The organism is Stenotrophomonas sp. INTA L402-1 (genome assembly GCF_059295135.1).
This window is the reverse complement of sequence record NZ_JCAFWP010000001.1, coordinates 397,445-453,535: the sequence shown is the minus strand read 5'-3', so window position 1 is coordinate 453,535 and position 56,091 is coordinate 397,445. Positions and strand designations below refer to the sequence as shown.

General features: G+C 67.0%; 52 protein-coding genes (2 of these 52 only partly in view). 29 read left to right on the top strand and 23 right to left on the bottom strand.

The annotated features are described in order from the left end of the window. Window positions 1-2,471, top strand: the 3' portion of a protein-coding gene (locus AC5O77_RS02055) for an efflux RND transporter permease subunit (RefSeq protein ID WP_494506378.1). Its footprint begins 607 nt before the window's first position; the window shows 2,471 of its 3,078 coding nt (coding positions 608-3,078); its start codon lies off the left edge, out of view; the stop codon is at window positions 2,469-2,471. An 85-nt stretch (window positions 2,472-2,556) separates the two neighbouring features. Here the strand turns inward: AC5O77_RS02055 and AC5O77_RS02050 are convergent, their stop codons facing one another. After that, window positions 2,557-3,300 carry an SDR family oxidoreductase gene (locus tag AC5O77_RS02050; RefSeq protein ID WP_478058276.1) on the bottom strand — a complete coding sequence of 248 codons (744 nt, stop codon included), beginning with the start codon at window positions 3,298-3,300 and terminating at the stop codon, window positions 2,557-2,559. Between the two features lie 106 nt (window positions 3,301-3,406). On the opposite strand from AC5O77_RS02050, the gene AC5O77_RS02045 reads away from it, so the two are divergent. Continuing rightward, window positions 3,407-4,300 carry a LysR family transcriptional regulator gene (locus tag AC5O77_RS02045; RefSeq protein ID WP_494506377.1) on the top strand — a complete coding sequence of 298 codons (894 nt, stop codon included), beginning with the start codon at window positions 3,407-3,409 and terminating at the stop codon, window positions 4,298-4,300. A gap of 65 nt (window positions 4,301-4,365) precedes the next feature. Here AC5O77_RS02045 and AC5O77_RS02040 read toward each other — a convergent pair whose 3' ends face one another. The 5 genes from AC5O77_RS02040 to AC5O77_RS02020 form a co-directional block, all read right to left on the bottom strand. Next, window positions 4,366-5,733, bottom strand: coding sequence for a heavy metal sensor histidine kinase (locus tag AC5O77_RS02040; RefSeq protein ID WP_478058278.1), 1,368 nt, complete (start codon window positions 5,731-5,733; stop codon window positions 4,366-4,368). Beyond that, window positions 5,730-6,428 carry a heavy metal response regulator transcription factor gene (locus AC5O77_RS02035; protein ID WP_494506376.1) on the bottom strand — a complete coding sequence of 233 codons (699 nt, stop codon included), beginning with the start codon at window positions 6,426-6,428 and terminating at the stop codon, window positions 5,730-5,732. Before AC5O77_RS02035 ends, AC5O77_RS02040 begins: the two co-directional genes overlap by 4 nt. A 45-nt stretch (window positions 6,429-6,473) precedes the next feature. Further along, window positions 6,474-7,358 carry a copper homeostasis membrane protein CopD gene (gene copD / locus AC5O77_RS02030; RefSeq protein WP_012511212.1) on the bottom strand — a complete coding sequence of 295 codons (885 nt, stop codon included), beginning with the start codon at window positions 7,356-7,358 and terminating at the stop codon, window positions 6,474-6,476. A 10-nt stretch (window positions 7,359-7,368) separates the two neighbouring features. Continuing rightward, on the bottom strand, window positions 7,369-7,746 hold the full coding sequence (gene copC / locus AC5O77_RS02025) for a copper homeostasis periplasmic binding protein CopC (RefSeq protein WP_012511211.1): 378 nt from the start codon (window positions 7,744-7,746) through the stop codon (window positions 7,369-7,371). A 111-nt stretch (window positions 7,747-7,857) separates the two neighbouring features. After that, window positions 7,858-8,712: a helix-turn-helix domain-containing protein gene (locus AC5O77_RS02020; protein WP_012511210.1), complete on the bottom strand. Its 855-nt coding sequence runs from the start codon at window positions 8,710-8,712 to the stop codon at window positions 7,858-7,860. Window positions 8,713-8,900: 188 nt separating this feature from the next. Between AC5O77_RS02020 and AC5O77_RS02015 the strand changes: the two genes are divergently transcribed. Continuing rightward, entirely contained in the window at window positions 8,901-11,033 is a 2,133-nt protein-coding gene (locus AC5O77_RS02015; RefSeq protein WP_494506375.1) for a TonB-dependent receptor, read from the top strand. 86 nt (window positions 11,034-11,119) lie between these two features. Here the strand turns inward: AC5O77_RS02015 and AC5O77_RS02010 are convergent, their stop codons facing one another. Continuing rightward, entirely contained in the window at window positions 11,120-11,596 is a 477-nt protein-coding gene (locus AC5O77_RS02010; protein WP_494506374.1) for a MerC domain-containing protein, read from the bottom strand. Between the two features lie 32 nt (window positions 11,597-11,628). Here AC5O77_RS02010 and AC5O77_RS02005 point away from each other — a divergent pair, with 32 nt between their 5' ends. From AC5O77_RS02005 to AC5O77_RS01970, 8 genes are all read left to right on the top strand, one after another. Beyond that, window positions 11,629-12,162 (top strand): ZrgA family zinc uptake protein, encoded by a 534-nt coding sequence (locus tag AC5O77_RS02005; RefSeq protein WP_049462652.1) that lies wholly within the window; start codon window positions 11,629-11,631, stop codon window positions 12,160-12,162. Continuing rightward, complete coding sequence (locus AC5O77_RS02000; RefSeq protein ID WP_100468713.1) at window positions 12,159-12,854, top strand: ATP-binding cassette domain-containing protein; 696 nt, start codon at window positions 12,159-12,161, stop codon at window positions 12,852-12,854. Before AC5O77_RS02005 ends, AC5O77_RS02000 begins: the two co-directional genes overlap by 4 nt. Further along, window positions 12,847-14,100 carry an ABC transporter permease gene (locus AC5O77_RS01995; protein ID WP_100468711.1) on the top strand — a complete coding sequence of 418 codons (1,254 nt, stop codon included), beginning with the start codon at window positions 12,847-12,849 and terminating at the stop codon, window positions 14,098-14,100. The genes AC5O77_RS02000 and AC5O77_RS01995 overlap by 8 nt, the downstream gene beginning before the upstream one ends. Window positions 14,101-14,102: 2 nt before the next feature. Further along, a complete protein-coding gene (locus AC5O77_RS01990; protein WP_100468708.1) occupies window positions 14,103-14,654 on the top strand; it encodes a DUF3299 domain-containing protein in 552 nt (183 codons plus the stop codon). Next, window positions 14,644-15,258 (top strand): DUF3299 domain-containing protein, encoded by a 615-nt coding sequence (locus tag AC5O77_RS01985; protein WP_100468707.1) that lies wholly within the window; start codon window positions 14,644-14,646, stop codon window positions 15,256-15,258. The genes AC5O77_RS01990 and AC5O77_RS01985 overlap by 11 nt, the downstream gene beginning before the upstream one ends. Continuing rightward, a complete protein-coding gene (locus tag AC5O77_RS01980; protein ID WP_100468705.1) occupies window positions 15,258-16,007 on the top strand; it encodes a hypothetical protein in 750 nt (249 codons plus the stop codon). Before AC5O77_RS01985 ends, AC5O77_RS01980 begins: the two co-directional genes overlap by 1 nt. Before the next feature lie 180 nt (window positions 16,008-16,187). Beyond that, window positions 16,188-17,720: an MFS transporter gene (locus tag AC5O77_RS01975; RefSeq protein WP_494506373.1), complete on the top strand. Its 1,533-nt coding sequence runs from the start codon at window positions 16,188-16,190 to the stop codon at window positions 17,718-17,720. A 4-nt stretch (window positions 17,721-17,724) separates the two neighbouring features. After that, window positions 17,725-18,282, top strand: coding sequence for a TetR/AcrR family transcriptional regulator (locus AC5O77_RS01970; RefSeq protein WP_100434731.1), 558 nt, complete (start codon window positions 17,725-17,727; stop codon window positions 18,280-18,282). 117 nt (window positions 18,283-18,399) lie between these two features. Here the strand turns inward: AC5O77_RS01970 and AC5O77_RS01965 are convergent, their stop codons facing one another. After that, a complete protein-coding gene (locus AC5O77_RS01965) occupies window positions 18,400-19,281 on the bottom strand; it encodes an AraC family transcriptional regulator (protein WP_153675777.1) in 882 nt (293 codons plus the stop codon). 107 nt (window positions 19,282-19,388) lie between these two features. Here AC5O77_RS01965 and AC5O77_RS01960 point away from each other — a divergent pair, with 107 nt between their 5' ends. Beyond that, on the top strand, window positions 19,389-19,925 hold the full coding sequence (locus AC5O77_RS01960) for a carboxymuconolactone decarboxylase family protein (protein WP_049462647.1): 537 nt from the start codon (window positions 19,389-19,391) through the stop codon (window positions 19,923-19,925). 69 nt (window positions 19,926-19,994) lie between these two features. Here AC5O77_RS01960 and fdhD read toward each other — a convergent pair whose 3' ends face one another. Next, window positions 19,995-20,834 (bottom strand): formate dehydrogenase accessory sulfurtransferase FdhD, encoded by an 840-nt coding sequence (gene fdhD, locus AC5O77_RS01955; RefSeq protein WP_153675775.1) that lies wholly within the window; start codon window positions 20,832-20,834, stop codon window positions 19,995-19,997. A gap of 243 nt (window positions 20,835-21,077) precedes the next feature. Between fdhD and AC5O77_RS01950 the strand changes: the two genes are divergently transcribed. The 3 genes from AC5O77_RS01950 to AC5O77_RS01940 all read left to right on the top strand — a co-directional run bounded on the left by AC5O77_RS01950 (window position 21,078) and on the right by AC5O77_RS01940 (window position 24,380). Continuing rightward, on the top strand, window positions 21,078-23,363 hold the full coding sequence (locus AC5O77_RS01950) for an FdhF/YdeP family oxidoreductase (protein ID WP_494506372.1): 2,286 nt from the start codon (window positions 21,078-21,080) through the stop codon (window positions 23,361-23,363). 25 nt (window positions 23,364-23,388) lie between these two features. After that, window positions 23,389-23,724: a hypothetical protein gene (locus AC5O77_RS01945; protein WP_494506420.1), complete on the top strand. Its 336-nt coding sequence runs from the start codon at window positions 23,389-23,391 to the stop codon at window positions 23,722-23,724. A gap of 116 nt (window positions 23,725-23,840) precedes the next feature. After that, window positions 23,841-24,380, top strand: a complete 540-nt coding sequence (locus AC5O77_RS01940; protein WP_494506371.1) for a DUF411 domain-containing protein — start codon at window positions 23,841-23,843, stop codon at window positions 24,378-24,380. A 128-nt stretch (window positions 24,381-24,508) separates the two neighbouring features. Here AC5O77_RS01940 and blaL1 read toward each other — a convergent pair whose 3' ends face one another. From blaL1 to AC5O77_RS01920, 4 genes are all read right to left on the bottom strand, one after another. Continuing rightward, window positions 24,509-25,381 (bottom strand): L1 family subclass B3 metallo-beta-lactamase, encoded by an 873-nt coding sequence (blaL1, locus tag AC5O77_RS01935; protein ID WP_494506370.1) that lies wholly within the window; start codon window positions 25,379-25,381, stop codon window positions 24,509-24,511. A 95-nt stretch (window positions 25,382-25,476) separates the two neighbouring features. Further along, window positions 25,477-27,906, bottom strand: a complete 2,430-nt coding sequence (locus AC5O77_RS01930; RefSeq protein ID WP_494506369.1) for a TonB-dependent receptor — start codon at window positions 27,904-27,906, stop codon at window positions 25,477-25,479. A gap of 71 nt (window positions 27,907-27,977) precedes the next feature. After that, a complete protein-coding gene (locus AC5O77_RS01925; protein ID WP_149908524.1) occupies window positions 27,978-28,829 on the bottom strand; it encodes a FecR family protein in 852 nt (283 codons plus the stop codon). Next, window positions 28,826-29,350 (bottom strand): RNA polymerase sigma factor, encoded by a 525-nt coding sequence (locus tag AC5O77_RS01920; RefSeq protein WP_032129471.1) that lies wholly within the window; start codon window positions 29,348-29,350, stop codon window positions 28,826-28,828. The genes AC5O77_RS01925 and AC5O77_RS01920 overlap by 4 nt, the downstream gene beginning before the upstream one ends. A gap of 203 nt (window positions 29,351-29,553) precedes the next feature. Between AC5O77_RS01920 and AC5O77_RS01915 the strand changes: the two genes are divergently transcribed. The 3 genes from AC5O77_RS01915 (at window position 29,554) to AC5O77_RS01905 (ending at window position 31,524) form a co-directional block, all read left to right on the top strand. After that, the gene (locus AC5O77_RS01915; protein WP_478058300.1) at window positions 29,554-29,820 is read left to right on the top strand and encodes a hypothetical protein; all 267 of its coding nucleotides are present in this window, start codon (window positions 29,554-29,556) and stop codon (window positions 29,818-29,820) included. 9 nt (window positions 29,821-29,829) lie between these two features. Beyond that, a complete protein-coding gene (locus tag AC5O77_RS01910) occupies window positions 29,830-31,002 on the top strand; it encodes a low temperature requirement protein A (RefSeq protein WP_478058301.1) in 1,173 nt (390 codons plus the stop codon). Between the two features lie 87 nt (window positions 31,003-31,089). Further along, on the top strand, window positions 31,090-31,524 hold the full coding sequence (locus AC5O77_RS01905; protein WP_197585047.1) for an EamA family transporter: 435 nt from the start codon (window positions 31,090-31,092) through the stop codon (window positions 31,522-31,524). Window positions 31,525-31,586: 62 nt separating this feature from the next. On the opposite strand, the gene AC5O77_RS01900 is transcribed toward AC5O77_RS01905, so the two are convergent. The 7 genes from AC5O77_RS01900 to AC5O77_RS01870 form a co-directional block, all read right to left on the bottom strand. After that, entirely contained in the window at window positions 31,587-32,132 is a 546-nt protein-coding gene (locus AC5O77_RS01900) for a DUF1697 domain-containing protein (RefSeq protein ID WP_153675762.1), read from the bottom strand. Further along, complete coding sequence (locus tag AC5O77_RS01895) at window positions 32,129-32,770, bottom strand: response regulator transcription factor (protein WP_478058303.1); 642 nt, start codon at window positions 32,768-32,770, stop codon at window positions 32,129-32,131. Before AC5O77_RS01895 ends, AC5O77_RS01900 begins: the two co-directional genes overlap by 4 nt. Further along, on the bottom strand, window positions 32,763-33,818 hold the full coding sequence (locus AC5O77_RS01890) for a sensor histidine kinase (protein WP_478058304.1): 1,056 nt from the start codon (window positions 33,816-33,818) through the stop codon (window positions 32,763-32,765). The genes AC5O77_RS01895 and AC5O77_RS01890 overlap by 8 nt, the downstream gene beginning before the upstream one ends. 309 nt (window positions 33,819-34,127) lie before the next feature. Continuing rightward, complete coding sequence (locus AC5O77_RS01885) at window positions 34,128-34,865, bottom strand: MgtC/SapB family protein (protein ID WP_153675758.1); 738 nt, start codon at window positions 34,863-34,865, stop codon at window positions 34,128-34,130. A gap of 31 nt (window positions 34,866-34,896) precedes the next feature. After that, entirely contained in the window at window positions 34,897-37,656 is a 2,760-nt protein-coding gene (mgtA, locus tag AC5O77_RS01880; protein ID WP_006369765.1) for a magnesium-translocating P-type ATPase, read from the bottom strand. A 62-nt stretch (window positions 37,657-37,718) separates the two neighbouring features. Further along, entirely contained in the window at window positions 37,719-38,018 is a 300-nt protein-coding gene (locus tag AC5O77_RS01875) for a hypothetical protein (RefSeq protein ID WP_478057449.1), read from the bottom strand. A 283-nt stretch (window positions 38,019-38,301) separates the two neighbouring features. After that, window positions 38,302-38,604: an EF-hand domain-containing protein gene (locus AC5O77_RS01870; RefSeq protein ID WP_100468680.1), complete on the bottom strand. Its 303-nt coding sequence runs from the start codon at window positions 38,602-38,604 to the stop codon at window positions 38,302-38,304. A gap of 271 nt (window positions 38,605-38,875) precedes the next feature. Here AC5O77_RS01870 and AC5O77_RS01865 point away from each other — a divergent pair, with 271 nt between their 5' ends. From AC5O77_RS01865 to AC5O77_RS01850, 4 genes are all read left to right on the top strand, one after another. Further along, entirely contained in the window at window positions 38,876-39,610 is a 735-nt protein-coding gene (locus tag AC5O77_RS01865) for a CS1 fimbrial subunit B flags: Precursor (protein ID WP_478057448.1), read from the top strand. A gap of 110 nt (window positions 39,611-39,720) precedes the next feature. After that, window positions 39,721-40,215 (top strand): CS1 type fimbrial major subunit, encoded by a 495-nt coding sequence (locus tag AC5O77_RS01860; RefSeq protein WP_006369758.1) that lies wholly within the window; start codon window positions 39,721-39,723, stop codon window positions 40,213-40,215. A 68-nt stretch (window positions 40,216-40,283) separates the two neighbouring features. After that, window positions 40,284-42,830: a TcfC E-set like domain-containing protein gene (locus AC5O77_RS01855; RefSeq protein ID WP_153675754.1), complete on the top strand. Its 2,547-nt coding sequence runs from the start codon at window positions 40,284-40,286 to the stop codon at window positions 42,828-42,830. Continuing rightward, window positions 42,812-44,050, top strand: a complete 1,239-nt coding sequence (locus AC5O77_RS01850) for a hypothetical protein (RefSeq protein WP_478057447.1) — start codon at window positions 42,812-42,814, stop codon at window positions 44,048-44,050. The genes AC5O77_RS01855 and AC5O77_RS01850 overlap by 19 nt, the downstream gene beginning before the upstream one ends. A 53-nt stretch (window positions 44,051-44,103) precedes the next feature. On the opposite strand, the gene pip is transcribed toward AC5O77_RS01850, so the two are convergent. Then, complete coding sequence (gene pip, locus AC5O77_RS01845) at window positions 44,104-45,051, bottom strand: prolyl aminopeptidase (RefSeq protein ID WP_006369540.1); 948 nt, start codon at window positions 45,049-45,051, stop codon at window positions 44,104-44,106. 114 nt (window positions 45,052-45,165) lie between these two features. Here pip and AC5O77_RS01840 point away from each other — a divergent pair, with 114 nt between their 5' ends. Then, window positions 45,166-45,831 (top strand): TraX family protein, encoded by a 666-nt coding sequence (locus AC5O77_RS01840; RefSeq protein WP_478057446.1) that lies wholly within the window; start codon window positions 45,166-45,168, stop codon window positions 45,829-45,831. Window positions 45,832-45,954: 123 nt separating this feature from the next. After that, complete coding sequence (locus AC5O77_RS01835) at window positions 45,955-46,380, top strand: organic hydroperoxide resistance protein (protein WP_197583843.1); 426 nt, start codon at window positions 45,955-45,957, stop codon at window positions 46,378-46,380. Between the two features lie 48 nt (window positions 46,381-46,428). On the opposite strand, the gene AC5O77_RS01830 is transcribed toward AC5O77_RS01835, so the two are convergent. Then, window positions 46,429-47,298, bottom strand: a complete 870-nt coding sequence (locus tag AC5O77_RS01830; protein ID WP_197583840.1) for a hypothetical protein — start codon at window positions 47,296-47,298, stop codon at window positions 46,429-46,431. 179 nt (window positions 47,299-47,477) lie between these two features. Here AC5O77_RS01830 and AC5O77_RS01825 point away from each other — a divergent pair, with 179 nt between their 5' ends. Both AC5O77_RS01825 and AC5O77_RS01820 read left to right on the top strand, forming a co-directional pair. Next, window positions 47,478-50,189, top strand: a complete 2,712-nt coding sequence (locus AC5O77_RS01825; RefSeq protein ID WP_478057445.1) for an ATP-binding protein — start codon at window positions 47,478-47,480, stop codon at window positions 50,187-50,189. A 32-nt stretch (window positions 50,190-50,221) separates the two neighbouring features. Then, entirely contained in the window at window positions 50,222-53,602 is a 3,381-nt protein-coding gene (locus AC5O77_RS01820) for an ATP-binding protein (protein WP_494506368.1), read from the top strand. A 20-nt stretch (window positions 53,603-53,622) separates the two neighbouring features. Here AC5O77_RS01820 and AC5O77_RS01815 read toward each other — a convergent pair whose 3' ends face one another. Beyond that, window positions 53,623-54,276, bottom strand: coding sequence for a response regulator (locus AC5O77_RS01815; RefSeq protein ID WP_006369342.1), 654 nt, complete (start codon window positions 54,274-54,276; stop codon window positions 53,623-53,625). An 89-nt stretch (window positions 54,277-54,365) separates the two neighbouring features. Here AC5O77_RS01815 and AC5O77_RS01810 point away from each other — a divergent pair, with 89 nt between their 5' ends. The 3 genes from AC5O77_RS01810 to AC5O77_RS01800 form a co-directional block, all read left to right on the top strand. After that, window positions 54,366-55,031 (top strand): LuxR C-terminal-related transcriptional regulator, encoded by a 666-nt coding sequence (locus AC5O77_RS01810; RefSeq protein WP_100468653.1) that lies wholly within the window; start codon window positions 54,366-54,368, stop codon window positions 55,029-55,031. 169 nt (window positions 55,032-55,200) lie between these two features. Further along, window positions 55,201-55,347, top strand: coding sequence for a hypothetical protein (locus AC5O77_RS01805; protein ID WP_157806622.1), 147 nt, complete (start codon window positions 55,201-55,203; stop codon window positions 55,345-55,347). Between the two features lie 76 nt (window positions 55,348-55,423). After that, window positions 55,424-56,091 carry the 5' portion of a hypothetical protein gene (locus AC5O77_RS01800; protein WP_197583833.1) on the top strand. It continues 340 nt past the right edge of the window, so only the first 668 of its 1,008 coding nucleotides appear in the window; its start codon is at window positions 55,424-55,426; the stop codon falls past the right edge of the window.

The following is a 56,091-nucleotide window of genomic DNA, read 5'->3' as shown; positions in this document are numbered from 1 at the left end:
CCGAGGCGCTGGAGAAGGGCAGCTCCAATGCCGGCGGCGGCTACGTGGAGCGCGGCCAGCAGCAGTTCCTGATCCGCGGCGTGGGCCTGATGCGTTCGCCGGGTGACATCGGCAAGGTGGTGGTGGCGCAGCGCGGCGGTACGCCGATCCTGGTGCGCGACCTGGCCAGCATCGCCGATACCGGCCTGCCACGGCAGGGTCTGGTCGGCCAGGACGACAATGACGATGCTGTGTTCGGCATGGTGCTGATGCGCAAGGGCGAGAATCCGTCCGACGTGCTCGACGCCCTGCATGCGCGCATCGCCGAGATCGAAGCGAACCAGCTGCCGGCCGGGGTCAGCATCGAGCCGTTCTACGACCGCTCGTGGCTGGTGTCGACCACGCTGAAGACCGTCTTCCGCAACCTGCTGGAAGGTGCGGTGCTGGTGTTCCTGGTGCTGTGGCTGTTCCTGTACAACGCCCGCGCCGCACTGATCGTGGCGGCAATGATGCCGCTGGCGCTGTTGTCGACCTTCCTTGGCCTGCACCTGTGGGGCGTGCCGGCCAACCTGCTGTCCTTGGGTGCGATGGACTTCGGCATCATCATCGATGGCGCAGTGATCGTCACCGAGCACATCGTCTCGCGATTGTCGAAGCTGCCACCTACGGCCGATCGGAAGACGCGGTTCTCGACCATTCTTTCGGCCGCATCGGAAGTGGGTCGCCCGACCTTTTTCTCGATGCTGATCATCATCGCCGCGCACATCCCGATCTTCACCCTGCAGCGGCAGGAAGGCCGCATGTTCGCGCCGATGGCGTACTCGGTGACCTCTGCGCTGATAGGTGCGTTGATCCTGGCGCTGACCGTAGTACCGCTGTTCTGCTACTGGTGGCTGCGGCGCGACCGCATGCGCGACGGCAACCCGCTGATGGACCGCCTGACCGACTGGTACCGGCCGATCCTGGAGCGCGCACTGGCCCGGCCACGTGCGGTGGTGCTGACCGCAGTGGCGTTGCTGGTGGGTACGTTGGCACTGGGCACTCGCCTGGGCTCGGAGTTCCTGCCCGAGCTGGACGAAGGATCGATCTGGCTGACCGCCACACTCGACCCCAGCACCAGCCTGGCCGAAGCACAGCAGCAGTCGCGGCGCATCCGCGAGCTGGTTGGAACCTTCCCGCAGGTATCGACGGTGGTGGCCAAGCTGGGGCGGCCGGAAGACGGCTCCGATGCCAAGGGCGCCAACCAGATCGAGGCACTGGTGGCGTTGAAGCCGGAGAAGGAATGGCCGAAGGGGGTGGACAAGCGGCAGCTGGTGAGCGACCTGCAGCGCACGCTGGAGCAGCGCATTCCGGGGCCGGAGTTCTCGATCTCGCAGCCGGTGCGCGACAACATCCTGGAGAGCATTTCGCAGATCAAGGGCCAGGTGGTGATCAAGGTCAGTGGCTCGGATCTTGACGTGCTGAACCGGCAGGCGCAGGCGATCCTGGGCCAGGTGCGTGGCGTGGAGGGCGTGGAGAGTGCCTTCATCGACCGTGATGGCTCCTTGCCGCAGCTGCAGATCGAGATCGACCGCGACCGCGCCGCGCGCTATGGCCTGAACGTGCGCGACATCGACGAAGTGATCGAGACTGCACTGGGCGGGCGCCAGGTCGGCGAGCTGTGGGAGGGCGACCGCAAGTTCCCGATCACGTTGCGCCTGGACGATGCCGACCGTGACCTGCAACGGCTGCGTACGGTGCCGGTGGGCATCGGCGATGGCCACACGGTGACGTTGTCCGACGTGGCCGACTTCCGCATGGCCAGCGGCGCGATCAATATCTCGCGCGAGAACGCACAGCGGGTCAAGGCGGTCAGCATCTTCATCGCTGGTCGTGACATGGGCAGCGTGGTGGCCGACATGCGCAAGCGCGTGGATGCCAGCGTGCAGCTGCCGGAAGGCTACCGGCTGGAATGGTCCGGCGAGTTCGAGAACCAGCAGCGTGCGATGAAGCGGCTGGGCTGGGTGATTCCGCTGTCGGTGCTGCTCATCTTCGTGCTGCTGTTCGATGCCTTCAAGGACATCAGCAGCGCAGCACTGATCCTGGCCAACGTGCCCTTGGCGATGATCGGCGGCATCCTGGCCCTGTGGCTGACCGGTATTCCGCTGTCGGTGTCGGCGGCCATCGGCTTCATTGCGTTGTTCGGGCAGGCGGTACTGAACGGTGTGGTGATGCTCAGTCGCTTCGCCCAGCTGCGCGAGCAGGGCATGGACCTGCTGCAGTCGGTGGTGCAGGGCTCGCTGCAGCGCCTGCGCACGGTGCTGATGACCGCACTGCTGGCGATGTTCGGCCTGCTGCCGATGGCGACCTCGCATGCGATCGGTGCCGAGACCCAGAAGCCGCTGGCGGTGGTGGTGATCGGTGGCCTGCTGTCGGCGATGCTGCTGACCCTGCTGGTGCTGCCGACGCTGTACTACTGGGTGCACCGGCGCCGCGAGGCGCGCGCCGGATGATCGGCACCGTAGATCCACGCCATGCGTGGGTGCGACCCGGCCGCCAGGCATGGCCCGGTAGGTGCCCACCAAGGTGGGCGACTACCTACACCATCCCGCCATTGGCGCGCAGCACCTGGCCGTTGATCCACCCGCCATCGGCACCGGCCAGGAAGGCCACCGCACCGGCGATGTCCTCCGGCGTACCGAGCCGCTCCAGGGGATTCATCTTCGCCAGCCGCTCGATCAGTTCCGGTGACTTGCCCTCCAGGAACAGGTCGGTGGCGGTCGGGCCGGGAGCCACCGTGTTCACCGTGATGTTGCGCCCACGCAGCTCCTTGCTGAGGATCGCTGCCATCGTTTCCACCGCCGCCTTGCTGGCCGCGTACACGCTGTAGTTCTCCAGTCTGATGCCGACCACGCTGGTGGACAGGGTGATCAGGCGGCCACCGTCGCGCACCCGTCGCGCGCTCTCGCGCAGCACGTTGAAGGCGCCTTTCAGGTTGATGCCGATCACCCGCTCGAACAACGCGTCATCGCTGTCGGCCAGCGGCGCCAACTGCAGCACGCCGGCACTGTTCACCACTACGTCGATACCGCCGAAGCGCGCCTCGATGGCGTCGAACAGCTGGCGCACCGCCTGCGGCTCGGCCACATCGGCCTGCAGCGCGATGGCCTGTGCGCCGGTGGCGTTGAGTTCGGCGGCCAGTGCCTCGGCATCATCGCGGCGGCCGGCGTAGTTGATCACCACGGCATGGCCGTCGGCGGCCAGGCGGCGCGAAGTGGCCGCGCCGATACCACGGGAACCACCGGTGACCAGGGCGATGCGGCGGGCGGAGGAGGTGGGCATGGTTGGTTCCAGCAGGGCGCGCCGGACTGGCGCAGTGCCATCTTCGCCATCTCATCAGTTCGGATAATCATGCATAATCCGCCAACATCATCCGGATCGCCGAACAATGGACCGATTCACGGCCATGCGTGCCTTCGTCCGTATCGTCGAGCGCCGCAGCTTCACCCGGGCCTCCGAGGACCTGGGCCTGCCGCGGGCCACGGTGACCGATGCGATCAAAGCACTGGAACAGCGGCTGGGCGTGCGCCTGCTGCACCGGACCACGCGGCTGGTGGTGCCCACCCTGGAAGGGGAAGCGTTCTATGGGCGTTGCCTGCGCCTGATCGCCGACATGGACGATGCCGAAGCCGCGTTCCGTGACGTGCCGCCGCGTGGCCCGCTGCGCATTGAAGTGCATGGCACGCTGGGCCGGCATCTGCTGTTTCCGCATCTACCGGACTTCCTGCAGCATTACCCCGAGATCGAACTGGAGGTCAGCGAAGGCGACCGCTATGTCGACCTGCTGCGCGAAGGCGTGGATGCGGCGTTGCGGGTGGGGACCCTGGCCGACAGCGATCTGGCGGCGCGCCGGTTGACCATGCTGCGGGAAGTTACGGTGGCCGCACCGGGCTATGTGCAGGCGCACGGTGTGCCCGAGACCATCGAATCACTGGAGCAAGGCCACCAGATGGTCGGCTACCGCTCCAGCGCCACCGGCCAGCTGATTCCGCTTGAGTTCCAGCAGGGCGCGCAGGTGCGCTACGTGCCGCTGCCCGCGCGGGTGAGGGTTTCCGGCGCGGACGCATTCCTTGGTGCCGCCTTGGCGGGTCTCGGCATCATCCAGGCACCGCGCTACCGGATGGACCCCTACATCGCGAGCGGGCAGCTGGTCGAGCTGTTGCCGGACGCGCCGCCGACACCGAGTCCACTGAGCCTGGTCTACCCCCGCAACCGCACACCATCGCCGCGGCTGCGGGTGTTCATCGACTGGGTGGCTGGGGCGTTCGACCCGATGAGGTAGTGCCGGCCGCGGGCCGGCAACTGCAACACGCGTGATGTGCCAAGGTTGCCGGCCAGCGGCCGGCACTACCGGGCTGATGCGCTCGGCAGCACCAGCTCGAACACGGTGCCGGTTTCATCGGAGGCCACGCTTACCGTTCCGCCATGCGCCTGTGCAATCGCACGGGTGATCGCCAGGCCCAGCCCAGCACCTTCGTGGCGGCCACGCTCGCCGCGATAGAAGCGATCGAACAGGCGCGGCAGTGCTGCTTCGGCAATCGGCGGGCCGAGGTTGTGCACGCGGACCCTGCACATACCATCGGCCTCGACCAGCTGCACCCGCACCTCGCTGCCCACGGCTGCGTGCTTCAACGCGTTGGACAGCAGATTGGCGATCGCCCTGTGCAGCATCAGACGGTTGCCTTCCACGCTCGCCACGCCGTCGCGGCGCAGGGTCAATTCCCGGTCCTCGGCCAGCAGGTCATAGAACTCCAGCAGCGAATCCACCACCCCATCCAGTGCCACCGGCTCGCGCGAAGGCAGTGCGCCCGGCGCCTCGGCCTGCGCCAGATACAGCAGGTCACCCACGGTCTGCGCCAACTGCTGTAGTTCTTCGGCGCACGAGGCCAGCGTCTCGCGGTAGGCCTCGTTGCTGCGCGGGTGGGCCAGCACCACCTGTACCTGGGTCAGCATGTTGGTGATCGGCGTGCGCAGCTCATGGGCCAGATCACCAGAGAACTCGGTCAGGCGCGCGAAGTCCTGCTGCAGGCGCGCCAGCATGCCGTTGAGCGTCTGTGCCAGCTGTTCCAGTTCGGCCGGTGCCGTGCGCGCGCTCAGACGGCGCTGCAATCGACCGGCGGTGATCTGCCGGGCTTCATCGGCCAGCGTGCGCAGCGGTCGCAGCGTGCGTCGCACTACGTAGCCGCCGAGCAGGCTGCTGGCCACGGCGGCGCCGATGATGGCGATCGCCAGAAGATGGCGGAAGCGCTGCAGGAAATCGGCATGGCGGTCGTCATCGATGGCCAGCAGGGTGACCAGCTGGCTGCCGTCGGCCAGGGTCTGCCGCAGGTGCAGGGCATGCATGCAGCGACCATCGTCGAGAATCCAGTCGTGCCGCCGTGGCGCGGCGTCGATGGGCTGGCTGCGTGCGTGCTCGCGCAGCAGTGCAGGTGCGGTCGAGAACAGCACGGATCCGTGGCCATTGACGATGTGGAAGGCGATATCGGGATGATGGCTGAGCGCCTCTGCCAACCGCGGGCCGCGTGCGGCGGCGGGCCCATTGCCAGCAATATCGCGGATCAACGCAACCTTGTTCTCCAGTTCGATGAAGTCCTGGGCAACAAGGTCATGGCGGGCGCTGACATAGATGGCCACACCCAATGCGGCCAGCACCAGCGTGGCCACGATGGCGAACAGCAGCGTCAGCCGCACTGCGATGGAACGGCGCAGGCTCATCCGTTGCTTACAGCGCCGTCGTCTGGAGCTTCGAGCACGTAGCCCATGCCGCGCACGGTAATGATCAGCTTGTCGGCGAAATCATCGTCGATCTTGGCGCGCAGGCGGCGGATCGCCACATCGATGACATTGGTGTCGCTGTCGAAGTTCATGTCCCACACCTGCGAGGCGATCAACGAGCGCGGCAGTACTTCGCCACGGCGGCGCGCCAGCAGCTCCAGCAGGGTGTACTCCTTCTGGCTGAGCGCGATGCGCTGGCCGCCACGCTCCACCCGGCGGCGCTGGGTATCCACCACCAGGTCGGCAATGACGATGCGTTCAACCTGCGGCACCGCCTGGCCGCGGCGCAGCAGCGTGCGCACGCGCGCCAGCAGCTCGGCGAAAGCGAAGGGCTTGGCCAGGTAGTCATCGGCGCCCAGCTCCAGGCCCTGCACGCGGTCGGCGATGCTGCTGCGCGCGGTCAGGAACAGCACCGGCAGCGGCCAGCCGGCTCCACGCAGCCGCGACAGCACGGTCCAGCCATCCAGGCCGGGCAGCATCACATCGAGGATGACCAGCTGGTACTCGCCACTCTCGGCCAGATGCAGGCCGTCGATGCCGTTGCTGGCGAGGTCGACCACATAGCCGGCCTCGATCAGGCCCTGGCGCAGGTAGTTGCCGGTCTTGGGTTCGTCTTCGACGATCAGCAGTTTCATGATGCGGCCATCATCGCAGCTTGCGGGTGGGTCGGCAGCGGTGGTTCATGCCACCGGGTCCAGGGTGCCGAGTACCGCTACACAGGCCAGCACCAGCAGCGCCAGCACCGCTTCGCAGGCCAGGCTGTGGCGCAGCGAACGCAGTGGCCTGGGTTGCCAGCCTCCGCGGATGGAAACCGCCAGCGCCGGCACCAGCCGCCAGCGATGCAGCGCGGCCAGCCCAAGCATGCCGCCGACCAGGGCCAGTTTGAGCAGCAGCCAGCGCCCATGTGCGGTTTCGGCCAGGGTGTGCAGCGAGCCGCCGAGATCGACATAGGTATAGGTGCCGGTCATCGCCAGCAGGGCGACGATGATTGTGCCGGGCACAGCGAAGCTGTGCGCGGCCTGCCACAGCTCGCGGGTGCGTTCGCGCAGACGCAGGCCCTGCGGTCGCAGCGCCAGCTGCAGGATGGCGGCGATCGCCCCGACCCAGGCGCCGGCGGCCAGCAGATGCAGCATGCCGGCGCCGAGCCGAAGCGTGCCGCCGAGCCCGTCGCCGGCGGCGGCATGGCCATTCCAGGAAAGGCTGGCCAATGCGCTGGCAGACAGTGCCAGCAGTGCGAGGCGGCGCAGGCCCTGTACGGGGCGGTTGATGGCCAGCAGTGGCAACATTGCCAGTACGGCCAGGATGCGCAGCAGGCCCGCTTCACCCACCGGCGTACCGGCAAGAAACCAGCGCGCGGTCTCGCCGTCGATGTCGGCCGGCGATACGCCAAGCACGCCGGACAACCGGGTCACCGCGTCGGTGATGACCAGTACCAACGCGATCACGGTGAGCGTCAGCGAGACGCCGCGCGGCAGCCCGGGCCGGACGAACAGCATCCGCCCGAACAGCAGCATCAACACGGCATACAGCACCAGCCGCAGCGCATACGGCGAAAGCTCGGCCACAGCGGTGGCCTTACTTCACGGTGAAGCGGTAGTTGCCGGTGATCGGGTGGCTGTCCTGGCCGACCGCGCGCCACTGCAGCGCGTAAGTGCCGGCAGGCAGCGGCTTGGCGAAGCGCGCGCGCAGGGTGTGGCCGTCCTCTGAGATCTCCTGCGCAGTGGTCGGCATCGCCATCTTCATGCGGCCATGGTCCATGCTCAGTTCGATGCGGGTGGCACGCGGCATCACCTTTTCACTGAACTGCAGCTCGATCTGGCTGGCCGGGGCCACGGTGGCGTCGGCGGCCGGCGTTGCGCGCACCAGGCTGGGATGGGCCAGCGCCAGCGGTGCGACCGCAAGGCCGGACAGCAGCAGGGCGAGCGAGGTGGGGCGGAGCAGGGAGCGGATCATGTGCGGGAACGCCTGTCGGGAAGTTGCCCTCAGGGTGATGCAGCGCGCCTTTCGCTGCCCTGACGCGAACATTACCGGTCTGTAATGTTGGCTGCCGGCCCGCAGCCGGCGCTACCGGGCCCGCGACTGCGCGATCCAGGCTGACGGCGAACAACCGACCACACGCCGGAAGGCCGCGCTGAACTTGCTGGGATTGGCGTAGCCACTGGCCAGCGCAACCTCGGTGACGCTGCATCCCTGGGCCAGTGCCCCGCGCGCCCATTGCATGCGGCGTCGGGTCAGGAACGCATAGGGTGGCAGGCCGGTGGCGGCGCGCAGCGCACGACCGAACGTGGACGGGTCCATCTGCACCGCAGCGGCCAACTGTGCGACTTCAAGAGGCTGGCCATGCTGTGCATCGATGTAAGCCTCCAGCTGCTGCAGTCGCCGCGTGGACAGTGCCGTGTCCCTGCCGCGTTCCCTGCAGGGAAGTCCGGCAAGCTGACCCAGGCGATGCAGCAGGACCTGGGCGCCATGCTCGAGGAAGCCGGGCAGGCAAACATCGGCCTGCGCGCTGCACCACAACGCCTGCAGTACCGAAGTGATCACCGGGTCGTGGTGCAGCCGCGCCGCCAGCGGCTGCAGGTGTTGCAACCGCTGCGGATCCTGCGGATGCAGGCGGGTATCGATGGCGATGCCGAGCAGATCGACCGCGGGGCTGGCATAGGTGCCGGTGTCTCCCGGCAGCACCAGGTTGAACTGGCCGGGCCGCCACGGCGCCTGCAGCAGGCCGTTGAGGGTGCGTTGCTGCAGCCGTCCGCCGCCGTCCACGGCCAGGCCCAGGCGAAGCTGGTGCGGATGGCCCATCTCGCCTTCGCTGGCGTCGAAACGATGGCGCAGCAGCACCACCGCACCGTCATCGCTGGCGTAGGCAGCAGGGGCCTGCGACCGGGTTTCCTGCAGCAACTGGTCGGCGAGGGCGGGCATCACGGATCCGGGAATGGAGCGGCGCTGCCGGAAATGGAGTGGCGGCAGGACGCTAATGTTACAGGATAACACTCTTGTCCCGCGCTGCCGCCGCCCGCGCGTCCGCCACTCCATCCGTCGAGGTTCCCGCTTTGAAGTCGTCTACGCCTGCTGCCGCGCTCATCGCAGCATCCCTGCTCGTTCCTGCCTTGCCCGCCCTTGCCCAGCAGGCCGACCCGGCCACGCTCGACGGTGTCCGCGTCACCGGTTCCAAGCGCGATACCCCTTACCTGAAGAGCGATCTGTCGGTGACGGTGCTCGACAGGCAGGCCCTGAAAGAAGCGGGCGTCACCGAGTTCCGTGACCTCGACAAGCTCGCGCCGAACGTCAAGTTCAATGCGATGGGCCAGCTCAGCAACATGTTCATCTCGATCCGCGGCATCGAGTCCAATCCATTCCTGGTCAATCGTGCCTCGGTCTACATCGACGGCATTCCGTTCCGCGAACTGAGCAATGCCGTGCTCAACCAGGTCGAGTCGGTGGAGGTGCTGCGCGGTCCGCAGGGCACGTTGTATGGCGCCAACAGCGAATCCGGCCTGGTGCTGGTGCGTACGCGTGGTCCTGCGGACAAGCGCGAAGGCGAGGTCAACCTGCGCAGCACCTGGTTCGGCAACGGCAACGGCACCGCCATCGATGGCTTCCTCGCCGGGCCACTGAGCCGGGACGGCAGCCTGTCCGGCTCGGTGGCGTTCATGGGTTCCGATGAGGACGCCTACCTGAAGAACCTCACGCCTTCCGGTGCGCGCGGCAAGGTCGGCGAAGGCTACCTGCAGGGCAAGCTGCGCTGGCGGCCGAGCGACTACGTTTCGGTGAACGCGCTGGCCTATCACCTGCGCACCCGCGCGCCGGGCATGTTCGAGTATGAATACCTGCCGCTGGATACCGGCCTCTACAACCGCACCTACGGCACATCGCTCAATGGCGGCCGCCGTGCCGGTGACTTCACCTACATCAACGACGCGCCCAAGCGCACCGAAAAGGACGAAACGGTGGCCGGCCTCAGTGCGCAATGGCAGCTGCAGGCCGGCACGCTGGACGTGGCCGCTTCCTGGCGGGACGAGGAGGTGACCTCGGTCGGCTACGACTTCGACATGACCAACAGCCCGGCATTGGCCGGTCGCATCTACGACAGGAAGAAGGAATGGACGGCCGAGGCGCGCTTCAGCTCGCTCAGCGACCAGGCGTTGACCTGGATGGCCGGTGTGTCGACCTACCGCAACAGCAAGGATTCGATCCTCGGCACCTTCGTCGGCCCGGCGCTGCACGGGCTGGACAGCTACAACCTGGCACCGCGGCAGACCTCCAAGGGCGAGGACTACAGCGTCTTCGCCACCGCCAGCTATACCTTCCCGGCGGTGCCGAAGCTGACGGCCAGCGCCGGCCTGCGCCGTGAGCAGGCACGGCGCGCCACCGAACAGCGTGCCGGTGCGCTGGACCTCGGCGCCGGTGGCCGCGTGCTGTACCGCGATGCCGCGCTGGCGCATACCTTCTCGGCCACGCTGCCGCGGGTGTCGCTGCGCTACGACGCCACTGACGACCTGTCCTTCTACGCGGCCTCGGCCAAGGGCTACATTCCGGGTGGCTTCAATCTGGCTGCGGCGCAGAGCGATGTGGTCAACGACAAGGTGCTGCGCTACGAGTCCGAACGCATGTGGAGCCATGAGCTGGGCTTCAAGATGAACCTGGCCGGCGGTCGTGGCCACATCGGCGGCGCGCTGTTCCACATCACCTCGGACAACTGGCAGGAGATCCAGGTGGCCACCGATGCCAACGGCCGCCCGATCTCGTCGGACTACGTAGGTTCGGATGCCTCGATCCGTTCCCGCGGTGCCGAGCTGGAGGGCGTGTTTGAAGTGCTGCCGGGCTTCACCCTGATGGCGAATGTGGGCTACGTCGATGCGAAGTACACCAAGCTGTGGGTCAGCGTGGACCAGAACCTGGATGGCAAGCGGGTCAAGCTGACCCCTCATTACACTGGCTATCTGGCGGCGCGCTATCAGTTCGACTCGGGCATCTATGCACGGCTGGAATCGCAGTTCACCGGCTCCAATGCACTGGATGAACGCAACCGCGCGTTCCAGCCCGCAGTGGCCGTGCTCGGCGCTCAGCTGGGCTACGAGACCGGGCCGTGGAGCGCGCGGGTGTTCGTGCAGAACCTGACCAACAAGCGCCGCATCAACGGCCTTATCTTCGACAACCTGGCCTTCGGCCGCGACGGCAACTACTACGGCCCGGTCGACAGCCCGCGGATCTTCGGCGCGGAAGTGGGCTACCGCTTCTGAGGAGGCGGGCCGCGCGCCGGCCAGCGGCCGGCGCTACCGGTCCAACGAAACGGTAGTGCCGGCCGCTGGCCGGCATCTTCGGAACGCTACCTGTGGCCGTGCAATGCCCGCCGGTTGCCGATGTGCGCGCATGCCAGCAGCACGCCACCGCAGGCGGTGGCCAAGCCATGCCAGAGCAGCGATTCCTTCAACGGCAGGTACAGCGACGCCGACACCAGCAGGATCGCGCCAACCACGGCCAGCCGCATCGGCAGCCAGCGCCCATGCCGGTACAGCCCGGCCGTGGTACTGGCCAGCGCCAGCGTCGAGGCCATCAATGCGAACAACCATTCCCAGCGCGACATCATCAACAGCAGCGTCATCACACCGTGGCCGGGGTGCTGGAACGAGCGCAGCGCCATCATTGCCGCTGGCACGAAGGCCAGCAGCAGTGGCAGGGCGATGCAATGGGCGGCGCAGGCCAGCGACAGCCAGGCGCCGGCCAGATCGAAACGGGGATGCCAGCGTGCCGAAGTTGGCGGCTGGGCCAGAGCCCTTGCGGGGGTCGGGGGGATGTGGTCCATTATGTTACATAGTAACAATTGGAGTCTCCCCCATGAAGCTTCCTGCTGCTCTTTTCCTGCTGCTGGCTGCCAACGCGGCCCAGGCACACGATGTCCGCCAGCACGCGCCACACGTGCACGGCCAGGCCACTGTTGATCTCGCTCTCGACCAGGGAACGCTGGAGTTCGCCCTGCAGGCGCCGGGCATCGGCATTCTTGATTTCGAGCGACCGCCCGCCAACGCGACCGAGCAGGCGGCACTGTCGCGCGCCACGGCATTGCTGAAGGGCGGCAGCTGGGTCACCCTGCCCACCGCCGCCAACTGCCGCCTGGCCAGCAGTGACGCCAGTGCCGAAGGCTTCGCTGCGACCGCCGCTGTGCCAGCGGCCGGGCAGCATCGCCACGCCGGTTTCAGTGCCAACCTGCAGTATCGCTGCACGAATCCGAGTGCATTGCGCGCCCTGGTCGTGCGCCTGCCGGTGCTGTTCCCCGGGTTGCACGAAGTCATCGTCAACAGTGCGACGGCCAACGGCCAGGACCGCAGCGTGCTGAGTGCCGACAACCTGCGCGTGGTGCTGGCGCCGTGAGCACGCCAGCGGTGATCGCCCTGGAGGATGTGCAGTTCGGCTACGCAACACGCCTGGTGCTGGATATCCCGCAGCTGCTGATAGAGCAGGGCAGCAGCGTGCTGTTGCGTGGAGTGAGCGGTGGCGGCAAGAGCACCTTGCTCGGCCTGCTGGCCGGCGTCCTGCTACCCGGCAGGGGGCGCGTCGAAGTGGCGGGTCACGCGCTGCAGATGATGCGGGGTGCCGCGCGCGATCGCTTCCGTGCCGATCACCTGGGCGTGATCTTCCAGCAGTTCAACCTGCTGCCGTTCCTCAGCGTGCGCGACAACATCGCGTTTGGCCTGCGCTTTTCTCCGGTGCGCAGTGAGCGCATCAGCGGGCCGCTGGACGACGAGATCCTGCGCCTGCTGGAAGCGCTGCAGCTGGACCCGGCGCTGTCCAAGCGTGCGGCCGGTACCCTGAGTGTCGGCCAGCAGCAACGCGTGGCCGCCGCACGCGCCCTGATCGGCCGCCCCGCAGTACTGCTGGCTGACGAGCCGACTTCGGCGCTGGATCGCCTGGCCGCGACCGCCTTCCTGCAGCTGATGTCCGCACAGTGCCGGGCCGCCGGTACCACGGTTCTGGTGGTCAGTCACGATGAAAGCCTGCAGCCCTTGTTCGACCGCACCATCGCGTTGTCGCAGATCAATCACGCAGGTGGCACCCATGCTTGAACTTGCCTGGGCCAGCCTGCGCAGCCGCGCATTGAGCGTCAGCCTCACCGTGCTGGTGATCACCCTCAGCGTGGTGCTGCTGCTCGGTGTTGAGCGCGTGCGCACGCAGGCGCACGAAGGTTTCGCCAGCACCGTCTCAGGCACTGACCTGATCGTCGGTGCCCGCTCCGGGCCGGTGAACCTGCTGCTGTATTCGGTGTTCCACATCGGCGACCCGACCAACAACGTGTCCTGGCAGTCCTACCAGGAGCTGTCCTCGCTGCCGCAGGTGAAGTGGGCGGTACCACTGTCGCTGGGCGATTCGTGGCGCGGCTACCGGGTGGTCGGCACCAGTGGCGGCTACTTCGAGCACTATCGTTACGGCGCGGGGCATGCGCTGGCATTTGCGCAGGGGCGGCCGTTCGACGATCTGTACGACGCCGTGATCGGCGCGGAGGTGGCACGCGCGCAGAAGGTCGGCATCGGCGACGAGATCGTGCTGGCCCATGGCACCGGCGCGGTCACGCTGGCCACGCATGCCGACAAGCCGTTCCGTGTGGCTGGCATCCTGCAGCGCACCGGCACGCCGGTCGATTCGTCGGTGCTGGTCTCGCTGCCGGCCATCGAGGCGATCCATGTCGACTGGCGCTCCGGCGTGCAGCTGCGCAGCCAGAGTGTCAGCGCCGAGCAGGCGCGCCATCTGGACCTGACCCCGACCAGCATCACCGCCTTCATGCTCGGCCTGAACTCGCGCATCGCCACGTTCTCGGTACAGCGCAGGATCAACGAGTATCCGGATGAGGCGATGCTGGCGATCCTGCCCGGCGTGACCCTGCAGCAGCTGTGGCAGTCACTGGGCACGGCCGAGCGGGCACTGCAGCTGATCAGCGCGATGGTGGTGCTGCTGGGCATGGTCTCGCTGGTGGCGCTGCTGGTCTCGACCCTGCAGGAGCGCCGGCGCGAGATGGCGGTGCTGCGTGCCATCGGTGCACGCCCGGGCTATATCGCCAGCCTGCTGGTGGTGGAGGCGGTGGCGACCAGCGCGCTTGCCTGCGTGCTCGCACTGGCCGCACTGGTGGTGGCCAGCCTGGCCGGGCGTGGCTGGGCGCTGGCCAGCTTCGGCCTGTCGATCACCCACATCTGGCCGGATGGCCGCGAACTGGCGTGGGTCGCAGGTGTGCTGGCGATCAGCGCGGTGGCCGGCCTGGTACCGGCGCTGCTGGCCTATCGGCGCACGCTGGCCGATGGCCTGTCACCCGGGGGCTGAGCATGCGCTGGTTGCCGCTGTTGCCGCTGTTGCTGGTGCTGACCGCCTGCGAACGCCCGGTCGATACCGGCGTGCAGGCGCTGCCACCGTCACCGGTGGTCGATCGCGATGCCCCGGCAGCTGCCGAGGAACAGGAACTGGACTGGTTGCAGATGATGCCGAAGGAAGAACTGGCGGCGTTGGAGCGCGGCGAGGGCCCGGAGGTCGAGCACAACGGCAACCGGCGCATGCCGCAGTTCGGTACGTTCCGCACCGTGGACACCGTACTGCAGCGGCCGGTGCGCTTGCCGGGTTACGTGGTGCCGCTGGCCAACGCGCAGGACGGGCGGCTGACCGAATTCCTGTTCGTGCCGTACTACGGCGCCTGCATCCATGTGCCGCCGCCACCGCCGAACCAGATCGTGCACGTGGTGCTGCCGCGCCCGATCGAGATGCCGGACATGTATTCGCCGTTCTTCCTGGCCGGTACCCTGCGTGCCGAACGGCTGGACGATGATCTGGCCGGCTCCGCCTACACCATGCGCGATGCGCAGCTGAGGCCGTATGAACCGTAGCGTCCTGATCGGATTGGCGTGCTGCCTGGGCTTGCTGGGGTGTACGCAGGCGGGTGGGGGCACCACGACCGTCACCGCGGCACCGGCACAGCCGGCCACGACCGAGGCGCCCATCGACCGCTGGGATGCACTGCGGCCCGACGAAGTGACCTACCAGCGTCCGCCGCCGCAGATCGGCCTGTCACGCAATGGCATGGACGGGGTGGGCGGGCTGATCGACGACACCGGCTCGGGCACGCCACCGGGGCAGGAGATCGACCATTCCAGCCCGGACCGCGCCAAGCAGTTCGGTTCATCGCAGGTGGTCGAAACTGCCGATGGCCGCGCCGTTGACCTGGATGGCTACGTGGTGCCGCTGGGCACCAACGACGCAGGACTGGTCGACGAACTGTTGTTTGTACCGTTCTACGGGGCCTGCATCCATGTGCCGCCACCGCCGCCGAACCAGATCATCCATGTGACCCTGGCCACGCCGATCGCGCTGGGCGACCTGTGGGATCCGTACCGGTTGGCCGGTCGCCTGCAGGTCAAGCGCTTCGATGCGGATATCGCCAGCGCGTCCTACGACGCCGCAGCGGCGACGCTGACGGCGATCCACAACTGATGCGCGCGCGCTGGATCATCGCTGCGGTGGTGTTGGTGGCAGCAGGCGTAGCGTTGGCGGTGTGCTGGCAGCGGCGCGCCGTAGTCCCGGAGCCTCCGGCGGTCGCGTTTCCGGCACCGGCAGCCGATGCCAGCCAGCGCATCGAGCAACGCCTGGGCGAAGACCACGCCTTTCGCAATGATGTGCTGTTCCTGCTGGCGGCCACGTTGCGCGACCGCTGCCAGCCGGCACAGACGGGGCTGCTGGCGCGCATGGCCAATCGTGCATCGTTGCCGGTGCTGGCGGCGGTCAGTGCGGTGACCCAGCAGGATCCAACGCTGGACCGGCCGATCTACCAGTACATCCAGCATCGTGCAGACGCCACGCGTTGTGGCCAGCCGCTGCAGATGCCGTTGGCCGGTGGGCGCAGCATGCAGGTGGACATCGAACAGTACGCGCGCACCTTCCCGGACAGCTACTTCGACCCGCAGCGCAGCAGCGAACCGCGTGATTTCGGCGGCCTGTCGCTGCAGCAGCGGGCAGGCAACGCCTGCAACAGCGTGGTGTATTCGGTGCTGCCGCTGGGGGGCACCGATTGGCGGTGCAGCAGCCTGCGCGCCAATGCGCGTGCGCGGGTGCGCGGCCTGTGCGAGGACGAGCTGCGGCGCCAACATGGGGCAACGGGCGGGGAGCTGGACATGGCCGTGGGGCAGGGCATGCAGGCAGCGGTGGTGTCGGCGATCGTCGCGTTGCCGGAAGACTGCCGGTAGAGCGGGGCCATACCCGGCGGCCTTGTTGCGGGTACCCCGTTGCCGGGCATGGCCCGGCGCTACCGTTCTCCGGAACATGAACATTACCCCCGACAAAATCTGAACGTCTGGCGCCGTCGCCATAACTGTACAGGACATCCTGTATAGTTATGACCGTAGTCCACCCCATCAGGTTTCCCCATGGCTTTGTCCCAGCCCTTGGCCGGCGCTCCGGCCCTGTCGCGTGCCCGTCGCTGGGCACTGTTGTTCACCGTCGCCGCCGGCCTGTTGCTGGTCACCCTCGACAACTCCGTGCTGTACACCGCTCTGCCCACCCTCACCGAGGAACTCTCGGCCAGTGCCGGCCAGGCGCTGTGGATCATCAACGCCTATCCGCTGGTGATGGCCGGCCTGCTTCTGGGCGCCGGTACGCTTGGTGACCGCATCGGTCACCGCCGCATGTTCCTGATCGGCCTGGTGGTGTTCGGCACCGCCTCGCTGGCGGCGGCCTTCGCTGACAGCGCCGCGCAGCTGATCGCCGCCCGTGCGTTCCTGGCGGTCGGTGCGGCGGCGATGATGCCGGCTACGCTGGCGCTGATCGGCCTGAGCTTCCACGAAGAGCGCGAGCGCAACATTGCCATCGCCATCTGGGGCTCGGTGGCCATCGTCGGTGCGGGACTGGGTCCGATCATCGGCGGCTGGCTGCTGCAGCACTTCTGGTGGGGCTCGGTGTTCCTGATCAACGTGCCGGTGGTGGTGGTGGCCTTCGTCGCTACCCTGCTGCTGGCACCGGAAGGCCAGCGCGATACCTCGCGGCCGTGGGACCTGGTGTCTTCGTTGCTGGCATTGGCGGCGCTGTCCGGCCTGGTGCTGGCCATCAAGTCGCTGATCGCCACGCCGCCGTCGTATGCGCTGGGTGCCGGTGCACTGCTGCTGGCCGTCATCAGCGGCGCGGCGTTCGCACGTCGCCAGCAGCAGTTGCCGTACCCGTTGCTGGACTTCGCGATCTTCCGCAATCCGGCGTTCCTGGCCGGTACGCTGTCGGCGGTATTCACCCTGTTCGCGATGGCTGGCCTGCAGCTGGTCACCACCCAGCGCTTCCAGCTGGTGGCGGGCTTCACGCCGCTGCAGGCAGGCCTGCTGGTATCGGTGGCGGCGCTGGGCAGCCTGCCCAGTGCGCTGCTGGGTGGCAGCATCCTGCACCGCGTGGGCCTGCGCCCGCTGATCTGCGGCGGCCTGGCGGCTGGCGCCGTGGGTGTCGGTGTTGTGGCGTTCGGCTTCCCGCACGGCCTCGGCTGGGTGGTGGCCGGCATGGCGATCACCGGTTTCGGCATGGGCTCGGCCATCTCGGTGGCGTCCACTGCCATCCTCAACAACGTACCGGCGCACCGCGCGGGCACGGCCTCGTCGGTGGAAGAGGTGTCCTACGAGTTTGGTGGCCTGCTCGCGGTGGCGATGCTGGGCAGCCTGAGTGCGGCAACGTACGGTGCCTTCCTGCCGGTCTCGGCGGACATGCCCGAGCTTGCCCGCGAGGGCTTCACCCAGGCGCTGCACGTGGCACGCGAAAGCGGGCAGGGCGAGTGGTTCGCACTGGCCACGGCCGCGTATGACCGTGGCTACCAGATCGTGCTGCTGGTGATCACGGTGGTGCTGGCAGTGGGCGCGGCGATCATCGCGCGCCTGTTGCGGGGGCGCGTCGGTGGCCGCGAGGGTGCGGCCGATCGCGTAAAATGACGCGATGAGAACCAGCAAGCGCGACCGCATCCTCGACGCCGCCGTCAACGTGATCAATCGTGACGGCGTGCGCGCGGTGACCTTCGAGTCGGTGGCCGCCGAGGCCAAGCTGACCCGTGGCGGCCTGCTGTACCACTTCCCGTCGCGCGAAGCGCTGCTGCGCGGCATCGACGAGCATCTGGTGCAGGCCTGGGAAGCGTCGATGGAATCGCTGCTGGGCAAGACCGCAGGTGAGGCCACGGCGCTGGAGCGCTACCAGACCTTCGTGCGTGTGTCGGCGCAGAGCGCCACCCGTGCCGAGTTGATGTTCATGCTTGAATCGGCTGACCCGGACGCCGACGAGCGTCCGTGGGGACCGGCAGTGCGGCGCTGGGCGCCGTTGCCGCCGTCGGCCGCGGAACAGGATCCGGCCGCGCTCGACAATTTCGTAGCGCGGCTGGCGGCCGATGGCCTGTGGATCTACGAAGCGATGTACGAAGGGCAGCTGGATGAAAGTGTGCGCGCCCAGGTGGCCGAACGCATCGCCGGGCTGCTGGCGAAGTCTGATGGAACGTCCAGCTGAGCCGTCGACCGACGCGGGGACGTCGCTCTTGGTAGAGCCGACCGCTGGTCGGCTGCTCACGAAAACCCCGCGCTGCGCGCGATAGTCGACCAGCGGTCGACTCTACCCCTCACCCATTTACCCGACCTGTGCTGCGGTCGCCGCCAGCCACGCCCTCGGCGACGCCCCCAACCGCTTCCGGAACGCCTTCGACAATGACGCGGTATCGGCAAACCCGACTTCGATCGCCACCTGCTTGACCGCCACGCCCGCACGCAGCTGCGCGCAGGCCAGGCTCAGCCGCCAATCCAGCAGATAGCTGGCCGGCGTGGCCTGCATTACCTCCTTGAACACCGCTGCGAACGCACTGCGCGACATGCCGGCTGTCGCGGCCATGCGTGGCAGCGTCCATTCGTCCTGCGGCGCCTGGTGCATCGCCACCAGCGTACGTGCCAGCCGCGCATCGGACAGCCCGCGCATCAGCCCGTGGCTGACCCCGGCCGCATCGGGATGATCCACCACCCAGCGCAGGATCTGGATCAACGCCACCTCGAACAGGCGGTTGGTCAGCAGCCGCGAACCGCAGCGTTGGCGGTCGGCCTCGGTGAACAGCAGATGCAGGGTGTCGTCCAGTTCGCTGATCGCGGACAGCGGCACCACCATCACCGGCGGCAGCGATTGCACGATGGGATTGCGCGCGCCGCCATCGAAGTCGAGCGTGGCGCAGGTGAAGTCCGGGCCATCCAGCGGCGCATTGAAGAACACATGATGCAGCGGCTGCGGGTACAGCAGCAGGCTGGGGGTGTCGATCTTCAAACGCGGCAGCGCGGTATCGCCGTCGGGATGACGGACCTCCATTTCACCCTGGCGCAGGATGTGCAGGAACGCCCGACCGGGCTGCGGCTCGAAGACATGGCGCCCGCACAGAGGTCCGCTGTGGAACAGCGCGGCCTGCACCCGGAAGCGTTCCAGCAGAGAGGAGAGGCGGTCGGGTGCGGAGGTGTCAGTGGGCATGCTCATGGACGAATGGACAACATATTCGGCTGATTACGGCCAGTTCGTCCGCCAAGTCTACCTAGGATAAGCGGGTCGTCCAATCCCGGGCGCTTTTCCCAAGGAGATCCACCATGTCCCGTGTCCCCCTGATCGATGCCGCCAACACCACCGCCGACCGCCAGGCCCTGCTGGGCCAGGTCCACGCCGCCTTCGGCGCCACCCCGGCCATGTTCCGCGCGGTGGCCAATTCGCCGGCCGCGCTGCAGAGCATGTGGGGGTCGTTCGGCGCGCTGGGCGGCGGTCGCCTGTCGCCGTTGCTGGGCGAGCAGATCGCCGTCGCCATTGCCAACCACAATGCCTGCGAGTACTGCCTGGCCGCGCACACGGCGCTGGGTCGCAAGGCCGGCGCCAGCAGCGAGCAGATGGCCGCCGCGCAGATCGGCCAGTCCAGCGACCCGGCCACCTCGGCGGCGCTCGACTTCGCGCTGAAGGTGGTTGAACAGCGTGCACAGATCACCGACGGTGATGTGCAGGCGCTGCGCGCAGCCGGCTTCGATGACGAGCAGATCGTCGAGATCCTCGCCCATGTGGCGCTCAATCTGTTCACCAACTACGTCAACGTGGCCTTCGACGTGCCGGTGGACTTCCCGAAGGTAGCGCTGCGCTGAGGTACGGTCTGGCCCGGGTGGCAATGGGCCGCCCGGGCCGGTCGAAATGGAGCAGACGGGGGGGCGGCGCTACCTGTCGTCCGCCTGCAGCCGTTCGGGATGGGTATACACATTGAACCCGCTCTCCCGCGCGAACCCGACCAGGCACAGTCCCGCACTGCGGGCCAGGTCGATCGCAAGGGCGGTCGGCGCCGACACCGCTGCCAGCACGCTGGCACCCGCACGTATCGCCTTGCTGACCATCTCATAGCTGGCGCGGCTGGAAATCACCAGCAACCCACCGTCGATGGCGTGCTCGTTGTGATGCAGGGCGCCGATCAGTTTGTCCAACGCATTGTGACGGCCCACATCCTCGCGCACCCAGCCAATCCGCCCGCTGGCATCGGCCCAGGCCGCAGCGTGCGTCGATCCACTCACCGCATTCATCGGCTGATGCTGCGCCAGCGTGGCCAGCGCCCGCTGCAATGCGGCATGCGGATAGGTGCGGCGCTCGCGGATCTGCGGAAGCGGGCGCAGCACATCCTCCAGCTGGCGCGTGCCGCACAGGCCGCAGCCACCGCGACCGGGCAGCAGGCGGCCATTGGCCGGATCCAGATCGGCACCGGGTGCGTCTTCGGAAACGGTCATCTGCAGTTCGATGCCCTCCAGCTGCGGGCGGACCTCGATCGACAGCAGTTGCGAGGGCGTAGTGATCAGCCCCTCGCTGAGCGAGAAACCCAGCGCGAAGTCTTCCAAGTCGCAGGGCGTTGCCATCATCACCGCGAAGGCGGCGCCGTTGTAGCGCAGTGCAACCGGCACTTCCTCGGCTACCACGTCGACCTGCTGCTGGTGCCCCTCGCTGCGCCAGCGCTGCAACGGGCGCTGGGCCGTGCCGGCAGGCGGGGTGTGCGGCGGGGTCGAGTCAGGCATGCAGCGCGTCCGGGCAAGGGAAATACGCAGGTGGTGGACCACCCACGGCTTCGAGAATAGCGCAGTGGCCGGGCGCTGACGCGGGTGTAACCGTTGTCATGGCAGGCTGCGCTGAAAACAGCGTTTGCCTCTGGCGAAGCGGCCTTGTCCGTGCTTGACTGCGGGGCTGGCCGCGCTGCAGACGCCGCATCCGGCCCATCCCGCGCCGCTGATTGTTGTGTTCCTCCCGCCAGGTTCCCGAACATGTCCGAGCAGAAGCCGCCGCGTTACAAGCCCTACAACCAGCCGGCCGGTGGCTGGGGTGCCGCCGGTGCCACGGCGAAGGTGCTGTTGCAGCAGAGTGTGATCGGCAAGGGCTCGAAGGCGCTGCTGGCAATGAACCAGCCCGGTGGCTTCAAGTGCCCCAGCTGTGCGTTCCCCGATGCCGACGAACGCAAGAAGCTGGAATTCTGCGAGAACGGTGCCAAGGCGTTGGCCTGGGAAGCCACCCAGTTCCGTGCCGGCCGCGAGCTGTTCGCCCAGCACACGGTCACCGAGCTGATGGCGCAGACCGACTACTGGCTGGAGATGCAGGGCCGGCTGACCGAGCCGATGCGCTACGACGCGTCCACCGATCATTACGTTCCGTGTAGCTGGGACGAGGCGTTTGCCTTGATCGGCCGTCATCTGCAGGCGCTGGACAGCCCGCACCAGGCTGAGTTCTACACCTCCGGCCGCACGCCCAACGAAGCCGCGTTCCTGTATTCGATCTTCGTGCGCGAGTTTGGCACCAACAATTTCCCGGACTGCTCGAACATGTGCCACGAGCCGACCAGCCGCGGCCTGCCGCCGGCCATCGGCGTGGGCAAGGGCACCATCGTGCTGCAGGATTTCGAGCACGCCGAGGCGATCTTCGTGATCGGCCAGAACACCGGCACCAACTCGCCGCGGATGATGAGCAACCTTGTCGAGGCGCGCAAACGCGGCATCCCGATCGTGGCGGTCAATCCGATGCCCGAGCGCGCGCTGATCCGTTTCGCCGAACCGCAGGACATGGTGCAGATGGCCACGTTCGGTTCGACCGAGATCACCAGCGAGTTCGTGCACATCCGCATCGGCGGCGACCTGGCCCTGATCAAGGGCATGATGAAGGTGATGTTCGAGCGCGAAGCGCAGGGCGAGCGCGTGCTTGACCACGATTTCCTGGCTGAGCACACGGTAGGCCTGGACGCACTGCGCGCGGACGTGATGGCACAGGACTGGAACGAGATCGTGCAGGTCTCCGGCATCACGCAGGCGCAGATCCGCCGCTGCGCCGAGATCTACATCCGCTCCAAGGCCACGGTGATCTGCTACGGCATGGGACTGACCCAGCATCAGTATGGTTCGACCCTGCTGCAGCAGGTGGCCAATCTGCTGTTGCTGCGTGGCAACTTCGGCAAGCCCGGCGCAGGCATCGGGCCGATCCGTGGCCATTCCAACGTGCAGGGCGATCGTACCGTCGGCATCGACGAGAAGCCCAAGCCGGCCTATCTGGACCGCGTGCAGCAGGTGTTCGGCTTCGATCCGCCGCGCGAGCACGGTCATCACGTGGTCGAATCGATCGAGGCGATGCTGGACGGCAGCGCCAAGGTGTTCATCGGTATGGGCGGCAACTTCATCCACGCCGTGCCCGATACGCCGCGCGCGTACGAGGCCATGCGCGGCCTGGAGCTGACGGTGGGCATCGCCACCAAGCTCAATCGCGGTCACCTGGTGCATGGCCGCGATGCCTTGATCCTGCCGGTGGTCGCACGTTCGGAGCGCATCGTCACGCCGGCAGGCGAGCAGTTCGTCACCATCGAGGACGCGATGTCGAACGTGACCGCTTCGCGCGGCGTGCTCGAGCCGGTCAGCACGGACGTGCTCCCGGAGGTCGAGATCGTCTGCCGCATGGCGGTGGCAACACTGCCGCACAGCCAGGTCGACTGGGCCGGGTGCATGCATGACTACGCACCCATCCGCGAGCTGATCGCAGCGGTGTACCCGGAGATCTACACCGGCTTCAACGAGCGTATCCAGCAGCCGCACGGCTTCCACCTGGACATTCCACCGCGCCGTCGAGTGTGGCCCACGTCCAACGGCAAGGCCAACATCCTGGTGATGCCAGGCCTGGACGTGGACGCGCCGGTGGACGACCCCGAGATGCTGCGGCTGGCCACGGTGCGCTCGCACGACCAGTACAACACCACCATCTACAGCTACAACGACCGCTACCGCGGCGTGTACAACGACCGCATGGTGCTGTTCATGAACATCGAGGACCGGCTGGCGCGCGGGCTGGAGAAGGAGGCGTTGGTCTGCCTGGAGACGATCAGCGGCGATGGCGTGCAGCGGCGCATCGAAGGCCTGACCGTGCTGGACTACCCGATGCCGCGCGGCGCCCTGGCCGGTTACTACCCGGAACTGAACCCGTTGTTGCCGCTGGACTACTACGACCGGGTCAGCGGTACCCCAGCGGCCAAGTCGATTCCGGTAAGGATGCGGGCGATGGCCGAGGCGATTGCGTGATGCGTTCATCGGCTATCATCGTCCGGTGAACCTGCCTGGCCTGCTGCTGCGATGGATGCTCCTCCTTGCCCTGGTGCTGAACGCACCGGCGCTTGCGATTGCCTCATCCTCGTACGCGGCGCAGTCCAGCGCGGACCATTGCGCCGCACCGCATTCGGCGGCCATGGCCGGATGCTGCGACGAGGCAGCATCAACGGTCTGCCAGAGCAATGAGTGCGAATGCCCGCCGGCCAGCCTCGGCATGCTGGCCACCCTGAGCGGAACGCCAGCGTCACCCTGGCGTGAGGCGCCTTTGCCAGCCAGCACCCAGCAACGCGCACCGCCGCCGTTGCCGGATCCGCTACGGCCGCCCATCGTGTGATTCCCTGCAGGCCTCAAGCGCCTGCCGTAGCTGCTCGACTCATTCTCGACTCTGCCTGTGCCTTCGATGCGCAGGCAGCGGGCCGCGTTGCCCGCATCTGCAAAGGAATCAACACCATGAACCGATCTCTCTCCCTCGGCCTGCTGCTGGGCACCGTACTGGCCACGACCGCCTGCGCGCGCGCTGCCGAAGAATCGCCCGCCGCGCCGGTTGCCAGCGAAGCCCCGGCGGCACCGATCAAGTCCAGCCCGTCGCAGGTGGACCCGGCACTGCCCATTGCCATCGTGCACAAGACCGCCAGCTGTGGCTGCTGCGGCATCTGGGTCGACCACCTGAAGGCCAAAGGCTTCCAGGTGGATGTGCGCGATACCGATGACATGAACCCGATCAAGGTCCGGCTGGGTGTGCCGGTCGGCAAGGCGTCCTGCCACACCGCCGAGATCGGTGGTTACGTGATTGAAGGCCATATCCCGGCCGAAGACATCAAGCGACTGCTGGCCGAACGTCCGGCGGCGCGTGGGCTGGTGCTGCCCGGCATGCCGGCCGGTTCGCCGGGCATGGAAATGCCGGATGGCTACGTGCAGCCGTACACCGTCGAACTGGTGCGTACCGATGGCACAACCGAGCCGTTTGCCCAGCACGGGCAGGGCGGCTGACAGTCACGGGTGCCGGTCGTCCTGACCGGCACCCCTCGGAGAGCCGAGCCCACCCTCGGCATGCTCTTTGTAGAGTCGAGCCATGCTCGACTGCTCTGCTTCAGTCGAGCAAGCTCGACTCTACAGAATCAGCGGGCGCGGGCTGTTTCCTTGGCCAGCTGTGCGTCGAACTTCTGTTCGGCCGCATCCGCGTAGGCCTTGCAGGTCAGTGCCTTGGCACCGGCCCTGGCACCCGCAGCGTAGTCCCAGTTGCTGGCGCCCGGATGCGGGGTCAGCAACACGTCGCAGGGCAACGCCCGCACCGTCGCGAAGCTGCGCTTGTAGTCCTCGACCAGGCGCGGATAACGAGGGTTGCCCTGCAGCTGGTAGCCCGGTGCACTCAGGCTGTCGGCATAGGCGATGCGCAGCGGCTTGCCCTCGCGGGTATCGGTCCAGGTCCAGGCGGTGCTGCCCGGGGTGTGTCCCGGCATGAAGTGCGCGGTGAATTCGATGCCGCCCACCTCGACCACCTCGCCATCCATTACGATGCGGTCCGCATTGGCAGGCGGGTAGGTGATGCCATCGCCGAAGTGCAGGTCATCGCTGCCGCCACGTGCCAGCAGCACTGCCGATTCCGCGTTGGCGACCACGTGCGCGCCGCTGCGGCGCTTCAGTTCCGCCACTGGGCCTGCATGGTCGGCATGCGCATGGCTGAGCAGGATCAGCCGCAGGTCCTGCGGGGCCACGCCGCGCGCCTTCATGTTGTCCAGCAGGTGGCTGGCCATCTGTGGCATGCCGCCATCCAGCAGCACTGCCCCCTTGGCGGTCTGCACCAGCAGTGCGGTCAGGTTCTCGGTGCCGATCTGCCAGGTGTGGTCAGCAATCTGCAGCGGTGCCATCGGCTGCAGCCAGGAAGCATCCACGGTGTAGGCCCGCAACTGCGGCAGTGGTGCCTCGGCGGCGCTGGCGTGCGCGACCGGAAGAACAGCGGCCAGTGTAACGGCGAGCAGGGAAAAACGCATGGTTCACGTCCGTTTGAAGGAGGCCCAGAAACTAGCATGGGCCTCCTTCATCGCGTCGCGCATAGATTTCATGGCTCCCATAAGGGCGCCATGGATCAGTACCGGTACTGCCACCCCAGCGTCAGCACTCGGCCACGGCCCGAGAAATAGCTCGGGTTCGACGGCGTGGTCTGCGAGTAGTAGCTGATGTACTGCTTGTTCGCCAGGTTCTGCACGCCCAGGGTGAAGCTGTGCTTGTCCAGTACGTAGCGGGCCACCAGGTCCACCGTGGTGTAACCCTTGAACTCCGCCACCCGTGCGCCACGCAGGTCGAAATCGCGGTCGAAGGCGTGGCTGGCCTGCAGGCGGGTGCTCAGCTGTGGTGTCCAGCTCTGCTCCCAGAACGCGGTCAGCCGGTTCGGCGCGATGTTGACGCCGGCCAGGTCGCTGTCGAGGCGGCCGTCGACGTCGGCATCGTAGCGGCCGTTGGCGCGTGCATAACCCAGGCCCAGCCGGCTGTCGCCCAAGCGCAGGCGCAGGTTGCTTTCAAAGCCTTCCACGCGGGTGGCCTGGCGCTGCACCGCATAGGCGTCGATGCCCGGGTCGTAGATCAGCACCGAGCCTAGCTTGGATTCGGAGGTGTAGTACGCAATATCGCCACTGAAGCGCCCATCGTCGTACTCCAGACCGATTTCGCGGTTGTCTGACACCACCGGTGACAGGTCAATCAGATTGTCCACGCGCTGGCCGTCGCGGTTGATCGCGCGCAGCACGCGGCCGACGTCGGCCACGGTGTAGCCTTCCGAATACGAGGCGTAGGCGTTGAGGCGGTCATTGATGTACCAGACCGCGCCGAAGTTGGGCAGGGTCTCGCTCATGGTCGGCTTGCCGCCGGCCACCTTGCGTGCACCGTAGCGGGGCAGGGTGGTGTAGTCGCCTACTTCCAGCTCGCCCTTTTCGTAGCGCAGGCCGCCGGACAGCATCAGGTGGTCGGTCGGCCACCAGTGCAGCTGCAGCAGCGGTGACAGGCTCTGGTAGGTGGTCTGCGGCACCCAGTTCATGCCGCTGGCCAGCAGCACCTGGTGGGTGCGGTCGCGCAGGCCGTCCAGGCCCAGGGTCACGTCCAGCGTGGTGTCAGCGATGCGGGCCCAGCTCTGGGTCAGCTTGAAGCCGCGCTTGTCCGATTCGTTCTGGGTCTGGTCCCAGGCGGCGTTGGCGCCGGTGTTGCCCCACGGGTCCCACTGGCTGGCGCCATAGCGGCCTTCGAAGTCCACCGCGAAGGCCTGCGCCTGGAAGCGGCCACCGAGCAGATCGGCGGCGCTGTAGTCCAGCGTCAACGAACGCGAGCGGTTCATCGGTGGGTCCAGCGGCGTATCGCCGGGCACCGAAATGGTCGGGCGGCCGGTGCGGTAATCACCGTTCACCGCCAGGTAGTTGTCCAGCCCGCGCAGCTCGTAGCGGTTGGCCATCAGCTGCAGGCGGTGGCCCTCGGCAATGTTCCAGCCCAGCTTGGCGAACACGTTCGACGAGGTCGAATCCATCAGTTCGCCCTGCGCGTTGGTACCGATCGAACGGCCCTCGCCGTCGTGGTACAGGCCCTGCTTCTCATACGCCAGGCCGGCCACCAGATCGAACTGCTCGCCGCGTACGCCGACCAGTGCCGAGCCGCGCTGGCCATTGTCATCGCGGCGGCTGGGCAGGGCCGAGCTGTAGCTGATGTTGGTGTCGAGCAGGAAGGCGCCCGGCTCGCTGGGCGCGCTGCGGGTGATGATGTTGACGATGCCGCCGGTACCGCCGATGCCCTGCAGCGCGTTGGCGCCGTGGATGACCTCGATGCGTTCGATCATCGCCGGATCGATGGTGTGCGAATCACGTGAGCCATCGCGCAGCGGCGTCGACTGCGGCACGCCGTCGACCATGTACAGGATGCCGCGGCCGCGCATGGTTTCGCCGTAGTTGGACATCTTCTCGCGCGCCGGGGCAAATGCCGGGATCTGCGCCGACAGCACGCGCGAGACATCCGAGCCCAGCGCCAGCTGCTGCGCGATGTCCTCGCGGGTCAGCACGGTGATGGTGTTGGGCATCGCGGTCTCGCCCTGCGGCATGCGCGCGGTCGAGGCCGATACCGTGACCCGGGCCAGCGAAGTGGTCGTGGCCTGGGACGCTGCCGATGACGCGGCCCGGGCCGGAGCGCGGGGCTTGGGGGATGCCGGCGTGGCACTCACCACGAACACCCCCGGCGAGCGCTCCTGCATCGCCAGGCCTTGCCCGGCCAGCAGGCGCTGCAGGGCGTCGTGCGGGGTGTAGCGGCCGTCGAGGGTGGGCGCGTTGCGGCCGCTCACGCTGTCGGCCGCGAACAGCAGCTGGATGCCACTCTGCCGCGCCAGCGAGTTGAGCGAAGTTTGCAGCGGGCCGGCCGGCAGGTGCAGTTCGACGGGTGCGGACGCAGCGGACTGCGCGGTGGCGGGCAGCGCCGCACACAGGCAGGCAGCGAGCAGGGTGGGGGCCAGGCGGCGCAGCGCGGCGGGCGGAACAGGGCGGGTCATGCGGGGGTCCTTCGGAAGGGTTCAAGCACTTGCCGGATGGGACGGCGCGCAACCCACCCTCGGCGTGGCAATCAATCGCGGGCGCGCAGATGCAGGCTGCCGTCGGCGGCGGTATGCACCTGGACCGGCAGGATCTCCGGCAGCAGCGCGACCGCCGTCTCGGCACGATCGGCATCGAACACGCCCGACACCTGCAGCGGACCCAGTGCCGGGTCGTCCAGCACGATCGGACGGTCGTGATAGCGCTGCAGGATGCGCAGCACCTCGCTCAGTGGCATGCGGTCGAACTGCAGCCGGCCGGTGGTCCAGTCGGCCCGGTCCGGATCCACGGCTTCCGGCGGAGACAGCGACCCCGGCTGGGCCAGCAGGCGCTGCCCCGGCTTCAGCCGCTGCTCGGTGCCGCCGCCATCCACGCTGACACCGACCTCGCCGCGCCACAGCGTGACCTCGCTGAGATCGCCCTGGCGGTCAACATCGAACACCGTGCCGTAGTTGCGTACCTGTACCGGCCCGGCATCGACCTGGAAGCGGCGCCATGCCGAATGCTGCACCTCGAAGCGCGCATGGCCCTGCGCCAGCAGCACCTGCCGCGAACGCAGATGGCGACGGACCTGTAGGTGGGTTCCTGCGTCGAGCAGCACGCGGCTGCCGTCCGGGAGCTCGATGTCGCGGCGCTCGCCGACGGCGGTCTGGTAGTCACGCACCTGCCAGGCCGGGTCGGCCAGCAGCAGCGCGGCGGCCGCCAGCAATAGCACCGGCAGTACCCGTTTCGCGCCAGATCCGCCGCGGCGCCGCTGCAGCTGTTCCGGGCCTGGCAACGGGAAACGCTCCTTCAGTGCCTCCCGGTGCTGATCGAGCGTGTCCTCGGCGGACGGTTCGGTGGGCTGCGACGGCGGTGCCGGATCGGGTGATGCAGGACTCACCGCAGCGCACCGTGCAGCCGGCAGTCGGCCATGGCCAGGCGCAGATGACGTTCCACTGCCTTCAGGCCGATGCCCATCCGCTGCGCCACCTCGGCCTGGGGCAGCTCGTGGATCTTGTGCAGGATGAACACCTGCTGCCGCCGGCAGGGCATGCGCTCGATGCTGGTGGTCAGCCGCTGCAGCGCCTGCTGGCCCTGCGCCTGGCGCTCGGGTCCGGGGCGCTCGCAGGCGCCTTCGGGGAGCTCGGCGCGGGGCTCCACCCAGTGCCGGCGCAGATCCTCGGCGCGGCAGCGGTCGACCGCCGCATCGTGGGCGATCCTGCGCAGCAGCGCGATCGGTTGGCGGGCGTCATGCGCGGCCGGGCGTTCCAGCAGGCGCACACAGACATCGTGCACCACTTCGCGGGCCAGCCCGGGCGAGCGGAACCGGCGATGCAGGTAGTCCACCAGTTCCTCGTAGTGGCGCACCAGCGAGGTCACCAGCGGCAGCGCAGGTGGGCGGGGAAGTGTCGGCTGGGACATCCGGACGGGCAGCAAGGGTGAAAGGCGGGTGCCGGGAGGTCATCCCTGCGCAATGACGCAATACTAATGGGAACTGTTCTCGTTTGCCATGCCGCGATCGTCAGGGCGATTGTTCGCCGCGCCTGGAAAGTGAATCCACGATCATCGGCTGGAGCGCAGAATCGCCCACGGCTAGCCTGCCTGCAGGCTCAAGGAGGTGGACCATGCATGTGCTTCTGGTGATGGTGGGTGGCGTCGTGCTGCTTGGGGTGTTCCTGCTGTTCGGACGGCTGTGGAGCGTGGGTACCTCACAGCTGCCCACGGCCCTGATCGCGTTCATTGCCACCTGGCTGCTGGTGACGGTGGCCAACCTGTGGGTGGGCGTCAGCAAGGCCGGCTACGGGATACGTGAAGAACTGCCGATCCTGCTGCTGGTGTTCGCGGTGCCGGCCCTGCTGGCCGGTCTGCTCTACTGGCGCCTGGCGCGCTGAAGGAAAGCCATGAGTACACGACTGCGATTGCCGGCCCTGCGCCAGCGCGACGGCCACCATGCGCGCGTGACCTACGAAGAGCTGTTCTTCGACCTGGTCTACGTGTTCGCGGTCACCCAGCTCAGCCACCACCTGCTGCATCACCTGGATCTGGCCGGCGTGCTGCAGACGCTGGTGCTGTGGTTCGCGGTGTGGCTGGGCTGGCAGTACGCCTGCTGGGTCAGCAACTGGTTCGATCCGGAGGCGCCGCGCATCCGCGGCCTGCTGTTTGCCACCATGCTGCTGGCCTTGTTGATGTCCTCGTCCATTCCCGAGGCGTTCGCTGACCGCGCCTGGGTGTTTGCCGGGGCCTACGCCACCATGCAGGTCGGGCGTACCGCCTTCGTGCTGCTGGAGGTCGGTCGCACGCATCCCCTGACGCCGAACTTCCGTCGCATGCTGGCCTGGGTGAGCGTGTCGGCCTGCTTCTGGCTGGCAGGTGCGGCAGCCGAGGGCAATACGCGGTTGGCGCTGTGGGCGGTGGCGGTGGCGTGCGAATACGTCTCACCGATGTTCGGCTTCGCGTTCCCGGGGCTGGGCCGTTCGCACACCCGCGAGTGGACCATCGAGGGCGGGCACCTGGCCGAGCGCTGCCAGCTGTTCGTCATCGTCGCGCTGGGCGAGACGCTGCTGGCGACCGGTGGCGTGCTCAGCGAGGTCGAACAGTGGAGCGGGGCGGTGGTGTCGGCGGTGCTTGCCACCTTCGCCGGCACGATCGCCATGTGGTGGCTGTACTTCGGCATCTCCAGCCGCGACGCCACCGAGGCCATCAGCCATGCTGAAGACCCCGGGCGGATGGGGGCCAACTTCCACTATGTGCACGCGCTGCTGATCGCCGGGATCATTGCCACGGCGGTGGGCAATGACCTGGTCATGGACCACCCGCACGCTGCGGTGACGCCGGTGTATGCGGCCGTGCTGGTTGCAGGGCCATTGATCTACCTGCTGGGCAGCGCGCTGTACAAGCGCGTGGTGTACGGTCGCGCACCGTACTCGCATCTGATCGGTGCGGTGGCGCTGGGCGTGCTGGGTGTCGTACTGCCGCAGACCCATCTGCTGGCCGCTGGCTGGTTGACCAGCGCGGTGCTGCTGGCGGTGGGGTTGATGGATACGCGGTTGAAGCACCGTCTGCAACGCGCCTGATCGGCGCGTTGGCCGACACTGCTTGCGCAGGCGTGCAATGGGAGTAGCGTTGGCAGTGAGTGCTCTTGGAACCGGGAGTGGCGCAACATGCAGAATGTTCCGCAGTGGCTGGTCTGGGCCGGGTTGTCGGCCTGTTTCGCCGCTCTGACCGCACTGTTCGCCAAGGTTGGGGTCAAGGGCGTCGACTCGGATCTGGCCATGGCCATCCGCACCCTGGTGGTGGCGGCGGTGATCCTGCCGCTGGTGGTGATCACCGGCAAGTGGTCGAATCCATTGCTGCTGCCGGGGCGCACGCAGCTGTTCCTGGTGCTGTCGGCGCTGGCCACCGGCGCCTCGTGGCTGTTCTACTTCCGCGCGCTGCAGAGTGGTGAACTGGCCAAGGTGGCAGTGGTCGACAAGTTCAGCGTGGTGCTGGTGATCGTACTGGCTTACCTGCTGCTGGGCGAACGGCCGAGCCTGCGGGAGTGGAGCGGCATCGGCCTGGTGGTGGCCGGGGTGATCGTGCTGGCGACGAAGAAGTAGCGGGATTCAACCCATCACACGGAAGTGCAGGATGCAGGGCGATGCACACGGTAGAGTCGACTCTACCGTCTCCCTCTGCCGCCTGAGGTGACCTGGCCGAGCGCGGCGGCCATTGCCGCAAGCTTGCCGACCGTGTTGAGGTTGCGGGCGGTGCCTTGCTGGGCATAGGGAATCCGCAGGCGCGAGTCGGCCATGCCGTCACCATAGTGGACGAAGATCTCGCGGGTACCCAGCGCCAGCTGCTCATCGCGCAGGCCGGTCACCCCGGTCAAGGGATCAGTGGGCAGTGCCTCATCCACGAACAGCGCGACCACGCGATTGCCGGCGGCGTGCGGGAACGGATTGCCGGCGGCAACCGCCGCGATCTCGGCTGCCGAGCGCACCAGCACACCCACCGGTTTTCCTGCATAGGCATGTAGCCGTTGGCCAAGGGCTTTCCGCACGCCGGCTTCGTCAAGTCCGCTGCGGAACACCACGTTGCCGCTGGCGATATAGGTGCGGACGTCGGTGAAGCCGGCGTCCTCGCACATCGCCACCAGTTCGCGCATCGGCAGTTTGCCGGTGCCGCCGACGTTGACTGCGCGCAGCAACGCGACGTGGACGCTCATGCCGTTCCCGCCTGCAAGCGGTCGTACATGCGCACCAGGTCAACCAGCGTACGCGCGCTCATCTTGCGCATTACCTGTGCGCGGCGCACCTTCACCGTGATCTCGCTGACCCCGAGGTCGCCGGCGATCTGCTTGTTGAGGCGGCCGCGCACCACACCGTCGACCACCTCGCGCTCGCCGGCGTTGAGGGTGTTCCAGCGCTGCTGCAGGGCATCGAGTGCCTCGCCGTCACGGCGGCGCTGGCGGTCGATGTCGATCCCCTTGTGGATCGCATCCAGCAGCTCCTGGTCACGAAACGGCTTGGTCAGGAACTCGATGGCACCGTCCTTGATCGCGTTGACACCCATTGCGATGTCGCCGTGGCCGGTGATGAACACCACCGGCAGCTGCAGGCCGTGGCTGCCCATCGTGCGATGGAACTCCAGCCCACTCTGGCCGGGCATGCGGACATCCAGCACCAGGCAGGCCGGTGCATCTTCCAGTTCGTGCTCGAGGAATGCCTGGGTGGAGGCGAAGGCCCGCACCTGCAGGCCCATCGAGGCCAGCAGGTCTTCCAGCGCGGCGCGCACCGACGGATCGTCGTCGATCACGTAGACGATGGGTGCCGGGTCGGTGATGGGTGCAGCGGGCTTACGCATGGGGAGAATCCGTGGCGATGGGCAGGTCGAACACGAAGCAGGCACCGCCGCCTGCCGGTCGTTCGGCGCGGATCTGGCCGTCGTTGGCCTCGATCATCGAACGGCTCAGGCTCAGACCGAGGCCCAGTCCGTGCGACTTGGTGGTCCAGAACGCATCGAACACACGCTCAGGATGATCGGCGGGCAGGCCGACACCACGGTCGCGCACGCTGAGGCTGATCCGCTGTCCGTCGCGTTGGGTCAACAGGGACAGGCGGCGGTCGGCAGCCGGCACTGCTTCCATCGCGTCCACCGCATTGAGGATCAGGTTGCCGATCACCTGCTGCACCTGCACGCGGTCGGCCTGTACCAGCGGCAGGTCGGCATCGAGCAGCAGGGCCACGGCCACGCCGTGCTGGTCCAGCTCGCTGCGCGACAGTGCCAGCATTTCCTCCACCGCCTGGTTCAGGTCGAACGCCCGTCGTTCCGGTGCGGCACCCTGGGTCAGGCCGCGGATGCGGGCGATCACGTCACCGGCGCGATGCGCATCGGCCAGGATGCGGGCCACGGTCTGCCGTGCCTTGTCCACGTTCGGTGGGTCCTGCGCCAGCCAGCGCTGGCAGGCCTCGGCGCTGCTGGCGATCGCCGCCAGCGGCTGGTTCACTTCATGGGCGATGGAGGTGGTCAGCTCGCCCACGGTCGACGCGCGCGCCACCCGCAGCAGGCGGCCCTGTGCTTCCTGCACCGCGGCCTTGGCCGCTTCCATCTTCAACGCGAGGTAGGTGGTGATGCCGATCACCAGCATGCCGATCACCGAATTGACCAGGCCGATGCGGTAGGTGCCGAAGCGGGTGAGGAAGAAGCTCAGGGCGGTGAGTGCGATGCAGGCAATGGCCAGGCTGATCAGCCCGCGCGCGGCGAGTACGCGCGATGCCGCGAGGATGACCGCTGCGTAGAAGCAGGCCGCCGCCACGGCGTAGTCGGTGACGGTATCGACCAGGAAGATCGCCGCCATCACGACGATCAGGGCCAGCAGCACCAGCGGGCGACGGGGCGACAGCGATGGCATCGGAACGGCTCCCGGGCGTGGGGGGAAAGGATAGCAAAGCTGCCTCTAGCAGGTGCCGACCGTGCTTGGCGTGCTCCTGTGCTGTCGGCACCCACCAAAGCGATGCCTGGTAGTGCCGGCCGCTGGCCGGCAGCTGCAGGATCGTTGCGAAGTTCATGAGGTTGCCGGCCAGCGGCCGGCACTACCCGGGGCGGGCATGACCTCTGGTGGTGTTGTGCCGACCAACGGTCGGCACCTACCGAAGCGCGGTATGCCGGCTCCTGGTGGGTGCCGACCGTTGGTCGGCACAACCTCGGATAGTCCACCGCGCTACTCCTCCAGGCTGGCGTTCCAGAACCCCTGCAGCACGCCGGGGGTGGTCGCCAGCGTGGCCAGCACCGCATCCAGTTCACCGGCATCCACCGTGGTGGCATACAGCACCGCTTCTATCTCCACGTCACGCTCGCCGAACGGGCGCTGGTCCACCGCGCGCACCGGGTAGTGCGCCTGTTCCAGCAGCAGCAACAGCTGGTCCAGCACCTCGGCCTGCTGCTGACGCTGGCAGACCACGTTGATTGCATAGGTCGCCTCGCTGAACGCCTCCGGCAACGGCTGCCGCTGGATGCGGTTCACCACCGGCCGCAGCAGGGTGTTGGCGGCCAGCACGAACACGGCCGCCAGTACCGCCTCCGGCAGCAGCTTGATACCCGCACAGGCGCCAACCGCCGCCGAGCCCCACAAGGTGGCCGCGGTGTTCAGGCCGGACACCTGCGCGCCGTCCTTCATGATCGCGCCGGCGCCGAGGAAGCCGACACCGGAGATCACATAGGCCACCACATGCAGCGGTGAGGGCGGGCCGCCATACAGGTCATGGAAGCGCACGGCCAGGTCCACGAAGACGGCAGCACCCACCGCCACCAGTGTATTGGTGCGCAGACCGGCGGTGCGTTGGCGCAGCTGTCGCTCCAGGCCGATGACGGTGCCAAGCACGAAGGCCACCGAGAGGCTGATCAACGAGCTCAGGGTCGCGCCGGCGTTGAACGCCGGCAGGTTCGGATTGATGTCCATTGTGCTTCTCCCTGGACCAGGCGGCGGGCGCTTACTGCCAGCCGTAGCGACGGATATAGATCTTCTTCAGCACGGTAGTCAGCACCGCGTAGCCGAACAGGATCGCCACCAGGAACGGCCAGTAGCCGGTCGGCAGGGCCTGCAGCTTGAAGTAGCCAGCCAGCGGGCTCATCGGCAGGGTCACGCCAATGGCCATGATCAGGCCGGTCATCACCAGCAGCGGCGGCGCAGCGATGCTCTGCAGGAACGGCACCTTCGGCGTACGGATCATGTGCACGATGAGCGTCTGGGTCAGCAGGCCCACCACGAACCAGCCGGACTGGAACAGACCCTGGTCGGCCGCTGTGCGCGCATCGAACACGTACCACATCAGCGCGAAGCAGCTCAGGTCGAAGATCGAGCTGATCGGCCCGAAGAACACCATGAAGCGGCCAATGTCTGCCGGGTTCCACTTCAGCGGCTTGCGCACCAGTTCCTCGTCCACGTTGTCGAACGGAATGGCGATCTGCGAGATGTCGTACAGCAGGTTCTGCACCAGCAGCTGCAGCGGCAGCATCGGCAGGAACGGCAGGAACGCCGAGGCCACCAGCACCGAGAACACGTTGCCGAAGTTGGAGCTGGCAGTCATGCGGATGTACTTCAGCATGTTGTTGAACGTGCGCCGGCCCTGGATGACACCTTCCTCCAGCACCATCAGGTTCTTTTCCAGCAGGATGATGTCGGCCGCCTCCTTGGCGATGTCCACCGCACTGTCCACGCTGATGCCGATGTCCGCAGCACGCAGTGCCGGCGCATCGTTGATGCCGTCGCCGAGGAAACCGACCACCTTGCCCTGCGCACGCAGCTCGCGCACAAGGCGCTCCTTGTGCAGCGGCGTCAGGCGAGCAAACACGCGGTGGTGGTGCAACGCCCGCGACAGCGCGCCGTCATCCATGCGCTCGATCTGCGGACCGGTCAGAATGGTGTCTGCCTCCAGCCCGACCTGCGCGCAGACGCGGGCGGTCACCAGTTCGTTGTCACCGGTGAACACCTTCACTTCCACGCCATGCGCGGCCAGCGCCTGCAGCGCCTGCGCAGCCGATTCCTTTGGCGGATCGAGGAAGGCCACGTAGCCGACCAGGGTCAGCCCGCATTCGTCGGCCTGCGAATAGACGGTCTGGCTGGCGGCGGTCTCCTTCATCGCCACTGCCACCACGCGCAGGCCCTGTTCGTTCAGTTCCTCGGTGGTCTGCCGCACGCGCGCCAGGCGCTGCTCATCCAACGGCTTGTCCTCGCCGTTCTCGCGCACCGTGCTGCACACCGCCAGCATTTCCTCCACCGCACCCTTGCAGATCAGCTCATGGTGGTCCTCGCGTTCGGACACCACCACCGACATGCGGCGGCGCTCGAAGTCGAATGGAATCTCATCCACCTTGTGGTAGTCCTGCGACAGCCGCAGCGAGCTCTGCAGCTCCACGTGCTCCAGCACCGCACGGTCGAGCAGGTTGATCAGTCCGGTCTGGAAATGGCTGTTGAGGTAGGCAAATTTCAGCACATCCTCCGAATCGTGACCGAACACGTCGGTGTGACGTTCCAGCGCGATCTTGTCCTGGGTGAGGGTGCCGGTCTTGTCGGTGCACAACACCTCCATCGCGCCGAAGTTCTGGATCGCATCCAGGCGCTTGACGATCACCTTGCGCCGCGACAGCAGCACCGCACCCTTGGCCAGGGTGGAGGTGACAATCATCGGCAGCATTTCCGGGGTCAGGCCCACCGCCACCGACAGCGCGAACAGGAACGCCTCGGTCCAGTCGCCCTTGGTCCAGCCGTTGATCAGCAGCACGAACGGCACCATCACCAGCGCGAAGCGGATCAGCAGCCAGCTGACGCTATTGACGCCGGCCTGGAACGCCGTCGGCGCGCGGTCGGTGGCGGTACTGCGCTGGGCCAGGGTGCCGAAGTAGGTGCGGTTGCCAGTGGCCAGCACCACGGCGGTGGCGGTGCCGGACACCACATTGGTGCCCATGAACAGCAGGTTGTGCTGCTCCAGCAGACCGGCCAGGCCATCGCCCGGGTGCGCGAACTTCTCCACCGGCAGCGACTCGCCGGTCATCGCTGCCTGCGCCACGAACAGGTCCTTGGCGGTCAGCACGCGGCAGTCGGCCGGAATCATGTCGCCGGCCGACAGCACGATGTGATCACCGGGCACCAGTTCGCGGATCGGAAGGTCCAGCAGCCGTGCCGGGCGACGGCTGTGCAGGTGCGCACCGAAGTACTGGTCGGCCACATCGGCCGCCTCGGTACCCGGGTTGCGGCGCAGCACACGTGCGGTGTTGCCGACCAGTGCCTTCAGTCGCTCGGCGGCACGGTTGGAGCGGCCTTCCTGCACGAAGCGGATCAGCGTGGACAGCAGCACCATCGCACCAATCACCACAGTGGCCTTGATGTCCTCGGTCAGCCAGGACACCGCCGCCAGCACGGTCAGCAGCAGGTTGAACGGGTTGCGGTAGCACTGCCACAGATGGCGCCACCACGGCAGCGGCTTTTCGTGATCGACCTCATTGGGGCCGAGCGTGGCCAGCCGCTCCTCGGCCTCGTGCGGGCTGAGGCCATCGACGTGCGAGTCGAGCGCAGCCAGCAGGCGCGGCTCGTCCAGCTGCGACAGGGTGACCAGGCCGGTGGTGAGCGCGAACGGTGCGGCCTCGGCGCTGCCCGGGCCGAAGCCGGCTTCGGGCATGGCGCGACGGCCGAACAGGTTGCCTGCGCGACGGCTGCGCAGGAAGGCATTGAACCAGGCGTTGAGCAGGCTCATGGGAACTCCTTGAATGTCAGAGCCGGCCGCGGCCGGAACACGAACGGAACGGATGCAACGGATCAGGAGTGGCGCATCGCCAGTACCGCGGGTGACCACGGCTGCATGTGCAGGCGCTGGCTGCCACCGATGCACAGCGGCTTCATCGCATCGCGAAGTGGGTAGGGCAGATGGCGCAGCACGTTGATGCGTTCGCTGATCGGCAGCAGCGACAGTGCGTCGGCGACCACGCGCGGCGAACCGAGCGACAGCGAACGGGCGAAAACCACGGGGCCGTGCTGCAGCAGGTGGCTGCGCAGGGCGGCAACATCGCGCTCGCCGATCAGGCGGCGCAGGGTGATGTAGAGGATCTTGTAGGACATGGGGGTGATCTCCAGGCAGGCGGCGCCTGGCGATCCCCCGTCACTCAGGCAGGCAGGGACCAGCGGGCAGGCGCCAGGAACAGGCAACAGGCGGGCATACGGGGCGCGGGGCGCCCGGCAGGGTCGGGGTCCATCTGCGTCTCCATGAAGGGAGGGAGCCAGCCAGGGTTGCCCTGGCCAGTGGCGCTATTGTCCGCCCCTGAATGGGGTAGTCCTAGAGGCTCGTGGGTTAGCCCGGCTATACCTTTGTATAGCCGGGCCCGGCGATGTGCCAAGGTGCGGATCAATGGGCAGCCGGCGTGGTCTGCTTGCAGACGTCATATTCGCCGCGTGTAAGCGTCTTGTCGTGGTCGGTGTCGCAGGCGTGCATTCGTTCTGCCCAGTCCGGCGCAACCGCATCGACTTCGGCGAGGGTGACGATGCCGTCCTTGTCCTTGTCCAGCGATTCATAGGCTGGAATCAACTTCACTTCGGTTACGTCCTCGGCCGCGGTGGCCTTGCTGGCTTCCTGCGTTTTGGAACAACCGCCCAGCAGAATGCCGGCCGAGAGGATGAGGAGAGCGGGAAGGTAGCGGAAACCGGTCATGGCGTGCTCCTGAGGAGGGGGCGGTCCACCGGTGTGGTGGCCACGGCCGGATCTTCGGCGGGGGACTGTAAGCCGGTTGCGAAGAATGCAGGCAAGCGTGGACGCAAGTAGGGCGCCGTTCACCGCGATGGCGCCGGTCCCGCGGGTCAGGACCGGCAGACTAGGAATCGCTTCAGATGCGTAGGACATGTCCGGCTTTTGCAACTTTTTGCATATCGAGATTGTGATGCGGTCGTGAAAATTCGCGCTCGCCTTTCCCTGCGGGCCCGCCATGCGTCGTCTTCTCTCATTGATTCTGTTGGTCATCCTGTCTGGTAGCGCGCACGCATCCACACCCCAGATCAACGTAGGCGTGCTGTTCGACTATCTGCAGCCCACGCACAGCAACCTGCTCAAGCGCATCCGCAACACCGGTGACGCTACGGCCTACGTGCGTGTGGAAGTCACTCAGATGCACTTCGATACGGATGGCAGGGCCAGCGAAACGCCGGTGGATACCACCGCGCTGGTCCGCAATAGGCCGGACGCCCAAGGCGTCATCGCCAGCCCCAGCCGGCTGATCATTGCGGGCAATGGACAGCAGGCCACGCGCCTGGTCTACCGCGGCGCCCGCGATGAAGAGCGCTACTACCGGTTGCGCTTCATCCCGGTGGCCCCAACGGCCGAGGAATTCTCGCTCAGCGAAGACCAGGCCCGGGAGGCGGCGGAGCTCACCTCGGCCATCCGCGTCTTCACCGGCTACGGCACGATCTTCTTCGTTGCGCCTGAGAACCCGCGCTACGACACGCTCATCGAGCAACAGCTGGTGCGCAATCGCGGCAACGCCACCGTGGTGTTGGACAACCTGCGCCAGTGCGAGCGCGACCGCCCCGATACCTGCACGCCGGGAATCATCGCCCATGTGCGCCCCGGCAACAGCTATGCGCTGCAGGCCGCCGAGCACCAGTTCCTGCGTTTCGAGCTTCGCGAAGGCGACAGCCAACGCAGCATCGACTCACGTCGTTAAGCCCACTTCCACCGATGGATCTGTCCCGAACGGGCCTGTCAGGCGCCCGCTGGGACTGCTTTGCCCTTGCCTGGCACCTTGATTTCCACCCTTGAACCTGGAGTGCATCCATGTCCCTGAAGACCACCTTGCTGGCAGCGGCCACCGCCCTGCTGATCATCCCGGCCGTTGCTCTGGCCGCCACCGAAACCAAGTCGATCACCGTCAACGTCACCGCTGACGTGCCGAACTCCGCTGGCCTGCAGGTGTCCACCCCCGATGGCTGGGAAGGCCTGCCGCAGCACCTGCCGTGGGATACCGCCCGCCAGGTGCTGGGTGAGCTGACCGGCCGTGTCATCAACATCAAATCGCCGGCGGCCATCACCGCCTATCTGTCAGCGCCGGCACAGATGGCCTCGGCCGCCGATGTGGTCGACCTGGCAGTGAAGCTGGACAACGTGGTGGTGCCGGCCACCTCGGCCGCCAAGATCACGGTGGCCAATGCCGCACAGGCGGCGGCCGGCAAGTCGTTGGCGTTCGCTATCACCCCCACCGTGCCGACCGATGGCTACAAGCAGGGCAGCTACGGCGGCCAGTTCCACATGATCTTCGAAAGCGACATCTGACGATCGTGCAGCTTCGTGCCCTTCCTCCCGCATCGTCGATGCGGGGGGCAGGGCACAGGCGTCCGCCCATGAGACTTCCCCTCGCTCCCGCATATCCGGCCCTTGCGCGATTGGCTGCTGGCATCGGCGCCGTGGTATTTGCCGCGTCCAGCCATGCCGCTGGTCTCGCGTTGGGTGAGCTGCCCAGCCTGCTGGAGCAGCGCGAGCGCATGCCTGCAGAATTCCGGGCGCATCTGTTCGGCAATCCACTCACCGTGCGGGTGGAACTGGACGGGCGCTACCTGGGTGATGCCGAGGTGCTGCTGCACGAAGACAATCGTGTGCACCTGATCGGCTTTGGCGAAGCCCATGACAGTCCATGGCCGCAGACCGAACGCACACGTTGGGCCGAGGCATTGGCCGAGCCGATGGCGCTGGGCGTGTGCAGCCAGCAATGCCGGGGCCTGGCGGCGCTGCATTACAGCCTGTCCAACTCCCTGCTCAGCCTGCTGACCCCGGCCGGCGCACACAAGGACGGACGCCATGTTGCATTGCCGGAGACCGGAAGCCATGGCCTGATTGTACGCAACAGCGTGGCTGTGCATGGCGGCCAGGAGCAGCAGACCACTGCACGCTACAGCGCCGAACTGCGTGGCAGTGTTGGCCGCTGGAGCACGGCTGGCAGCTACCAGTACTACGCCCAGCCGGGCAGCCGCGAGCACTATCTCAGTGCGCTGTATGCGCAGCGCGAGCTGGGCGACCATTTTGTGCGTGCGGGCTACTTCCTGCCCACCTTCGAGGGCATCATCCGCCAGCCGCGTGCACCGGGCACGCAGAACGATACCGCGCTGGGCGTCATGCTCGGCTCGTCGGACGTACTGCTGGCCGACACGCGCAGCCCCAGTGTGTACCCGGTCTATGTCACTGCCAGCCGCGAAGGCGTGGTGGAGATCCTGCGCGACGGCAATCTGCTGTCCACGCAGGCGGTCAAGCCGGGCATCCAGGAAATCGACACCCGCCGTCTGCCCGGTGGCATCTACGACGTGGAACTGCGGGTCATCGAAGATGGCCACGAGGCCTCGCGTGAGATCGCGTCGATCCACAAGCCCAGTCGCTGGAGCGACCCCACACGCCGATGGCGCTACAGCGTGTTCGCAGGCCAGCAGCGTGGCCTGCTCGACAGTGGTCGTGCATCGCAGGACGGCAAGCTGGCCGCCGGCGCGGTGGTTAACTACCTGGTGCATCCACGTGCGGTGGCCGGTGCCACCGTGCAGCAGATCGGCACGCGCCGCGCGGCGGGGCTGTCGATGGACTGGCAGGCCAGCGACCGCTTCAGCACCTACACCAATGCCTATACATCCAGTGATGCCGGGCGGGGCGTCGACCTGCAGGGCTTATACCGTTACCGCGCAGGATCGGTGGTGGCCAACCATGCCCGCAGCTGGGCCGAGCAGCGCCAGCGCGTCCTGCCCGGTGACGGCTCGGCGCCGCGCTGGGAAACCCGCGGCGGCTGGCAGGACACCACCGCGGTGTCGGTCACCCATCGCTTCAGCCATCGCGACAACGCCAGCCTGCGGGTGGCGCGCAGTTCGGGCTTCACCAAAGGCACCGGCATCGATGTGTCCTATGGGCGCCGGGAGACCCTGTTCGGCAGGCACGACGTGAACTGGCGGGTGTCGGCCTACGACCGCCCCGGCAGCCGCTTCACCCGCTATCGCCGCCAGCGCGGCGTCGACCTGACCATCAGCGTGTCGCTGGGCAGCGAGCGACGCAGTTACAGCGGCAGCCTGGGCAGCCGTACCGGCGAGGCCGGCCAGCGCGACACCTATGCCAGCGCGGCAGCGACGCAGCGTGTGGATGGCAAGCTGGTGCAGACCGTGAACGGCATGATCAGTGCCGAGCGCAGCGGCATCGGCACTGGTGCGGGCGCGTACCTGCAGAGTTCGCTGCTGGAGGGCGACGTGCAGCTGTACCGTGGCGCGGGTTCCGGCCATGTAAGTGGCAGTGCCAACCTGGACAGCACGCTGGTGATCGGCGGAGGCCGTGCAGCGGTGCTAGGCCAGGGTCGCAGTGGCAGCGTGGATACCGGCATCATCGTCGACGTGCGCAGCGACTATCCAGACGTGATGCTGCGCGGTGACGACAGCCGGGGTGGCGGCGTGGAACTGAAGCCGGGGCGCAACTTCGTGCCGGTGACCGCTTACCGCGCGGGCCACGTGCAGTTTGATTTCCAGGGCCGGCATGCGCCCGCTGCCACCCTGCAGCCGTCAACCGTCAGCTACCACCTCAACAAGGGCGGGGTGATGCACGCCACCGTGGATGTGCTGCGCACCTTTACCGTGATGGGCCAGGTGCTCGATGCGGACGGCAATGGCGTAAGTGGTGTGCAGGTGATCAATCACGCCGGGCGCAGCGTCAGCCAGGAAGAGGGGTTCTTCACGTTGGAGCTGAGTGCACGCGCGCCGGTGGTGGAGCTGCGCTATCCCAACCTGGTCAGCTGTGTGCTGACGATGGAGGAGGGGCGGTATCCGCGCGAGGGGGACGTGCTGATGGTGGGTGGAATCGGTTGTTTGTCGCAGTTGGTTCAGGTCGCGCCGAAACCACGAGATTCGGAGCAATGGAGGTCAACACGGTGAGTGCTAGGGAACATTCGTCATGCAAGCTGCTGGCGTGTGGTGAGATCCTGCTGCGTGTCGTGATGCTACTGGCACTGTGCGTACCAGATACGCTTTGGGCACAAACGGCAGAGGTGGACATTCGTGCAAGTTTCTCTCCCAGCGCGCTTGATCCAAGCCATAGAAGATTCAAGAACGATACGCCGCAAGGCGGAATCTGCGTGCGATGGGGCGGGCACTGCAGGGCCGGGCAGTTCAGCATTTCCACGCCGTTGGGTGTCAGTGGGCGCCTGCTGGGTGGCAGTCCGGATAGCCCTCGTCAGAACTACTTCATGGCTGTCGACGCGCAGTGGAGAGATGTGGATGTTGTGCATGAGGGTGGCAGCGTCGCGCGGGTACGCTTCAGGATCAGCATGTTGGCCCAGCGCTACTCACGCAACAACAGCGGAAGCCCGAGCATCTATGGGGCCAGCTCAGGTGGTTGCAGGCCACTGGGTAACGATGTCGGTAGCACTCAATGGCATGCGTGGGGGTGGGTGCTGCCAGTTGGTCAGTTGACTTGCTCCAGACGTACCAATCATGCAGTCTCGTCGGCCATCAGCGTCACGGAGATCAGTATCGGATACGAGCTGGATACGCCCGATCCCCTGGCGATGCTCGATGGGAAGTACACGGGTGCGCTGGCTTACAGTGTAGGACCCGGTGGGCAGATCGACCTGGGTGACGGGGCACATCAGCAAAATGAGCTGACGGTAAAGTTCGAGTTGACAGTGGCTCACGACTTCCACATTCGATTCTCGAGCGAATCTCCAAGCGTGCAACTAGCACCAGAGGGCGGTTGGGCCAAGTGGATGGACCATGGCCTTCCTCCCACACGCCTACGCCAGGAACTGCTGTTCCGCCTGACCACTTCAAGGAACCTCAGCCTGAAGCTGCGCTGTGAGCATGAGGCTGCTGATCGTTGCGGGATTCGTAACCCGCGCGATGACAGAGTGGTTCCGGTGGATGTGGACGTGACCATGCCCGGCATGAGCAACGTGGCGGACGGTAGCCCGGCACAGGACACGCCGTTGCTGCCGGATGATGGACGGGCACCACATTTCACGCCTGATGGCTACCCTATTGAGCGACGCTCAACCCTGCGCTTTACGGCTGGCCGGGAGGCGGTAGCGGAAATGCTGAAATCGCCCGGCTCGCATTGGCAAGGCAACATGACGGTGGTGTTCGATGCCAATCCGTGACATGCGGGCAGAGCGCTGGGATGCCGGCCAGCGGCCGGCACTACCCGATGCCTTCAGAAGCGGTCGGCGAACGCATCCGTGGCACGCACCAGCGCATCCACCGTGGCCGGCTCGTTCGCACTGTGACCGGAGGTCACCATCTCCAGCTTTGCTTCCGGCCAGGCCTTGGCCAGGTCCCAGGCGCTGCGCGGCGGGCAGATGATGTCGTAGCGCCCCTGCACGATCACGCCGGGCAGGTGGCGGATGCGATCGATATCGCGCAGTAACTGGTCCTGTTCCAGGAAGATGCCGTTGCGGAAGTAGTGCGCTTCAATACGGGCCTTGGCCAGCGTATCCAGCGGATCATCGGTGGATTCGGCATCCACGTCGTGCTGCAGGGTGGCGGCGTTGTCCTCCCAGCCCAGCCAGGCCTGCGCCGCCTCGATGCGGGTAGCCTCATCCGGGCTGTCCAGGCGCGCCCAGTAGGCCGCGAGCATGTCACTGCGCTCGGCCTCCGGGATATAGGCCTCGTAGCGATCCCAGCGCTCCGGGAAGATCCAGCGTGCACCGCCGTTGGTTTCCGCGAACCAGCGGTTCTCCATCTCGCGGCCAAGGAACACGCCACGCACGATCAGGCCGGTGGCACGCTCGGGATGGGCCTGCGCGTAGGCCAGCGACAGGGTCGAGCCCCAGGAACCGCCATAGACCAGCCAACGCTCGATGCCGAGGTGCTCGCGCACCTTCTCGATGTCGGCCACCAGATCCTGCGTGGTGTTGTCGCGAAGCTCGCCAAATGGTGTGGAGCGTCCGCTGCCACGCTGGTCGATCAGCACAATGCGGTAGCGCGCCGGGTCGAAGAAGCGGCGATGGGTCGGCGAGATGCCGGCGCCGGGGCCGCCATGCAGGTACACCACCGGGATGCCCTCCGGCGTGCCGCATTCCTCGATATGCAGGATGTGCAGATCGCTCACCGCCAGAGTGAACTCGCGGTAGGGTTCGATGGCGGGGTACAGGATGCGCATGGGGCATGTCTCACAAGCAGGGGCGGCCAGCATAGCGCCGCAGCCCGGTGCCTGCAGTGGCACACGCCTTCGCGGCGCTGGAAATGGGCTGGCTGGTGCGCATAAGCTTCCGCGATGCAAGCGACCACGACAGGGACGTCCACGCGCCACCCCAGCCTCAGCAGTGGCGGCCGCGAGCTGCTGAAGTGGCTCGCGCTGCTGACCATGACCGGCGACCACGTGGCGAAGGTGGTTTTCGGCGGTTACGTGCCGGTAATGAGCGAACTGGGGCGTATCGCGTTCCCGCTGTTCGCGCTGGTGATGGCCTGCAACCTCGCCCAGCCAGGTGCGGACCTGCGCAAGTCGATCCGGCGCCTGGCCGTATGGGGCGTGATCGCGCAGCCGCTGCATGCACTGGCCTTCGGCTACTGGCTGCCGCTCAACATCCTGCTCACCTTCGCACTGGCTGCGGTGGCCGTGCATGCGCTGGCCAACAATCGCCCACTACTGTTGCTGTTGGCGGCGGGCTTGGCACCGATGCTGGTGGATTACCAGTGGGCCGGCGTCGGTTTCGTGCTAGTGGGCTGGATCGCGTTCCGGCATCGCGCATGGTGGCTGCTGCTGGTTGGTCTCGGGGCCGTGTGCTGGGCCAACCACAACGGCTGGGCACTACTGGCCGTTCCGGTGGTGCTGGCAGTGGCACGCGTGCCGTGGCGGCTGCCACGTTGGCGCTGGGCGTTCTATGGCTACTACGTGGGCCATCTGGCGCTGCTGGCCCTTTACGTGCATCTGCCCGTTTGACGGTGACGATGAAACGGGCTGCGCTATCGTCGCTGTCCGATGGAAGGCACTCCCGACGGTGGGGAGGATGAGCGGGTGACGGCATGCAGCGTCACCTACTCAAACAACCCATCGGAGTGTTCCATGAGCATCGAATCGATCCTGTACTCGGCCCAGGCCACCGCTGTCGGCGGCCGCGAAGGCCGCGCCACCTCGTCCGACAAGGCCCTGGACATCGCCCTGTCCACTCCGGCCGAACTGGGCGGCACCGGCGGCACCGGTACCAACCCGGAGCAGCTGTTCGCCGCCGGCTACTCCGCCTGTTTCCTCGGTGCGCTGAAGTACGTGGCCGGCCAGGAGAACATCACCATTGCTGACAACACCTCGGTGACCGGCCACGTCGGGATCGGTGCGGTCAGCACCGGCTTCGCCATCGACGTGGCCTTGACCATCTCGATGCCGGGTGTGCCCACGGCGCAGGCCGAGGAGCTGGTACGCAAGGCGCACATCGTCTGCCCGTACTCGCATGCCACCCGCAACAACATCAATGTGGCGCTGATCGTTGCCTGAGTGGGTCGGCCGCAGCGGGTGACAACCTGCTGCGGCCAAAGGAAGCATCTACCGGTCCAGATCGCGCCAGTCGTGCGGCGCAGCAGCCAGGAACGCATGCGCGCTGGTGTAGAGCGCCGTGGCGCCATTGGCGATGGACTCGGCACTGTACTCGCCCAGCACATGCAGCGTGCCCGCGGCGCTGCCATCGCAACGATGGCCGAGCAGCAGCACAGGCACCTGCGCCAGCCTTGCCAGACGCAGGGGCGGGGGTTCGGTGGCGTTTCCGGTCTGGCGCCAGGGACAGGGGTCCAGCACGGTCACCACCGTGGCCCCGCGCCTCAGCTTCCTCCAAGCCTGGCCGCAGCGTGATGGTCGGCCGATGTCCAGGCGATGGCCCTGACGCTGCAGCGCCAGAAGCGTGCGGTGCATGGGGGAATCTTCATGGTGAAGCGCGTTGATGAAGTAGTGCGCGGGTGCGCCCGGACGGTCCAGCAGTGCCGCCATTGCCAGTTCGATATTGCCGCTGGGCAGCAGACAGACCACCCGCCGGCGTCCTGCGGCGGAGGGCCATAGCGCGCCAGGGTCACGCCAGGCCATTCCCCGCAGCAGGTGCTGCAGGGCAGGGAAGGGCAGCGACTGCAGGTACTGCGCATGGACCTTGCGAAGCCAGTGCCCGGCCAGGAATCGGGCGCTCAACTCGGCGGCGATCGCTGGGGCGTGACCCAGTCGCTGCAGGGTGTGGAAGGCGCGGCCATGGCGCTCTGCGTGAAGCAACGGGCCGAGCGTGGCAAAGGCCCCTTCGGCAAGGCGAGTTGATGCCTGGGCCGTCAGCATGGGCAGCAGTGCCGCGCCGATCTGCACGCTCGCACGATGCAGGGCGTGGCGAGCCATCAGGCGCAGCGCCCACAGCCGTTCACCGTTCCATGCAGGCTTCATCGCGATGTCCTCGTCGATTGGGAATGCGTACAGCGTCCCCAGCCTGAAGCCGCGCAGAAACCGGACAAGTTCGAAATGTGGACAGAACTGTCTGTACGGGCAAATGCGTCATGCATGGACGCCTTTTTCGACCTTGTCCTACATCGGCGCTCGCTGCCGCCACGCATGCTGGCGTTCCCATGTCCTTCACATCGCGCCGCCGGCGCCCGCTCGATGCCATGCCCTCCGCCTCTCCCTCCATTGCAGAGTCCCTGCGCCGCCTGCATTCCGGTGCCGGTCCGGATGTATCGGGCGCGGGTGAGCTGCAGGCGCTGAGGCAGTACCCACGGCGGCTGATGGTGGCCTGCGGCGTGGTACTCAGCCTGCTGTCGTTGAGCGTGCTGATCACGCTCATCGTGGTCCAGGTCAATGGCTACGAGGCACGGCGCATCGCCGACTTCCGCCGCGCCCATACCGCGCTGCAGATCCAGCTGGCCCGCCAGGACGCCAGCTATGGGCGCATGGCGGACATGGTCGAGTACGCGTGGGACCGCAACATCCAGCTCGGCGAGGCCAGCGCCGAGAGCCTGCGCCGCGCCTACCTGGAGGGCGGGCAACGCCTGGTCGTGGTCGCCGATGACAGCAGCCGCCCGCAGATGGTGCTGGGCCTGGAGACCACGCAGTGGCGGCCACAGGACCTGCAGCGCTATCTGCAGCTCACCACCGCCGTGTCGCTCATCCAGCGCCTGAGCCGCAGCGCGGATGAGGGTGAGCCGACCAGCGCGTCTTACTTTTTCGACCCCAGTGGCCAGTATCTGTCGCTGGACAAGGGACTGACCGAGCGCAACCTGATCAGCGCGCTGGCGGCCAGTTCGCGCCGCGAGGTATTCGAGCATCTGCGCGCACCGGCACAGCTGCTGTCGCCCGCCTCAAGCCACGACCAGGTGCCGCTGCTGGAAAGCGTGGAGCGCAGCGACACGCCACGCCGGACCTTTGGCCGCCACCCGATCAGCGGCGAGCCATCGCTGGTGTCGGTGTTCCAGGCCAGCGCGGGCGCCAAACCCATTGCTACGTTCGTCGCCTACGAACCGATGGCGCAGCTGCAGGCGCTGCTCCGCCGCAACAGCCAGGGCCACCTGGCCCTGCTGGATCGCGATGGGCTGCAGGTGCTGGCCTCGAACCCGGACGACGCCCGCGCATCGCCACCGCGTGCCGATGTCGATTGGGTGCTGCTGGGCGACGCCACCCGTGCGCGCTTCCACAACGGACGCTTCACGCTCGCACTGGCCGTGGCAGGCACGCCCTGGACGCTGGTGGAAACCTACAGCTGGACCGACATCCTGCGCGGCATCGCGCCGATGCTGCTCAGCGGCATTGGCTGCTTGTTGGCTGCACTGGCGTTGCTGTGGCTCCTGTTGTTGTGGCTGCACCGGCGCATGTACACGCCAGCCCTCCGGCAGGTGAAGGCCATCTATGCCCGCGATCGGCGCCTGCGCCTGCTGCTGGAACACGTTCCGGTGGGCGTGGCCCTGCTCGAAGCCGGTACCGGCCACGTGCAGGACTGGAATGGTCCGCTTCAGCGCATGGATCGTGCCGCTGGTTCACGGCTGATGCCGCACCTGCGCGAAGCGATGATGCAGGCCGATCTCCGCCACGGCGCCGTGGAAGTGGTGGGCGACCTCGCGTTGGCCAGCGATTCCCGGCAGCGCCTGTTCCATCGCACCCACATCCATTCGGGAGGCGATGCCTGGCCCGGCGGGGTGCTGCTGATGGTGGAGGACATCAGCCGCGACATGCGCGAGATCGAGGCCGAGCGCGCCCGCACGGCGGCGGCGGAGGAGTGCAGTCGGGCCAAATCGAATTTCGTGGCAGCAATGAGCCATGAGATCCGCACCCCGCTGCACGGCATCATCGGCCACCTGGAGCTGCTCGCACGCACGCCGTTGCAGGCCGAGCCCGCCGAGCGCGTGCTGCGGTTGCGCCAGTCCGCCGATTCACTGATGGACATCATCACTGATGTGCTGGACCTGTCCCGCATTGAATCCGGGCAATGGACGCTGACGCCGGAGCGCTTTGCGCCGTCCGCGCTGTTGGAACGGGTTGCGGTGTTGTACGCGCCGATGGCGCAGGCCAAGGGTCTGCAGCTGGACTGCGTGGTGGATGCTGACGTGCCGGCGGCCGCGGTTGCGCCGATGGCCGCCATTGAGCGCGTTCTGCGCAACCTCACCAGCAACGCACTGAAGTTCACCGCGTCCGGGCGGGTGCAGCTGCGGGTGTCGTACCTGCGCGAAGCGGAGGGGGGCGTCCTGCGGGTTGAAACCACCGACTCCGGCATCGGCCTCAGCCCGGAAGAATGCGAACGCCTGTTCCAGCCCTTCGTGCAGGCCGGGCCCAGCATCGTCTCGCGTTTCGGTGGCTCAGGACTCGGCCTGGCGCTGTGCCAGCAGCTGTGCGAGCGCATGGGCGGGCGCATCTGGGTGGAAAGCACCCCGGGCGTGGGCAGTCGCTTCGTGGTCGACGTGCCGTTGCTGACCTCGATTGCCATTCCGGTGCCGCTGCCGCTGGCCGGGCGGCGGATCAACCTGCTGGCAGCGCCGGGCCCGTGGCGGGGTGAACTGGAGCGGCGGTTGCGCGGATGGGGGGCGCAGGTGCAGTTGGTCCAGGGCCAGGCGCCGGAGTCATCACCGGGGGCAGCGTGGGTGCTGTTCGAAGCGTCAGCGGACGATGTCCATTGGGTACGACGCACGGGCCAGCCCTGGATACAGGCCTGTCGTGAGGGTCCCTTGCGGCCGCAGGCGCAGGACGGGGGCCACGTGGTGTCCTGCTACGCCAGCGAAGCCCTTTGCCAGGCCGTTGTGCTGGCACTGGCCCCAGCTATGCCAAATGCGCCAGCTACTGGCGCAATCGGATAAATTGCATGAGTACCCACCTCAGGATCACGGTCATGGCAGGCACTGAAGCAGCCCAGGGCGCGGGCGGCGCCGCCGCCGCGCGCCTGGACGATCTGCGCCGGCTGCGTCGCCGCCTGCTGTTCGGGGGAGGGGCATTGATAACGGCGCTGGTGCTGCTGGCGGCCATCGTCAGCTCCATAGCCGACGTGGAAGAGTTCCACGCCCGCGAACGCCAGTCGTTCCTGGAAGCCCGCGCGGCGCTCGATTACTTCCTGTACCAGCGCGACCGCGCCTATGCCACCTCGGTCAACGGCAACGACGTGCTGTGGCGCGACCAGCGCCCTGCGCTGACGGCGGTCGGCACCCCGCTGGCCGAACGCTTCCATGCCCAAGGCGAGGAAGTGGTAGTGAGGGCGGAAGGCCGTACCGCGGTGCCGTGGCTGGTGCTGGGTGCGCGTGACAATCCATTGCCGCCCGAGGAGCTGAAGGCCTACCTCGGCATGATCGATATCTATTCGGCCTACACCGCCGATTCGATCACCTCGCAGGATGCGCCGGGCCCGGTGGCGATGTTCGCCTACGAGCCACAGGGACGCCTGTTGGCCGTCTCCAATGTCCGCGACGAGGCGCAGCTGCTGCAGACCCTCGGCGTGGCCACCCGCCAGCAGGCCTTTGCCCGCCTGCTGCGCGACGAGCCGGAGGTGCGCAAGGTGTTGCCGCGTCCCGGCCCGATCCGCGCCGCATCCCGCGAGGGCCGGTTGCTGTCCCGCTTCGCCGTCAATCCGCTCACCGGCCAGTCGTCGCTGGTGGGTGTGGTGACCATGGCCGAGGGCACCACACCTTACTTCCGACGTGTGGTGTTCGAGTCGGTGGACAACATCAAGAACCGTCTGGAGGCCCGCGAAGAAGGCCGCTACCTGGTGCTCTCGGCCCAGCATGAGGTGGTGCTCAGCAGCGGCGGGTTGACCAGCCAGGAACAGGACCTGCTGCTGCAGACTCTGCCGGCGCGCGCCGGCTCCAAGCCCTCCCGGCACTACGCGCAGGGGCGTTTCATCCTCAGTTGCAGCCTGCCCGGCGTGGACTGGACCCTCAACCATGTCTACGACTGGTCAGACATCTGGAAAGCGCAGGGCCCGTATCTGCTGGCGCGCAGCCTCAGCGCACTGCTGATCATTGGCCTGCTGTGGTGGCTGCTGCTGCGCATCGATCGGCGCGTGTTCACGCCGGCGCTGGCCGATGCATCGCGCGTGTATGAGAGTGAAGCGCTCAGCCGCGCCATCATCGGCACCGCGCCGATTGGCCTGGCGCTGCTGGCCCGCGATGGTGGCAGGCCCTTGCTGCAGAACGACACCGCACGCCAGCTGGTGGGCGACGAGGCCGAGGAGGGCAGCATCGCAACCGCACCGCTGTACGCGCGCCTGGCCGAACTGGGGCGGAGCAGCCACGGTGACGAGGCACTGGAGCTGCAATGGTCGCCCGCGGAGGGGAACACTGACACCCAGCTGCAGATCAGCATGGCGCTGGCCACCTACCACGATCAGGCCGTTTGGGTCTGCGCATTGCGTGACGTCACCGCGCAGGTGGAACTGGAAGACACGCTGCGCCGTGCCCGCGAGGATGCCGAGGCCGCACGCCAGGCCGCCGAAGCTGCAACCCGCGCAAAGTCCGCCTTCGTGGCGACCATGAGCCACGAGATCCGCACGCCGCTCAACGGTGTACTGGGCCATCTGGAACTGCTGGCGCGTTCGTCGCTGCAGCCGGGCCAGCGCGAGCGGCTGGACCGCATCCGCTTCTCCGCCGAAGCGCTGATGCGGATCATCAGCGACGTGCTGGACTTCTCCAAGATCGAAGCCGGGCAGCTGGATGTGGAGCGGGGGCCGTTCGCGCTGCGTCCGCTGATTGAAGGCGTGGCGCTGCTGTATGCGCCGGATGCCCTGCGCAAGGGCGTGCGCCTGTTCTTTGCCGTGGAAGCGCCCGTGGGCGAGGACTGCATCGGCGATGCGCACCGCATCCGCCAGATCCTCAACAACCTGGTCAGCAATGCGGTGAAGTTCACCGAATCCGGCCGCATCATCCTGCGCGCCGAGCTGCAGCAGGTGGACGGCAAGGGCGCGCAGCTGCGCGTGCAGGTGATCGACTCCGGTATCGGCATGAGCCCACAACACGCGGAGCAGTTGTTCCAGCCGTTCCAGCAGGCCGACGCCAGCGTCTCGCGCCGCTACGGCGGCAGTGGCCTGGGCCTGGCGCTGTGCCAGCAGCTGGCGCAGGCCATGGGCGGCCAGGTCTCGGTGGAGAGCACCGAGGGCGTGGGAAGCAGCTTCACCCTGCTGCTGCCGGTGCACCTGCAGCCGGCAGCGAACCCGCCCGCACAGCCGCTGCAGGGACAGCGCATCACCGTGCTGTCGTCCACCCCGGAATGGCGCAGTGAAGCCGAGCGCCTGCTGTTGGCGTGGGGTGCCGAGCCCCTGTTGCTGGCAGCACCGCAGGCCGACGCCGGCGGCGAGGTACTGTTGATCGTGGGTGACCACCGGCCATGGAGCCCGGAAGAGGAACAACAGCTGGCCGGATCGCATCGACGCACCGTATTCGCCCACGCACAGGGCCCGCTGATCCCCGAGACCCGTGACGACCGTACCGAGGTGACCTGCTACACCAGCGACGCCCTGCTGGCGGCCATCGGCAGCAGTGAGGGTGCGCCTGCCGCGGTGGCGCCTCCCGAGCGTGCAGCCGTGGCGCAGTCGCGTGGGCGTGTGTTGCTGGTGGAGGACAACGCGGTCAACCGTGAATTGATCCAGCAGCAGCTGGAGGAACTGGGCTACGACGTGGAAGCCGCCGAGGATGGTGCCGCTGCAATCGCATTGTGGCAGGACGACACCTACACAGCAGTGCTGACCGACATCAACATGCCGGTGATGGACGGCTACGCGCTGGCGCGCGCGCTTCGCCAACGTGGTCAGTCACTGCCGATCCTGGCGATCACCGCCACGGCGCTGGCCAGTGAGCGCGAGCGCTGCCTCGCCGCCGGCATCGATGATCTGCTGCTGAAGCCGCTGAACCTGGATCGGCTGGAAGCCGGGCTGGGCAAGGTCGGCAAGGCGGACGTTGCGCCGCAGCCCGTTGTGGAAACAAACAGCACGCCACGCAAGGTGCCCGCCGCCATCCGCCGCCTGTTCGTGGAAACCGGCGACGAGGATCTGCAGACGATGGCCGCCGCGCGTGCCGGGAACGACATGGTGCGGCTGTTGGATAGAGTGCATGCCTTCAAGGGCGTGTTGCAGATGCTGGGCGAGCAGGCACTTGGCGAACGCTGCGGCGAGGTGGAACAGTCCCTGCGTGAGGGCCAGACCGTTCCGGCATCACAGCTGGATGCACTGCAGGCGGCATTGCAGGCACGCCTGGATGACTACCGGCACGAACTGGAGCAGGAATCGTGACGTGCGTGATGCGCGCCCGATCAGCGCTGCGGATTGTCCGCTTTCAGCCCCAGATCCGCAGCGAACGAGAACAGCTCGGCATCGCGTTCCACGCCCAGCTTGCGCATGGCATTGACCTTCTGCGTGCTGACGGTCTGCTTCTTGCGGTCCAGGCGGGCGGCAATCTCGGTGATGCTCAGCCCTTCCAGGAACAGCCTCACCACCTCCACTTCCTTGGGCGACAGCACCGTGACCCGGCGCTGCTCCTTGCGCCGCAGCAGTTCCACCACCGCTGGCGAGTGGTAGCGGCGGTGCGCGTACACCGCCATCACCGCTGCCTGTACCTGGGAAAGATCGTCGGCCTTGCTGACGATGCCGGATGCACCGCTGGCGTCGAGCTTGTGGATCAACCCGGGTTGATCCATTCCGGTCATCACCACGATGCGCAGGGCCGGGAAGCGCAGCGTCAGATAGCTCAGCAGTTCCAGGCCATCGCCGAACGCACCGCCCGGCATCGCGTAGTCGGTTACCAGTACATCACAGGGTTCGCGCTCAAGCAGCGCGACCAGCTCGGTGGAGTCGGCCACCGCGCCGATGCACTGGATCGCCGGCGCCTCCTGCAGCGCGCTCTGCACCCCAAGGCGGATCACCGGGTGATCGTCGGCAAGGGCAACGCGAATGGCCAGCTGGGTCATCAAGGCAGGGGTCCGAAGAAGGCGGGGAAGTGCAGGGCACCTACAGTCGGTGCCGGTACCGCTATGAAGAACAACAAGGAGATCATGCCATGAAAATCCGTATCGTCATTGCCGATGACCATCCCGTCATCCTGGCCGGCGTGCGTGAGTCGCTCGCGTCCGAGCCAAGCATCGACATCATCGATACCGCCGGCGATTCTACGGCATTGGTCGAGGCGCTCAGCAAGCACTCGGTGGACGTGGCCGTGACCGACTTCTCGATGCCGGGGGGCGATTACGGTGATGGGGTGGCCATGCTCGGCTTCCTGCGCCGCCGCTTCCCGAAGCTGCCGCTGGTGGTGCTGACCAGCATCTCCGGTGCGCAGGTGCTGGCCGGCATCGGCCGCACCGGCGTGAACTGCATCGTTGGCAAGATCGACCCCATTGCCGAGTTGACCCGCGCCATCCAGGCCGCCCATCGCCACGATGGCTACCTGTCCGGCAGCATCGTGCAGCAGCTGGAGAAAACCCAGGACGTGGCGCTGACCAAGCGCGAGATCGAAGTGCTGCGGATGATCGCGCAGGGCATGAGCCAGAAGGAGATTGCCGAACAGCTCAAGCGCAGCCGGCAGACCGTCAGTACGCAGAAGCACTCGGCCATGCGCAAGCTGGGGCTGGAGCGCACCAGTGAAATCTTCGACTACGCGTTGGCGCAGGGCCTGGTGTCGGCGTCACAGGTGGCGCGTGGCGTTCCTGACGGGGGTCATGGTGGATGACACGGCCGCAATCCGACATCGTCCGATGGAAACACCGGCTGAGGAAACTAGGGTGGAGGTACCGTTTGCTTCCTCGCATGGAGCCGCCGTGCCCCCTTTACTCGATGTCCGCATTGCCTCGTTGATGTGCAGCTTCAGCCAGCTGTCGCCCCACGGGCAGAAGCGGTTCATGGCGCTGCTCAACGAGTACCTGTATGCATCGCCCACGCAACGACGACGGTTGCGGCTGGACTGGGAAGGCACGGTTGCCCAACCGTGCGCGTGTGGAGAAGATCACGAAAGCGCGTGGTTGCAGTTGCCCGTGAAAAAGGCCTGAGGGATTGGTCTGGAAACGCGCCAGCGAGCAAGTGAAATCCGCGTGAAAATTAGGACGAGTCAGACAGCTTGAAGGAATGGGTTCGGCCATCGTGGCCGGGCCGGAATGCAGTTGCACAGGCAGTGCAGCGCATGCCGGTCATCCCTTTCTGAGAGAGAGCTGTCTTATGAAGAATTCGCGTCGCAATTCCCTGCTGATCGCGTTGCTGGTGTGCCTGGCCCCGGCGGCTGCTTCGGCCACGGAAATCCGCCTCACCCCGAGCTCCAACGGTGACAGCGGTGCAATGCCGTCGGGTTACAGCAAGCTGTATTTTGATCTGATTGATGGCGACTGGGCCGGCGAACTGAAGCTCCCGGAGCACCCGCGCCCGGGTGATGTGGTCGAGTTGAGCTCGCGTGCGGCCTGGACCTCCACGCTGGATACAAGCAAGACCACCCACGCTGATCTGCTTGATCTGACGATCAATGCGGGGACCAACGTCCAACTGCGCTGGTCCAGCAACTATCAGCGTTGGCACATGCTCGGCGGAGAAACTGCACGCTTTCTGACCCTCCACCAAGAGGGTGAAGCGACGGTTCCGATGTCGGAGCATGTTCTGACGGACGTGTTCCCGTCCATGTCGAAGAACATCACTCGCGTCAATCTTCCGGAATGGGCGCCCAAGCTTGCGCAACTGGCCTTCGTCAACACCAATCCGAACGACGTTGAGATCCGCAGTGGCGGCAAGCGCACGACGTGCCCGTC

Bases quoted from the DNA above. Each gene is read 5' to 3' on its own strand.
- AC5O77_RS02050 (WP_478058276.1), bottom strand. From the start codon at position 3,300: ATGCCCACCTCCTCCGCCCGCCGCATCGCCCTGGTCACCGGTGGTTCC.
- AC5O77_RS02045 (WP_494506377.1), top strand. From the start codon at position 3,407: ATGGACCGATTCACGGCCATGCGTGCCTTCGTCCGTATCGTCGAGCGC.
- AC5O77_RS02040 (WP_478058278.1), bottom strand. From the start codon at position 5,733: ATGAGCCTGCGCCGTTCCATCGCAGTGCGGCTGACGCTGCTGTTCGCC.
- AC5O77_RS02035 (WP_494506376.1), bottom strand. From the start codon at position 6,428: ATGAAACTGCTGATCGTCGAAGACGAACCCAAGACCGGCAACTACCTG.
- copC (WP_012511211.1), bottom strand. From the start codon at position 7,746: ATGATCCGCTCCCTGCTCCGCCCCACCTCGCTCGCCCTGCTGCTGTCC.
- AC5O77_RS02020 (WP_012511210.1), bottom strand. From the start codon at position 8,712: ATGCCCGCCCTCGCCGACCAGTTGCTGCAGGAAACCCGGTCGCAGGCC.
- AC5O77_RS02010 (WP_494506374.1), bottom strand. From the start codon at position 11,596: ATGGACCACATCCCCCCGACCCCCGCAAGGGCTCTGGCCCAGCCGCCA.
- AC5O77_RS02005 (WP_049462652.1), top strand. From the start codon at position 11,629: ATGAAGCTTCCTGCTGCTCTTTTCCTGCTGCTGGCTGCCAACGCGGCC.
- AC5O77_RS01995 (WP_100468711.1), top strand. From the start codon at position 12,847: ATGCTTGAACTTGCCTGGGCCAGCCTGCGCAGCCGCGCATTGAGCGTC.
- AC5O77_RS01990 (WP_100468708.1), top strand. From the start codon at position 14,103: ATGCGCTGGTTGCCGCTGTTGCCGCTGTTGCTGGTGCTGACCGCCTGC.
- AC5O77_RS01985 (WP_100468707.1), top strand. From the start codon at position 14,644: ATGAACCGTAGCGTCCTGATCGGATTGGCGTGCTGCCTGGGCTTGCTG.
- AC5O77_RS01980 (WP_100468705.1), top strand. From the start codon at position 15,258: ATGCGCGCGCGCTGGATCATCGCTGCGGTGGTGTTGGTGGCAGCAGGC.
- AC5O77_RS01975 (WP_494506373.1), top strand. From the start codon at position 16,188: ATGGCTTTGTCCCAGCCCTTGGCCGGCGCTCCGGCCCTGTCGCGTGCC.
- AC5O77_RS01970 (WP_100434731.1), top strand. From the start codon at position 17,725: ATGAGAACCAGCAAGCGCGACCGCATCCTCGACGCCGCCGTCAACGTG.
- AC5O77_RS01965 (WP_153675777.1), bottom strand. From the start codon at position 19,281: ATGAGCATGCCCACTGACACCTCCGCACCCGACCGCCTCTCCTCTCTG.
- AC5O77_RS01960 (WP_049462647.1), top strand. From the start codon at position 19,389: ATGTCCCGTGTCCCCCTGATCGATGCCGCCAACACCACCGCCGACCGC.
- fdhD (WP_153675775.1), bottom strand. From the start codon at position 20,834: ATGCCTGACTCGACCCCGCCGCACACCCCGCCTGCCGGCACGGCCCAG.
- AC5O77_RS01950 (WP_494506372.1), top strand. From the start codon at position 21,078: ATGTCCGAGCAGAAGCCGCCGCGTTACAAGCCCTACAACCAGCCGGCC.
- AC5O77_RS01940 (WP_494506371.1), top strand. From the start codon at position 23,841: ATGAACCGATCTCTCTCCCTCGGCCTGCTGCTGGGCACCGTACTGGCC.
- blaL1 (WP_494506370.1), bottom strand. From the start codon at position 25,381: ATGCGTTTTTCCCTGCTCGCCGTTACACTGGCCGCTGTTCTTCCGGTC.
- AC5O77_RS01930 (WP_494506369.1), bottom strand. From the start codon at position 27,906: ATGACCCGCCCTGTTCCGCCCGCCGCGCTGCGCCGCCTGGCCCCCACC.
- AC5O77_RS01920 (WP_032129471.1), bottom strand. From the start codon at position 29,350: ATGTCCCAGCCGACACTTCCCCGCCCACCTGCGCTGCCGCTGGTGACC.
- AC5O77_RS01915 (WP_478058300.1), top strand. From the start codon at position 29,554: ATGCATGTGCTTCTGGTGATGGTGGGTGGCGTCGTGCTGCTTGGGGTG.
- AC5O77_RS01910 (WP_478058301.1), top strand. From the start codon at position 29,830: ATGAGTACACGACTGCGATTGCCGGCCCTGCGCCAGCGCGACGGCCAC.
- AC5O77_RS01905 (WP_197585047.1), top strand. From the start codon at position 31,090: ATGCAGAATGTTCCGCAGTGGCTGGTCTGGGCCGGGTTGTCGGCCTGT.
- AC5O77_RS01900 (WP_153675762.1), bottom strand. From the start codon at position 32,132: ATGAGCGTCCACGTCGCGTTGCTGCGCGCAGTCAACGTCGGCGGCACC.
- AC5O77_RS01895 (WP_478058303.1), bottom strand. From the start codon at position 32,770: ATGCGTAAGCCCGCTGCACCCATCACCGACCCGGCACCCATCGTCTAC.
- AC5O77_RS01890 (WP_478058304.1), bottom strand. From the start codon at position 33,818: ATGCCATCGCTGTCGCCCCGTCGCCCGCTGGTGCTGCTGGCCCTGATC.
- AC5O77_RS01885 (WP_153675758.1), bottom strand. From the start codon at position 34,865: ATGGACATCAATCCGAACCTGCCGGCGTTCAACGCCGGCGCGACCCTG.
- mgtA (WP_006369765.1), bottom strand. From the start codon at position 37,656: ATGAGCCTGCTCAACGCCTGGTTCAATGCCTTCCTGCGCAGCCGTCGC.
- AC5O77_RS01875 (WP_478057449.1), bottom strand. From the start codon at position 38,018: ATGTCCTACAAGATCCTCTACATCACCCTGCGCCGCCTGATCGGCGAG.
- AC5O77_RS01870 (WP_100468680.1), bottom strand. From the start codon at position 38,604: ATGACCGGTTTCCGCTACCTTCCCGCTCTCCTCATCCTCTCGGCCGGC.
- AC5O77_RS01865 (WP_478057448.1), top strand. From the start codon at position 38,876: ATGCGTCGTCTTCTCTCATTGATTCTGTTGGTCATCCTGTCTGGTAGC.
- AC5O77_RS01860 (WP_006369758.1), top strand. From the start codon at position 39,721: ATGTCCCTGAAGACCACCTTGCTGGCAGCGGCCACCGCCCTGCTGATC.
- AC5O77_RS01855 (WP_153675754.1), top strand. From the start codon at position 40,284: ATGAGACTTCCCCTCGCTCCCGCATATCCGGCCCTTGCGCGATTGGCT.
- AC5O77_RS01850 (WP_478057447.1), top strand. From the start codon at position 42,812: ATGGAGGTCAACACGGTGAGTGCTAGGGAACATTCGTCATGCAAGCTG.
- pip (WP_006369540.1), bottom strand. From the start codon at position 45,051: ATGCGCATCCTGTACCCCGCCATCGAACCCTACCGCGAGTTCACTCTG.
- AC5O77_RS01840 (WP_478057446.1), top strand. From the start codon at position 45,166: ATGCAAGCGACCACGACAGGGACGTCCACGCGCCACCCCAGCCTCAGC.
- AC5O77_RS01835 (WP_197583843.1), top strand. From the start codon at position 45,955: ATGAGCATCGAATCGATCCTGTACTCGGCCCAGGCCACCGCTGTCGGC.
- AC5O77_RS01830 (WP_197583840.1), bottom strand. From the start codon at position 47,298: ATGAAGCCTGCATGGAACGGTGAACGGCTGTGGGCGCTGCGCCTGATG.
- AC5O77_RS01825 (WP_478057445.1), top strand. From the start codon at position 47,478: ATGTCCTTCACATCGCGCCGCCGGCGCCCGCTCGATGCCATGCCCTCC.
- AC5O77_RS01820 (WP_494506368.1), top strand. From the start codon at position 50,222: ATGGCAGGCACTGAAGCAGCCCAGGGCGCGGGCGGCGCCGCCGCCGCG.
- AC5O77_RS01815 (WP_006369342.1), bottom strand. From the start codon at position 54,276: ATGACCCAGCTGGCCATTCGCGTTGCCCTTGCCGACGATCACCCGGTG.
- AC5O77_RS01810 (WP_100468653.1), top strand. From the start codon at position 54,366: ATGAAAATCCGTATCGTCATTGCCGATGACCATCCCGTCATCCTGGCC.
- AC5O77_RS01805 (WP_157806622.1), top strand. From the start codon at position 55,201: ATGGCGCTGCTCAACGAGTACCTGTATGCATCGCCCACGCAACGACGA.